General features: G+C 46.6%; 71 protein-coding genes and 1 other annotated feature (1 of these 72 cut by a window edge). Of the genes, 2 read left to right on the plus strand and 69 right to left on the minus strand.

Annotated features, from left to right (window positions below; translation table 11 throughout):
* Nucleotides 1-194 precede the first annotated feature (194 nt).
* Nucleotides 195-419 carry a hypothetical protein gene (locus tag Q9R36_RS24375; RefSeq protein WP_009791285.1) on the minus strand — a complete coding sequence of 75 codons (225 nt, stop codon included), beginning with the start codon at nucleotides 417-419 and terminating at the stop codon, nucleotides 195-197.
* A 168-nt stretch (nucleotides 420-587) separates the two neighbouring features.
* Between Q9R36_RS24375 and pdaB the strand changes: the two genes are divergently transcribed.
* The gene (gene pdaB / locus Q9R36_RS24380) at nucleotides 588-1340 is read left to right on the plus strand and encodes a polysaccharide deacetylase family sporulation protein PdaB (RefSeq protein WP_094769459.1); all 753 of its coding nucleotides are present in this window, start codon (nucleotides 588-590) and stop codon (nucleotides 1338-1340) included.
* A 53-nt stretch (nucleotides 1341-1393) separates the two neighbouring features.
* Here pdaB and Q9R36_RS24385 read toward each other — a convergent pair whose 3' ends face one another.
* Entirely contained in the window at nucleotides 1394-2020 is a 627-nt protein-coding gene (locus Q9R36_RS24385; protein ID WP_022543223.1) for a KinB-signaling pathway activation protein, read from the minus strand.
* 151 nt (nucleotides 2021-2171) lie between these two features.
* Here Q9R36_RS24385 and gerD point away from each other — a divergent pair, with 151 nt between their 5' ends.
* Nucleotides 2172-2804, plus strand: coding sequence for a spore germination lipoprotein GerD (gerD, locus tag Q9R36_RS24390; RefSeq protein WP_009791288.1), 633 nt, complete (start codon nucleotides 2172-2174; stop codon nucleotides 2802-2804).
* A 54-nt stretch (nucleotides 2805-2858) separates the two neighbouring features.
* Here the strand turns inward: gerD and Q9R36_RS24395 are convergent, their stop codons facing one another.
* The 67 genes from Q9R36_RS24395 to radA all read right to left on the minus strand — a co-directional run.
* Nucleotides 2859-3905 carry a P-loop NTPase gene (locus Q9R36_RS24395; RefSeq protein WP_009791289.1) on the minus strand — a complete coding sequence of 349 codons (1047 nt, stop codon included), beginning with the start codon at nucleotides 3903-3905 and terminating at the stop codon, nucleotides 2859-2861.
* A 592-nt stretch (nucleotides 3906-4497) separates the two neighbouring features.
* Nucleotides 4498-5217: an N-acetylmuramoyl-L-alanine amidase CwlD gene (gene cwlD, locus Q9R36_RS24400; protein ID WP_101552830.1), complete on the minus strand. Its 720-nt coding sequence runs from the start codon at nucleotides 5215-5217 to the stop codon at nucleotides 4498-4500.
* Nucleotides 5218-5294: 77 nt separating this feature from the next.
* Nucleotides 5295-5738, minus strand: a complete 444-nt coding sequence (locus Q9R36_RS24405) for a YbaK family protein (protein WP_094769457.1) — start codon at nucleotides 5736-5738, stop codon at nucleotides 5295-5297.
* A gap of 189 nt (nucleotides 5739-5927) precedes the next feature.
* Nucleotides 5928-6320 (minus strand): 30S ribosomal protein S9, encoded by a 393-nt coding sequence (rpsI, locus tag Q9R36_RS24410; RefSeq protein WP_009791292.1) that lies wholly within the window; start codon nucleotides 6318-6320, stop codon nucleotides 5928-5930.
* Between the two features lie 22 nt (nucleotides 6321-6342).
* Complete coding sequence (gene rplM / locus Q9R36_RS24415) at nucleotides 6343-6777, minus strand: 50S ribosomal protein L13 (RefSeq protein ID WP_009791293.1); 435 nt, start codon at nucleotides 6775-6777, stop codon at nucleotides 6343-6345.
* Nucleotides 6778-6970: 193 nt separating this feature from the next.
* Complete coding sequence (gene truA, locus Q9R36_RS24420) at nucleotides 6971-7708, minus strand: tRNA pseudouridine(38-40) synthase TruA (protein ID WP_009791294.1); 738 nt, start codon at nucleotides 7706-7708, stop codon at nucleotides 6971-6973.
* Nucleotides 7709-7720: 12 nt separating this feature from the next.
* Nucleotides 7721-8518: an energy-coupling factor transporter transmembrane component T family protein gene (locus Q9R36_RS24425; RefSeq protein WP_009791295.1), complete on the minus strand. Its 798-nt coding sequence runs from the start codon at nucleotides 8516-8518 to the stop codon at nucleotides 7721-7723.
* Nucleotides 8515-9384 (minus strand): energy-coupling factor ABC transporter ATP-binding protein, encoded by an 870-nt coding sequence (locus Q9R36_RS24430; RefSeq protein WP_101552832.1) that lies wholly within the window; start codon nucleotides 9382-9384, stop codon nucleotides 8515-8517. The genes Q9R36_RS24425 and Q9R36_RS24430 overlap by 4 nt, the downstream gene beginning before the upstream one ends.
* On the minus strand, nucleotides 9360-10199 hold the full coding sequence (locus tag Q9R36_RS24435) for an energy-coupling factor ABC transporter ATP-binding protein (RefSeq protein WP_253615981.1): 840 nt from the start codon (nucleotides 10197-10199) through the stop codon (nucleotides 9360-9362). Before Q9R36_RS24435 ends, Q9R36_RS24430 begins: the two co-directional genes overlap by 25 nt.
* 586 nt (nucleotides 10200-10785) lie before the next feature.
* A complete protein-coding gene (gene rplQ / locus Q9R36_RS24440) occupies nucleotides 10786-11148 on the minus strand; it encodes a 50S ribosomal protein L17 (protein WP_009791300.1) in 363 nt (120 codons plus the stop codon).
* A 65-nt stretch (nucleotides 11149-11213) separates the two neighbouring features.
* Nucleotides 11214-12158: a DNA-directed RNA polymerase subunit alpha gene (locus tag Q9R36_RS24445; protein ID WP_009791301.1), complete on the minus strand. Its 945-nt coding sequence runs from the start codon at nucleotides 12156-12158 to the stop codon at nucleotides 11214-11216.
* Nucleotides 12159-12329: 171 nt separating this feature from the next.
* On the minus strand, nucleotides 12330-12719 hold the full coding sequence (gene rpsK / locus Q9R36_RS24450) for a 30S ribosomal protein S11 (protein WP_009791303.1): 390 nt from the start codon (nucleotides 12717-12719) through the stop codon (nucleotides 12330-12332).
* 22 nt (nucleotides 12720-12741) lie between these two features.
* A complete protein-coding gene (gene rpsM / locus Q9R36_RS24455; RefSeq protein WP_009791304.1) occupies nucleotides 12742-13107 on the minus strand; it encodes a 30S ribosomal protein S13 in 366 nt (121 codons plus the stop codon).
* 21 nt (nucleotides 13108-13128) lie between these two features.
* Nucleotides 13129-13242, minus strand: coding sequence for a 50S ribosomal protein L36 (gene rpmJ, locus Q9R36_RS24460; RefSeq protein WP_000868344.1), 114 nt, complete (start codon nucleotides 13240-13242; stop codon nucleotides 13129-13131).
* 37 nt (nucleotides 13243-13279) lie between these two features.
* Nucleotides 13280-13498, minus strand: a complete 219-nt coding sequence (gene infA, locus Q9R36_RS24465) for a translation initiation factor IF-1 (RefSeq protein WP_009791305.1) — start codon at nucleotides 13496-13498, stop codon at nucleotides 13280-13282.
* Between the two features lie 50 nt (nucleotides 13499-13548).
* Entirely contained in the window at nucleotides 13549-13836 is a 288-nt protein-coding gene (locus Q9R36_RS24470) for a KOW domain-containing RNA-binding protein (RefSeq protein WP_224952345.1), read from the minus strand.
* An 11-nt stretch (nucleotides 13837-13847) separates the two neighbouring features.
* On the minus strand, nucleotides 13848-14594 hold the full coding sequence (gene map / locus Q9R36_RS24475) for a type I methionyl aminopeptidase (RefSeq protein ID WP_009791307.1): 747 nt from the start codon (nucleotides 14592-14594) through the stop codon (nucleotides 13848-13850).
* Nucleotides 14594-15244, minus strand: a complete 651-nt coding sequence (locus Q9R36_RS24480; RefSeq protein WP_094769453.1) for an adenylate kinase — start codon at nucleotides 15242-15244, stop codon at nucleotides 14594-14596. The genes map and Q9R36_RS24480 overlap by 1 nt, the downstream gene beginning before the upstream one ends.
* A gap of 59 nt (nucleotides 15245-15303) precedes the next feature.
* A complete protein-coding gene (secY, locus tag Q9R36_RS24485) occupies nucleotides 15304-16599 on the minus strand; it encodes a preprotein translocase subunit SecY (protein ID WP_009791309.1) in 1296 nt (431 codons plus the stop codon).
* Nucleotides 16599-17039: a 50S ribosomal protein L15 gene (rplO, locus tag Q9R36_RS24490; protein WP_022543220.1), complete on the minus strand. Its 441-nt coding sequence runs from the start codon at nucleotides 17037-17039 to the stop codon at nucleotides 16599-16601. The genes secY and rplO overlap by 1 nt, the downstream gene beginning before the upstream one ends.
* A 30-nt stretch (nucleotides 17040-17069) precedes the next feature.
* The gene (gene rpmD / locus Q9R36_RS24495) at nucleotides 17070-17252 is read right to left on the minus strand and encodes a 50S ribosomal protein L30 (RefSeq protein ID WP_009791311.1); all 183 of its coding nucleotides are present in this window, start codon (nucleotides 17250-17252) and stop codon (nucleotides 17070-17072) included.
* A gap of 13 nt (nucleotides 17253-17265) precedes the next feature.
* Nucleotides 17266-17766: a 30S ribosomal protein S5 gene (gene rpsE / locus Q9R36_RS24500; RefSeq protein ID WP_009791312.1), complete on the minus strand. Its 501-nt coding sequence runs from the start codon at nucleotides 17764-17766 to the stop codon at nucleotides 17266-17268.
* A gap of 21 nt (nucleotides 17767-17787) precedes the next feature.
* On the minus strand, nucleotides 17788-18150 hold the full coding sequence (gene rplR, locus Q9R36_RS24505; RefSeq protein ID WP_009791313.1) for a 50S ribosomal protein L18: 363 nt from the start codon (nucleotides 18148-18150) through the stop codon (nucleotides 17788-17790).
* A 32-nt stretch (nucleotides 18151-18182) separates the two neighbouring features.
* On the minus strand, nucleotides 18183-18719 hold the full coding sequence (gene rplF, locus Q9R36_RS24510; RefSeq protein WP_009791314.1) for a 50S ribosomal protein L6: 537 nt from the start codon (nucleotides 18717-18719) through the stop codon (nucleotides 18183-18185).
* A gap of 30 nt (nucleotides 18720-18749) precedes the next feature.
* A complete protein-coding gene (rpsH, locus tag Q9R36_RS24515) occupies nucleotides 18750-19148 on the minus strand; it encodes a 30S ribosomal protein S8 (protein ID WP_009791315.1) in 399 nt (132 codons plus the stop codon).
* 30 nt (nucleotides 19149-19178) lie between these two features.
* Entirely contained in the window at nucleotides 19179-19364 is a 186-nt protein-coding gene (locus tag Q9R36_RS24520; protein WP_009791316.1) for a type Z 30S ribosomal protein S14, read from the minus strand.
* Between the two features lie 25 nt (nucleotides 19365-19389).
* A complete protein-coding gene (gene rplE, locus Q9R36_RS24525; RefSeq protein WP_009791317.1) occupies nucleotides 19390-19929 on the minus strand; it encodes a 50S ribosomal protein L5 in 540 nt (179 codons plus the stop codon).
* A gap of 25 nt (nucleotides 19930-19954) precedes the next feature.
* Nucleotides 19955-20266, minus strand: a complete 312-nt coding sequence (gene rplX, locus Q9R36_RS24530; protein ID WP_009791318.1) for a 50S ribosomal protein L24 — start codon at nucleotides 20264-20266, stop codon at nucleotides 19955-19957.
* Nucleotides 20267-20299: 33 nt separating this feature from the next.
* Nucleotides 20300-20668 carry a 50S ribosomal protein L14 gene (gene rplN / locus Q9R36_RS24535; protein ID WP_009791319.1) on the minus strand — a complete coding sequence of 123 codons (369 nt, stop codon included), beginning with the start codon at nucleotides 20666-20668 and terminating at the stop codon, nucleotides 20300-20302.
* A 40-nt stretch (nucleotides 20669-20708) separates the two neighbouring features.
* Nucleotides 20709-20972, minus strand: a complete 264-nt coding sequence (gene rpsQ, locus Q9R36_RS24540) for a 30S ribosomal protein S17 (protein WP_009791320.1) — start codon at nucleotides 20970-20972, stop codon at nucleotides 20709-20711.
* Between the two features lie 19 nt (nucleotides 20973-20991).
* Nucleotides 20992-21195 carry a 50S ribosomal protein L29 gene (gene rpmC / locus Q9R36_RS24545; RefSeq protein ID WP_003351417.1) on the minus strand — a complete coding sequence of 68 codons (204 nt, stop codon included), beginning with the start codon at nucleotides 21193-21195 and terminating at the stop codon, nucleotides 20992-20994.
* Nucleotides 21185-21619, minus strand: a complete 435-nt coding sequence (rplP, locus tag Q9R36_RS24550; RefSeq protein ID WP_009791321.1) for a 50S ribosomal protein L16 — start codon at nucleotides 21617-21619, stop codon at nucleotides 21185-21187. The genes rpmC and rplP overlap by 11 nt, the downstream gene beginning before the upstream one ends.
* Before the next feature lies 1 nt (nucleotide 21620).
* The gene (rpsC, locus tag Q9R36_RS24555) at nucleotides 21621-22277 is read right to left on the minus strand and encodes a 30S ribosomal protein S3 (RefSeq protein WP_009791322.1); all 657 of its coding nucleotides are present in this window, start codon (nucleotides 22275-22277) and stop codon (nucleotides 21621-21623) included.
* Between the two features lie 3 nt (nucleotides 22278-22280).
* On the minus strand, nucleotides 22281-22622 hold the full coding sequence (rplV, locus tag Q9R36_RS24560; RefSeq protein WP_009791323.1) for a 50S ribosomal protein L22: 342 nt from the start codon (nucleotides 22620-22622) through the stop codon (nucleotides 22281-22283).
* An 18-nt stretch (nucleotides 22623-22640) separates the two neighbouring features.
* Nucleotides 22641-22919, minus strand: coding sequence for a 30S ribosomal protein S19 (rpsS, locus tag Q9R36_RS24565; RefSeq protein ID WP_009791324.1), 279 nt, complete (start codon nucleotides 22917-22919; stop codon nucleotides 22641-22643).
* A gap of 60 nt (nucleotides 22920-22979) precedes the next feature.
* Nucleotides 22980-23810: a 50S ribosomal protein L2 gene (gene rplB / locus Q9R36_RS24570; protein WP_009791325.1), complete on the minus strand. Its 831-nt coding sequence runs from the start codon at nucleotides 23808-23810 to the stop codon at nucleotides 22980-22982.
* 30 nt (nucleotides 23811-23840) lie between these two features.
* Nucleotides 23841-24128 carry a 50S ribosomal protein L23 gene (gene rplW, locus Q9R36_RS24575; protein ID WP_170939578.1) on the minus strand — a complete coding sequence of 96 codons (288 nt, stop codon included), beginning with the start codon at nucleotides 24126-24128 and terminating at the stop codon, nucleotides 23841-23843.
* The gene (gene rplD, locus Q9R36_RS24580; protein ID WP_009791327.1) at nucleotides 24125-24748 is read right to left on the minus strand and encodes a 50S ribosomal protein L4; all 624 of its coding nucleotides are present in this window, start codon (nucleotides 24746-24748) and stop codon (nucleotides 24125-24127) included. Before rplD ends, rplW begins: the two co-directional genes overlap by 4 nt.
* Before the next feature lie 28 nt (nucleotides 24749-24776).
* Nucleotides 24777-25403, minus strand: coding sequence for a 50S ribosomal protein L3 (gene rplC / locus Q9R36_RS24585; RefSeq protein ID WP_009791328.1), 627 nt, complete (start codon nucleotides 25401-25403; stop codon nucleotides 24777-24779).
* A 36-nt stretch (nucleotides 25404-25439) separates the two neighbouring features.
* Nucleotides 25440-25748 (minus strand): 30S ribosomal protein S10, encoded by a 309-nt coding sequence (gene rpsJ, locus Q9R36_RS24590; protein WP_009791329.1) that lies wholly within the window; start codon nucleotides 25746-25748, stop codon nucleotides 25440-25442.
* A gap of 636 nt (nucleotides 25749-26384) precedes the next feature.
* Complete coding sequence (tuf, locus tag Q9R36_RS24595) at nucleotides 26385-27572, minus strand: elongation factor Tu (RefSeq protein ID WP_009791331.1); 1188 nt, start codon at nucleotides 27570-27572, stop codon at nucleotides 26385-26387.
* 118 nt (nucleotides 27573-27690) lie between these two features.
* Entirely contained in the window at nucleotides 27691-29769 is a 2079-nt protein-coding gene (fusA, locus tag Q9R36_RS24600) for an elongation factor G (RefSeq protein WP_009791332.1), read from the minus strand.
* A gap of 51 nt (nucleotides 29770-29820) precedes the next feature.
* Complete coding sequence (gene rpsG, locus Q9R36_RS24605; RefSeq protein ID WP_009791333.1) at nucleotides 29821-30291, minus strand: 30S ribosomal protein S7; 471 nt, start codon at nucleotides 30289-30291, stop codon at nucleotides 29821-29823.
* A gap of 47 nt (nucleotides 30292-30338) precedes the next feature.
* Nucleotides 30339-30761, minus strand: coding sequence for a 30S ribosomal protein S12 (gene rpsL, locus Q9R36_RS24610; protein ID WP_009791334.1), 423 nt, complete (start codon nucleotides 30759-30761; stop codon nucleotides 30339-30341).
* Between the two features lie 102 nt (nucleotides 30762-30863).
* Nucleotides 30864-31112, minus strand: coding sequence for a 50S ribosomal protein L7ae-like protein (locus Q9R36_RS24615; protein ID WP_022543219.1), 249 nt, complete (start codon nucleotides 31110-31112; stop codon nucleotides 30864-30866).
* A 200-nt stretch (nucleotides 31113-31312) separates the two neighbouring features.
* Nucleotides 31313-34912 carry a DNA-directed RNA polymerase subunit beta' gene (gene rpoC / locus Q9R36_RS24620; RefSeq protein WP_009791336.1) on the minus strand — a complete coding sequence of 1200 codons (3600 nt, stop codon included), beginning with the start codon at nucleotides 34910-34912 and terminating at the stop codon, nucleotides 31313-31315.
* Between the two features lie 111 nt (nucleotides 34913-35023).
* A complete protein-coding gene (rpoB, locus tag Q9R36_RS24625; protein WP_035401163.1) occupies nucleotides 35024-38584 on the minus strand; it encodes a DNA-directed RNA polymerase subunit beta in 3561 nt (1186 codons plus the stop codon).
* A gap of 301 nt (nucleotides 38585-38885) precedes the next feature.
* Nucleotides 38886-39488, minus strand: coding sequence for a class I SAM-dependent methyltransferase (locus Q9R36_RS24630; RefSeq protein ID WP_129614067.1), 603 nt, complete (start codon nucleotides 39486-39488; stop codon nucleotides 38886-38888).
* Nucleotides 39489-39609: 121 nt separating this feature from the next.
* Nucleotides 39610-39975 carry a 50S ribosomal protein L7/L12 gene (gene rplL, locus Q9R36_RS24635; protein ID WP_022543217.1) on the minus strand — a complete coding sequence of 122 codons (366 nt, stop codon included), beginning with the start codon at nucleotides 39973-39975 and terminating at the stop codon, nucleotides 39610-39612.
* Nucleotides 39976-40026: 51 nt separating this feature from the next.
* Nucleotides 40027-40527 carry a 50S ribosomal protein L10 gene (rplJ, locus tag Q9R36_RS24640; RefSeq protein ID WP_022543216.1) on the minus strand — a complete coding sequence of 167 codons (501 nt, stop codon included), beginning with the start codon at nucleotides 40525-40527 and terminating at the stop codon, nucleotides 40027-40029.
* 32 nt (nucleotides 40528-40559) lie between these two features.
* Nucleotides 40560-40697, minus strand: a sequence feature (ribosomal protein L10 leader region).
* A 50-nt stretch (nucleotides 40698-40747) separates the two neighbouring features.
* Nucleotides 40748-41446, minus strand: coding sequence for a 50S ribosomal protein L1 (gene rplA, locus Q9R36_RS24645; protein WP_009791555.1), 699 nt, complete (start codon nucleotides 41444-41446; stop codon nucleotides 40748-40750).
* Between the two features lie 166 nt (nucleotides 41447-41612).
* Complete coding sequence (gene rplK, locus Q9R36_RS24650; RefSeq protein ID WP_141195060.1) at nucleotides 41613-42038, minus strand: 50S ribosomal protein L11; 426 nt, start codon at nucleotides 42036-42038, stop codon at nucleotides 41613-41615.
* A gap of 173 nt (nucleotides 42039-42211) precedes the next feature.
* On the minus strand, nucleotides 42212-42745 hold the full coding sequence (gene nusG / locus Q9R36_RS24655) for a transcription termination/antitermination protein NusG (RefSeq protein WP_009791553.1): 534 nt from the start codon (nucleotides 42743-42745) through the stop codon (nucleotides 42212-42214).
* A gap of 246 nt (nucleotides 42746-42991) precedes the next feature.
* Nucleotides 42992-43162: a preprotein translocase subunit SecE gene (gene secE / locus Q9R36_RS24660; protein ID WP_009791552.1), complete on the minus strand. Its 171-nt coding sequence runs from the start codon at nucleotides 43160-43162 to the stop codon at nucleotides 42992-42994.
* Nucleotides 43163-43219: 57 nt separating this feature from the next.
* Nucleotides 43220-43363, minus strand: a complete 144-nt coding sequence (gene rpmG / locus Q9R36_RS24665) for a 50S ribosomal protein L33 (RefSeq protein WP_009791551.1) — start codon at nucleotides 43361-43363, stop codon at nucleotides 43220-43222.
* 114 nt (nucleotides 43364-43477) lie between these two features.
* Entirely contained in the window at nucleotides 43478-44116 is a 639-nt protein-coding gene (gene sigH / locus Q9R36_RS24670) for an RNA polymerase sporulation sigma factor SigH (RefSeq protein WP_009791550.1), read from the minus strand.
* Between the two features lie 93 nt (nucleotides 44117-44209).
* On the minus strand, nucleotides 44210-44719 hold the full coding sequence (locus Q9R36_RS24675; RefSeq protein WP_009791549.1) for an NYN domain-containing protein: 510 nt from the start codon (nucleotides 44717-44719) through the stop codon (nucleotides 44210-44212).
* 3 nt (nucleotides 44720-44722) lie between these two features.
* The gene (gene rlmB / locus Q9R36_RS24680) at nucleotides 44723-45466 is read right to left on the minus strand and encodes a 23S rRNA (guanosine(2251)-2'-O)-methyltransferase RlmB (protein WP_009791548.1); all 744 of its coding nucleotides are present in this window, start codon (nucleotides 45464-45466) and stop codon (nucleotides 44723-44725) included.
* On the minus strand, nucleotides 45463-45888 hold the full coding sequence (locus Q9R36_RS24685) for a Mini-ribonuclease 3 (RefSeq protein ID WP_253615979.1): 426 nt from the start codon (nucleotides 45886-45888) through the stop codon (nucleotides 45463-45465). Before Q9R36_RS24685 ends, rlmB begins: the two co-directional genes overlap by 4 nt.
* Nucleotides 45889-45892: 4 nt before the next feature.
* A complete protein-coding gene (cysS, locus tag Q9R36_RS24690) occupies nucleotides 45893-47290 on the minus strand; it encodes a cysteine--tRNA ligase (RefSeq protein ID WP_009791546.1) in 1398 nt (465 codons plus the stop codon).
* Complete coding sequence (cysE, locus tag Q9R36_RS24695; RefSeq protein WP_009791545.1) at nucleotides 47290-47940, minus strand: serine O-acetyltransferase; 651 nt, start codon at nucleotides 47938-47940, stop codon at nucleotides 47290-47292. Before cysE ends, cysS begins: the two co-directional genes overlap by 1 nt.
* A gap of 491 nt (nucleotides 47941-48431) precedes the next feature.
* Complete coding sequence (gene gltX, locus Q9R36_RS24700; protein WP_253615977.1) at nucleotides 48432-49889, minus strand: glutamate--tRNA ligase; 1458 nt, start codon at nucleotides 49887-49889, stop codon at nucleotides 48432-48434.
* A 96-nt stretch (nucleotides 49890-49985) separates the two neighbouring features.
* Nucleotides 49986-50465 (minus strand): 2-C-methyl-D-erythritol 2,4-cyclodiphosphate synthase, encoded by a 480-nt coding sequence (gene ispF / locus Q9R36_RS24705; protein ID WP_009791542.1) that lies wholly within the window; start codon nucleotides 50463-50465, stop codon nucleotides 49986-49988.
* 18 nt (nucleotides 50466-50483) lie between these two features.
* Nucleotides 50484-51176, minus strand: coding sequence for a 2-C-methyl-D-erythritol 4-phosphate cytidylyltransferase (gene ispD, locus Q9R36_RS24710; protein ID WP_253615976.1), 693 nt, complete (start codon nucleotides 51174-51176; stop codon nucleotides 50484-50486).
* A 21-nt stretch (nucleotides 51177-51197) separates the two neighbouring features.
* Nucleotides 51198-52280, minus strand: a complete 1083-nt coding sequence (locus Q9R36_RS24715; protein ID WP_009791540.1) for a PIN/TRAM domain-containing protein — start codon at nucleotides 52278-52280, stop codon at nucleotides 51198-51200.
* Nucleotides 52281-52490: 210 nt separating this feature from the next.
* Nucleotides 52491-53564, minus strand: a complete 1074-nt coding sequence (gene disA / locus Q9R36_RS24720; protein ID WP_009791539.1) for a DNA integrity scanning diadenylate cyclase DisA — start codon at nucleotides 53562-53564, stop codon at nucleotides 52491-52493.
* A gap of 3 nt (nucleotides 53565-53567) precedes the next feature.
* On the minus strand, nucleotides 53568-54832 hold the 3' portion of the coding sequence (radA, locus tag Q9R36_RS24725) for a DNA repair protein RadA (RefSeq protein WP_009791538.1). Its footprint extends 118 nt past the window's final position; only the last 1265 of its 1383 coding nucleotides appear in the window; the start codon falls outside the window, past its right edge; the stop codon is at nucleotides 53568-53570.

Raw genomic sequence — 54832 nt, forward strand, 5'->3', positions numbered from 1 at the left:
ATTAAGATTAACATTGACGTTTTTGTTCGTTCAGTTTTCAAAGAACAATCTATGCCGCTCAGGAGCGACTTTATTAATTTAACACAGCGCAGATAACTTGTCAACAACTTTTCTTAAGTTTGTTTTGCGTCATCAGCGACGCTTATTAATATACCAAGATAATATTAAGAAGTCAACAATATATCCAAAAAAAATTAAAGTTCCTTCAGCTGCGGCGCAGGCATATATTTAATGCACTCATTCTCAGGGGCGATCCGCTTAAACAGGGAAAACAAAATCTTATACCTTTCCCCCATTGCTCTTTTCACTATATGGTCAATCCGTTCATCTTTCAGATCAAAGAGAATCTCATCCATCTCTCTTTTAATCAAGTATTCCATCTCTTTCAATTCCCTTTCATTAATCAGCATTCCAAGCATTGTATCGCTCCTTGTCTTTTAAGGTTCTTGTAGTATTTTCCATTACCCTGTTTTTTATGAAACGAACAGAAAATAAATCAAAATTCTGGCGGAAAAATCATTTAAGTCATATTTGCTTTTTGTGTTCATAAAAATAAGACAAGGATTCTTTGTGGACGAGGTGATTGGATGAACTTTTTTTATGTGGTAAACGGAAAGGCCATTAAACAGGGGCTGCTTATCATTATTGCCTCCTTCTTTACTGCCTGGTTTTTGTATATGGAGAATATTATTCACATGCCAGTTTTCTCGGCAAATGATGGACCAAAGGCGATTTACAAAGGAGAGAAGGATGCTGCCCTGACATTTAACATAGGCTGGGGTGATGAAAAAGCCGAACCCATACTCGATGTTCTGAAGAAGCAAAACGTCAAGGCTGCAACTTTCTTCTTATCCGGTTCTTGGGCGGAGAGGCATCCGGAGCTGGTTGCACGCATTGTTAAAGAAGGGTATGAGATTGGAATGCTTGGCTATGATTATAAGGATTATACAGATCTGGAAGAAAGCAAAATCCGCCAGGACCTTGCCAAAGGGCAGGAAGCTTTCAAGAAGCTGAATGTAAAGGATATTAAGCTGGTAAGGGCGCCAACTGGCCATTTTGATCAAAAGACACTGAATGTGGCAGAAAAGATGGGCTATACGGTTGTACACTGGAGCATCGACTCAAAAGATTGGACTAATCCGGGCGTTGAGAGGATTGCAGAAAATGCTGCCAAGGCCGGGAAAGGAGATATCATTCTCCTGCATGCCTCCGATTCGGCCAAACAAACGGCCAAAGCTCTCCCTGCCATTATAGGCAATTATAAAGACAAAGGCCTAAAACTGGTTTCAGTATCTGAAATGATGGCAAACGCAAGCACGAAATCAAATGAGATAAAATAATACAGCAAAAAGACGGGCCTGTAGTCAGCGGCCCGCCTTTTTGTATGTCCGGATCATTTTGCAGCCTTGATGGCTTCCCTCTTTTTCATTGAGCTTTCATTCAGCTTATGCAGGATCAAAAGCTGATAGGCATTGCAGATAAGCAGAGGGAAAAGCATGAGATATACCCAGCTTTCTTCATTTACCCTCAGTGCAGGTGTCCACTCCACACTGGTTACCACCACCATGAAGAACAGTGCAGGGATGAATGCCCCTTTGTTTGTCTGCCTTGCCTTTAGGAATGCTGCCGCCAGCCCCGCTGCCAATACGATTAGCGCCAGGGCAATATAAGGTCCATAGCTTTCCCCGTTTTCAGCAAAGTTGCTGTATCTTAAGTATACAAGGTCGAATAAGGCGAATAATATAAGGACAACCTGTACGCCATTCCATAAAGACCTGAAAATACCTAATCCAAACCGGTGTACGGTTAAATATGCGAAAAAGCCCATTTGGCTCAAGATGCTGAAAATCAAGCCTACTCCTGCTAGCCAAAATAATACAGAGATGATTTCAAGAACTTCAAAATCAGCAAATAACGGCTGATATTCTTCCCACCTGACAATAAATCCTGTGATACCGGTTGCAATTGCACCCAAAAGCAGAGTGGACAAAAACAACCTTACCCAATTACGGCTGGTCATTATATATTAAGCCTCCATAGCGATAGTCATTCACCTATATGATTGTACCAACCAAAGTATGAAAAATCTAGGCATTACTCGCCAAACGAATAATATTTGCCCCAAATCACCATTCTAAGGTTAGGGACAATCCTGAAAGGAGCTTTCAATCATGTACAAAATATTCCGGCTCCTCCCACTTATCCTCCTCCTTGCCGTTTCGGGCTGCGGCCAGGCTGCCGAATCAGGCAGCGGCCAAATGGACTATGATCAGACAAAGAAAATGATTGTCGATATATTAAAGACCGATGATGGCAAGAAGGCGCTGCAGGAATTGATGGGAGACGAAAAGCTAAAACAGCAGCTTGTAATGGACCAGGCAATGGTTTCCGATACGATTGAGAGGACCTTAACATCTGATAAAGGGACTGAATTCTGGAAAAAATCTTTTGAGGATCCTAAATTTGCCGAAAGCATGGCAAAAAGTATGGAAAAAGAAAATGAAAAGCTTTTAAAAGATCTGATGAAAGATCCCGAATATCGAAAAATGATGGTGGAAGTCCTGAAAGATCCTGAATTAGAGAAAGAAGTCACAACCATTTTAAAAAGCAACGAATACAGGGAGCATCTCCAGAAGGTGATGACTGAGACTTTCGAAAGCCCTATATACAAAGCCAAGATACAGGATATGATCATCAAGGCTACAGAAGAAGTGAAGAGCGGCGGCAAAGAAAGCGAAGGCGGCGGATCCGGTGAAAGCGGCGGAGGCGGCGGAGAAGGCGGGGACAGCGGAGGAGGTTCCTGATCCTCTATCTCATTGTAAAAATGCCTCAGGCGAAGATTCGCCTGAGGCACTTTTTTATACTGATTGAATGACTTTTTCCGCAATGTCTGTATAAATTTTACCAAGCCTGTGATCTTTATCATAAATGGATGGCGCAAAGTCTGCATCATTCCAGTCCGGCTGCGCCAAAGGCAGCTGCCCTAAAACATTTGTTCTTAGCTCATCAGCAAGCTTATCCCCGCCGCCGTGGCCAAAGACATATTCTTTCTCGCCAGTCAGCTTACTTTCGAAGAAGGCCATGTTTTCAATTACACCGACAATTTCATGCTCGGTTCTCAACGCCATTGCACCTGCGCGCGCAGCAACAAAAGCTGCTGTCGGATGCGGAGTGGTGACGATGATCTCTTTGCAGGAAGGAAGCATCGTATGAAGATCCAGCGCCACATCCCCTGTTCCAGGAGGAAGGTCAAGCAGCAGATAATCCAGCTCGCCCCAATCCACTTCATTGAAGAAGCTGTTCAGCATTTTGCCAAGCATCGGCCCCCTCCAGATGATTGGTGCATTATCTTCAACAAAAAAGCCCATGGATATGACTTTCACCCCAAAGCGTTCAACCGGGATGATCCGCCCTTCCCTGACAACCGGGCGCTTTGTGATGCCCATCATATCAGGAACACTGAACCCATAGATATCTGCATCGACCAGTCCGACCTTTTTTCCGAGGCGCGCCAATGATACAGCAAGGTTGACTGACACAGTGGACTTTCCGACACCGCCTTTACCGCTGGCGATCGCAATAAATTTGGTTTTGCTGTCTTCTGATAAAAGCCCTTTATCCTCTTTTTCCGGAGAACGGTGCTTGGCCAATTCCTCCGCAGGCAGCTCGCTAAAGCGAAGGCCCACAGAGTCTGCCCCATTCTTCTTAAGCAATTCCACAATCTGCGTCTGCAGCTGAAGCTGTTCCGCTGTCCCTGTTTTCGCAACAGCAATCTTCACACTCACGTGATTCTTCTCTGGCTTCACACTAACTTCCTGGATCGCATTCAGTTCACCCAGTGTTTTATGTATGAACGGTTCCTTCACATCACCCAAAAGCTCTCTCACTCTTTGCTCTGTCAACATCTATATGCACCTGCCCTTTAAGTCGTTTTAAACTTAGTATAGTATAACATAGCCCGAAAAGCGGAGGCGACTGTTCTGTTCCAACAAGCATAAGACGGGAAAGAAGCAAAGGCCACCCTTTGCCTTTGATTCTTTCTTATGACTCGAGGAACAAGGAGCCGGAGCTGGACAATTCGAAATGTGGAGGCGACTGTTCTGACCCGACAAGCGTAAGACGAGAAAGGAGATGAGGCTGCCCTTTGCCTCAGATTCTTTCTTGGCTTATGACTCGAGGGGCAAGGAGCTGGAGCAGGGTGGAGGATTTTCTATAGAACGCAGCCTGCCTTGCACATTCAATACATCACAAATGCTCGCCATGCCCCTCATGCATCGTTGAGACCCATTCTATACATAAGCCTGCTCTCACCAGCCCTCTCTTGCATCGATTAGCCACCTTCTTATACCTAGCCCGGCACATGCCTGTCATGCAATCCCCCCTATCGGTACACGACCACCAACTCCCTTAACTCTCCTGGCCAGCCTGTTAAAGTAACAACACCCTCCGCAGTCTCATTTTTCTCTATAAAAAAAGAGCATCCCACAGGATGCCCCTCTATTCTGGCTCCACCAGCTCTTCTTCATTCGTAAAGTAGCGCAATACTCCATTATAGATAGAGGCTGCCACTTTTTCCTGGTAGTCATCTGTTTTTAGCCTGGCTTTTTCTCCCGGATTGGAGAGGAAGCCGATTTCGACCAGAGCGCCAGGCTTTTTAGCGTATTTCATGATATACACATGGCTGATCGGCTTGGCTCTTCTTTCTGTGTTCTCCAGGTTTCTGCGCAGCTCATCCTGAATGAATTTGGCTGCTTCAGCATTTTCCTTAATCTGCGGGGCATAGAAGGTCTGTGCACCGCTCCAGCGGGCAGATGGAATGGAATTCAGGTGGATGCTCAGGAAAAAGTCGGCCTCGGATTCATTAATCATCTTAAGCCGCTGCTTAAGGTCCTCCACCTTCCTCCTGCTGTATCCCTTTGTACCCTCCGGAGCCAGGTCACGGTCATCCTCCCTGGTCATAATGACAAGCGCTCCCTGCTCTTGCAGGTAGTCCCTGATCTTTAATGAGACGTTCAATGCGATATCCTTTTCTAAAGCATCTGAATCTCCGGCTCCGCCATCTGGTCCGCCATGTCCTGGATCCAGAAGGATGATTTCGCCTGTGAGCGGCAAATTCCATGACTTCCAGGAGTTATTTTCGAGAAAATCGTATCGAAAGATTAAAAATAAGATTATAAGTCCGGCCGCAAAAGCAGCCATCTGCAATTTTCGCTTCATCGTCCTAACCCATCCCTCCGCTTGTCCTCATTCATATATATGGGACAAGGGAAGGGGTTAGAACATTTTTAAAGAGATCAATGAAGTCTCAGCTTATGGCGCCGCTGGCCCTTTTGAAAGCCCTCCATCCACCAATGGCGCACATAATGCTCACAAGTGCCAGCCAGTGACTCGTTCGCAGCCGCTTCTTCACCGCTCCCCCAGTAAAGAAGGAAATTATAGAGCGTATCAACAAAATGCTTTTCCTCGCTCCTGCATCTTTCGAGGACCTGTTCAACGCCTTCTCCATAATAGCCGAACCGGCTGAAATGGGCCCCAAGGAGGTAGGCTTCGATTGCGACATCATAACAGGCCTCCTCCACTCCTGTATTCATCAGGAGCCCCGACGTAAACCTTATACTTCCAAAATGCACTTTCACACTTTCCTTCAGAGATTTTATCGAAATGTCCTTTAGGACCGTTTTTTCATATTTGATCTGCTTTTCACGCTGTTTATCTGTAAAGGTTGTAATCACACTCACAGCTTTCTTCACCCCTTAAAGATAGTCTTCATCCGCCCAATGGGTGTCATTCAAGAAAGCACTGGCAATTTTGACAGAGAATAAAGCGGATGAAGGCCACCCATTTTTCAAAAGCTATTGGTGACTCTTTGCAAAGACAGCAAAAAAGACCCCCAGACGTAAGCCTGGGAGCCTTTGATAGAGTAATGATTAACGCTTTGAGAACTGAGGAGCACGACGAGCACCTTTAAGACCGTATTTCTTACGCTCTTTCATACGTGCGTCACGAGTCAATAGTCCAGCGCGCTTTAATGTTGGACGGAATTCTGGATCAGCTTGAAGCAATGCACGAGCGATGCCGTGACGGATTGCGCCAGCTTGGCCAGTGTATCCACCGCCATTAACGTTTACCAGGATATCGTAGCTGTTTAGTGTTTCAGTAGCAACAAGCGGCTGCTTAACTACTTCACGCAAAGCTGCGAATGGGATGTAGCTTTCGATCTCACGACCATTGATGATGATTTTGCCATCGCCAGGAACTAAACGAACACGGGCAACGGAGCTTTTACGACGACCAGTACCGATATATTGAACTTGTGCCAAGATAATAACCTCCCTTTAAAAATTATCCACGAAGTTCGTAAACTTCAGGTTGTTGTGCTTGGTGCGGATGTTCGCTGCCAGCATATACGTGTAATTTTTTGAACATTTGACGGCCAAGTGAATTCTTTGGAAGCATGCCTTTGATAGCAAGCTCAAGCATTTTCACAGGGTAGTTTGTACGCATCTCAAGAGCAGTTCTTGTTTTAAGACCGCCTGGGTGCATTGTGTGACGGTAATAGATCTTGTCAGTAAGCTTCTTACCAGTCAGTTCGATTTTCTCAGCGTTGATGATGATCACATTGTCACCAGTGTCAACGTGCGGTGTGAAAGTTGGTTTATTTTTGCCGCGCAGGACTGCTGCTACTTCACTTGCAAGGCGACCTAGAGTCTTGCCTTCAGCGTCAACAACATACCATTTACGCTCGATATTGTTTGCGTTAGCCATAAACGTACGCATGGGTTTCCCTCCTAAATAATCAATCATATTCATGTTCTTTGATTTCGTATATTATCACACAGATAAGTTCCGGGGCTTATTTGTGGGGTTAAAATACATACCATATTATGATATATCCTATATAGTACAATGTCAAGGGAATGTTACGCCAGGTTTAGTTGTTTTGAAAAAAATAATTTTTTCCTTTTTCCCTTTAATAGAATACCTTCCATAGATACAACCCCTCGGCAGGAGCTGTCTTGCCAGCCAGGCTCCTGTCCCTGCCTGAAATGACTTCCGGGAAGCTCCCCGGATCTCTCGTTCCTGCTCCTGCTTCGAGGAGCGTGCCTGTCAGGATGCGGACCATATTATATAAGAAGCCGCTGCCCGTAAAATGGAGCTCCAGCATCTCCCCTGCCTCCTCGACATGAACCTTCCGGATTTCCCTTACTTTGTCCTCCACATCTGTCCTGGAGGCGCAGAAGCTTGAGAAGTCATGGGTGCCGAGAAGATGTTCCGCAGCTTCCCTCATCGCTCGGATATCAAGGGGGTGAGGATAGTGATAGCTATAGTGCCGCTCAAACGGGCTTCGAATTTTCCCTCTGTAAATAAAGTAGCGATATTCTTTCCCGCATGCATCAAAGCGGGCATGAAAGCCTTCAGCGGCCTTCTCAGTGCTCTCCACAGCGATGTCCTTCGGCAAGAGGGAGTTCAGGGCTGTCACCCATCTGTCCTCAGGAATGGCGAGCGGCGAGTCAAAGTGGATGACCTGCCCTCTCGCATGCACCCCGGCGTCTGTCCTGCCTGAAGCAAAGATCTTCACCGGGTTTCCTTTATGGATTTTGGCCAGTGCCCTTTCCACTTCAAGCTGCACAGTCCGCTTTCCCGGCTGCACCTGGTATCCGGAGAACTGTGAGCCGTCATAGGCAATCTTGCATTTGAATCTTTGCATTTTTACACCCCATTATGTGCGGAATACAGCAAGCAGTGCCGCAACTGCCAGGAGCAGGAGCAGCATAAGGGTGTCCCTTGTGCTCCAGTTCAGCTGCCGGTATTTCGTTCTGCCTTCCCCTCCGCGGTAGCCTCTTGCCTCCATAGCGGTGGCGAGCTCCTCAGCGCGTTTGAACGAGCTGACGAATAAAGGGATCAGCAGCGGAATGATCGACTTTACACGGTCCTTGATCGGTCCGCCTGAAAAATCGACTCCCCTGGCAGTCTGCGCCTTCATGATCTTATCTGTTTCCTGCATGAGGGTCGGGATGAAGCGAAGCGAAATCGACATCATCAGAGCCAGCTCATGGACAGGGAACTTCACCTTGTTCAAAGGACCCAGCAGGCTTTCCAGCCCATCGGTAATTTCAATGGGGGTCGTTGTCAGGGTTAATAGCGACGTCATCATGATCAGCAGGAAAAAGCGCATAGAGATGAACAGACCCTGCTTCAGGCCTTCTTCATAAATTTTCAGCCATCCAAGGTCGAGGATGACCTCTCCGCCCTTTGTCATGAATACATGCAGCAGCAGGGTGAAAAGCACAAGCCACAGCACCGGCCGCAGCCCCATATAAATGAACCTCGCAGGGACCCTGGATGAACGGACCATCATCAGCGTGTAGACAGTGAGAATGGCATAAGTCAGGATATTATTGGCTAAAAAGACGACACAAACAAATAAAAAGATAATGGCAAGCTTCGCACGGGGGTCCATCCGGTGAAGGACGGAGTCGGCAGGCACATAGCGGCCAAAAATCATTTTCTCCATCATTTGGCCTCACCCCGCTTCACTGCGCCTGCTATCGCATCTGTCAGCTGCTCCATCGTCAGGCAGGTCATTCCGAGCTTCAATCCGAATGCCTTCTCGAACTTCTGCTGAAATTTTACAACCTCCGGTACATCCAGGCCGAGCTCAAGAAGTCCTGCGGGATCCGCAAAGATTTCTACCGGAACGCCTTTTCTGTATACCTCGCCTTTATGCATGATCACAATCTGATCGGCGTAGGCGGCAGCGTCCTCCATGCTGTGGGTCACCAGGATAGTGGAAAGGCCTCTTTCCTTATGGAGCGAATAGAACATCTCCATGATCTCTTTCCGCCCGCGCGGGTCCAGGCCAGCTGTCGGTTCATCCAAAACGATTACATCAGGGTTCATGGCAAGCACACCGGCAATGGCTACTCTCCGCATTTGGCCACCGGATAGATCAAAAGGAGACTTCTCAAGAACCGACTCGGTCAAGCCGACCTGAATGATTGCCTTTCTTGCCCTTTCCTTAGCCTCGGCCTCACTGACGCCAAAATTCATCGGGCCGAAGCAGATATCCTTTTCGACTGTTTCTTCGAAAAGCTGGTGCTCTGGGAACTGAAAGACAATCCCGACCTTTTGGCGGACCGCCTTTAGGTTTTTCTCCTTTTTCCCTGCAGTAATTTCCCTGTCCCCTATTTTGACACTGCCTTTTGTCGGCTTTAACAGGGCATTCAAATGCTGAAGGACAGTAGACTTGCCTGAACCGGTATGGCCGATTAGGGCGAGATATGTGCCTGATGGGATATCAATTGATACATCCTGGATGGCCAGCCGCTCAAATGGTGTGTTTATCTGGTATCTATGCTCTACATTTTGGAGTGAGATGTCCATAGCTTTTCCACCAACTCTTCTTCTGTTAAATAAAATTTTGGGATGGCCAGCCCTTTTTCACGCAGTGCCTTGCTCATTTTTACCGGGAATGGAATATCCAGGCCGAGCTTTACAAGCTCCTCATCCATCTGGAAAATTTCCTCCGGTGTGCCTTCCCTGTATAATTGCCCCTGGTTCATGACGATGATCCGATCTGCCTTGGCCGCTTCTTCAAGATCATGGGTGATGGAGATAACCGTCATCCTGTGCTCGCTCTTTAACTCTCTTACCGTCTGCAGGACCTCTTCTCTTCCGCGGGGGTCCAGCATGCTTGTAGCTTCATCCAGTATGATCAGCGACGGCCGCAGGGCGATAACCCCTGCAATGGCGACTCTTTGTTTCTGGCCGCCTGAAAGATGGTGCGGCTCTTGATCTAGAAATTGGCCCATATTGACCATCTCTAATGAGGAACTCACTCTTTCTTTCATCTCTTCCTGCGGGACTCCATTGTTTTCTAAACCAAAAGCCACATCATCCTGCACCGTTGTTCCGACAAATTGGTTATCGGGATTCTGGAACACCATCCCTACAGCCCTTCTGACGTCCCAGACGGTCTCTTCTGTCAGTTCAGTCCCCTTCACCAGGATCGTGCCTTCCTGGGCATACTGCAGCCCATTTAAGAGCTTGGCCAATGTAGACTTGCCTGATCCGTTGTGGCCGACAATGGCAAGCCATTCCCCTTCCTGTATGTTAAAGGAAACGTTTCTTAAGGCATACTGGCTGCCGGCATCATATTGAAAAGAAATGTTTTCTAATTGAACAAGTGGATTTGACATAGGGATCCTCCTCTCTGCTCTTCTTGCAGCTGCATAAACAGCCTTGACTTCACTGCTTCAGCGCCTGTCATTTTAAAGTGGGATGAGGCATTACATCATTATCTCCCGGAAATAAAAATAACTCGCCTTTTGGCGAGCCTGATTTGCAGAAGACATTGAATTATTAGCTGAAGTCAGATGGCTGCCGGCACATATGCGCTTGTGTCGTTAATTGCATCAAAGCTCAATAATCGCTTTAGCTGCCTCTCTAATCTGTGCTCTCTGCCAAAAAACCTGAAACTTATAAAAAAGCCTGCACCTCATTCCGGCTGCAGAATATTTACATTCTGTGCGCATAAAACAGTTCCGGAAGAGGTGCATGAGCTAGACGAGACAAGTCCGGGATGCGTATACTGCATCCGTCAGTATGGAACTTGCACTGAGAGGCCCGAGATTCAGGCGCAGCGGAATCTTGCTCATCGTAACGCTCTTGTTTGGCTTGAATATAAGGCTTATGAAGAAAATGGAAGATAAGCCTTTTACAGAAAAAGGGCAAAGAACAAGTTCATGATAAACTGTCCAGCGCCCTTGTTGTCTGCTGCAGCAATTATACTAACTCGATGATAACCATTGGTGCTCCGTCTCCACGACGAGGCCCAAGCTTCATGATTCGAGTGTATCCACCTTGGCGCTCTTCATAACGAGTTGCGATGTCGCTGAATAACTTTTGTACTGCATCTTGGTTTGTCTCAGCATTAGCTACCTCATTGCGAATGAATGCAGCTGCTTGACGGCGAGCATGCAGGTCTCCGCGCTTGCCTAAAGTGATCATTTTCTCAACAACTGAACGCAGCTCTTTCGCACGAGCTTCAGTTGTTTCGATGCGCTCACTGATGATTAAGTCTGTAGCTAAGTCACGTAGCATAGCTTTACGTTGAGCACTAGTGCGTCCTAACTTTCTGTATCCCATGAAAGTTTCCCTCCTTTGTTGAAGTGATCAGTCGGTGATAGACCTAAGAGTGATAGATCCTAAGATCAGTCATCCTTGCGTAAGCCTAATCCCAGCTCTTCTAATTTATGTTTTACCTCTTCAAGAGATTTTCTGCCAAGGTTGCGGACTTTCATCATATCCTCTTCGGTCTTGTTGGCCAATTCCTGAACAGTATTGATGCCTGCGCGCTTTAAGCAGTTATATGAACGGACTGAAAGATCGAGTTCTTCAATGGTCATTTCAAGAACTTTTTCCTTTTGGTCCTCTTCTTTCTCAACCATGATTTCAGCATTTTGCGCTTCGTCAGTAAGGCCGACAAAGATATTCAAATGCTCAGTTAAAATCTTCGCTCCAAGAGCAACCGCATCTTGTGGACCAGTGCTTCCATCAGTCCAAACATCGAATGTTAACTTATCATAGTTAGTCATTTGCCCGACGCGTGTATTTTCTACCTGGTAGGAAATACGCGATACTGGAGTGTAGATGGAATCGATAGGAATGACACCGATTGGTTGATCTTCTCGCTTGTTTTGATCAGCTGGTGTATAACCGCGTCCTCTTTTGGCAGTCAAGCGCATGCGCAAGTGCCCATTGGACCCAAGGGTAGCAATATGAAGATCCGGATTGAGGATCTCGACATCACTGTCATGCGTTACGTCAGCTGCAGTAACCGCACCTTCACCTTGAATATCAATTTCCAGCGTCTTTTCATCATCAGAATAGATTTTAAGAGCCAGTTTTTTAATATTTAAGATTACAGATGTTACATCTTCTACGACGCCTTCAATTGTTGAGAACTCATGAAGTACCCCATCAATTTGAATAGATGTGACAGCGGCACCAGGGAGTGAGGATAAAAGGATACGACGTAAGGAGTTACCCAAAGTAGTACCATACCCACGCTCAAGCGGCTCTACGACGAACTTTCCATACTTGGCATCATCGCTGATCTCAACCGTTTCGATTTTTGGTTTTTCTATTTCGATCATCAAAATATACCCTCCTTCAAAACGTCGAAACCCCGGCTAGCTTCTGCCTGCCGAAATTCCCCCATGTATACGTTCCCGTTTGTGCACAACAACTGGAATAAAGTTTCTGTATAACGGAAAATTGTATCATAACCCATTATAGACAAGGATACAAATTCTATACAGAAAAAATTATACGCGGCGACGTTTTGGCGGGCGGCATCCGTTATGAGGAACCGGAGTAACATCTCTGATAGCCGTTACTTCTAGACCAGCAGCCTGAAGGGCACGAATGGCAGCTTCACGTCCTGCACCAGGTCCTTTAACAGTAACTTCAAGAGTTTTCATACCATGTTCCATAGATGTCTTCGCTGCAGTTTCAGCAGCCATTTGAGCAGCAAATGGAGTAGATTTACGAGAACCTCTGAATCCAAGAGCTCCAGCACTTGACCAAGAAAGAGCGTTACCATGAACGTCTGTGATTGTTACGATAGTGTTATTGAATGTTGAACGGATGTGGGCGATACCACTTTCAATATTCTTTTTAACACGGCGTTTGCGTGTATTAGTTTTACGAGCCATTGTATATTACCTCCTTTACCGATTATTTCTTCTTGTTAGCTACAGTCTTACGAGGACCTTTACGTGTACGGGCATTGTTCTTAGTGTTCTGTCCGCGTACAGGAAGGCCACGACGGTGACGAAGACCGCGGTAAGAACCGATTTCCATAAGACGCTTGATGTTGAGTGAAACTTCACGGCGAAGGTCACCTTCAACTTTGAGTCTGTCGATTACTTCACGGATTTTGTTAAGCTCATCTTCTGTAAGGTCGCGAACGCGAGTGTCTTCAGAAACACCAGCTTCAGCCAAAACCTTTTGAGCAGTATTTTTACCGATACCATAAATGTAAGTCAATGAGATTACTACACGTTTTTCACGTGGAATATCTACACCAGCAATACGTGCCATTCTATGCGCACCTCCTTGTTATTAGCCTTGTTTTTGTTTATGCTTAGGGTTTTCACAGATAACCATAACTTTACCACGTCTGCGGATAACTTTGCACTTTTCGCAGATCGGCTTAACTGATGGTCTTACTTTCATTATCCTAACCTCCTTGATATTACGGAGTGCAATCAGTCTATTTGAAGCGGTAAGTGATTCTTCCGCGAGTCAAGTCATATGGTGAAAGCTCAACTGTTACTTTATCTCCTGGCAGGATGCGGATGAAGTGCATGCGGATCTTGCCGGAAACATGAGCCAAAACAGTATGACCGTTTTCCAATTCTACCTTAAACATAGCATTTGGCAAAGTTTCAATAACTGTGCCTTCTATTTCGATTACATCGTCTTTCGCCATCGAACATGTCTCCCTTCTTCTTTTCAGAATCTCACCTATTCATACGCTGCTTACGCAAAACGTAATTTTCCCTTCATTGCACGGCCGGTTTCATTTATGCTGCACTCGATTTCCGGAGAAACATAATCAGTCAGCTCCAGATGCCGGACGCTCTTCAGCAGCGGATTGCCTGACTTTCGTCTGGCCCCTTCGGCTATTGAGACAAACCGTCCATCTATCAACCTTATAATTATATCATATTCGCCGTCATCCCGCCCATTTTTAATCAAAACAATTTGACCAGAGATCAAATTGATCTTGTCAGGGCCGCAGACCATTTTCAGAATGAGCCTATGCAATCACCTGCACATCAAGCTTTAGTGAGGATTTCATAGCCTGTTTCAGTAATGGCAATGGTATGTTCAAAATGCGCACACATGCTGCCGTCCACTGTAACGACTGTCCAGTCATCAGCCAAGGTTCTTACATACCTGCTTCCGGCATTGACCATCGGCTCGATGCACAGTACCATCCCCGGCTTAAGCACCGGCCCTTTATTAGGCGGACCGTAGTGAGGGATTTGCGGTTCCTCATGTAAGTCTTGCCCGATTCCGTGGCCAACATACTCACGCACAATGGAAAAACCGTTTGCTTCCGCATACGTCTGAATCGCATGAGAGATGTTCGATAAACGTACATCCGGCTTTGACTCTTTAAGCCCTTCATACAATGACTGCTCTGTGACATCCAGCAGCTGCCGGACTTGTCTGTCAACAGTGCCTACAGGGTAGGTCCAGGCGGAATCGCCATGGTAGCCATTATATTCAGCACCTATATCGATGCTGATAATGTCGCCTTCGTTAAGCACCCGATCCCCGGGAATCCCGTGCACAAGTTCATTGTTCACAGATGCACAGATGCTGCCACGGAAACCATTATAACCTTTAAAAGATGGAATTGCATCATGTTTACGTATAAACGCCTCGGCAATTGTATCCAGCTCTCCGGTTGTAATGCCCGGTGCAACATGCTTCTGCAGCTCCTGGTGAGTCAGGGCAACAATACGCCCGGCTTCACGCATGATTTCAATTTCACGCGGTGTTTTACAGATGATCATTAACGCAGGCCTCCGAGGAGCGCATCAAGATCAGTGAACACCTTGGAAATTTCCTGCTGGCCATCAATATTGCGCAGGTACCCTTTTGTTTCATAGAAATCAAGAAGAGGCTTAGTCTGCTTAATGTTGACATCAAGTCTGTTTTTAACAGTTTCGGCGTTATCATCAGCACGCTGATAAAGTTCGCCGCCGCACCGGTCGCATTCGTCTGCCTTTGCCGGGGGATTGAATACCAAGTGGTAAGTTGCCCCGCAGTTCTTGCAGATGCGTCTGCCAGTCAGGCGCTCCATTAAAATGCTTTGGTCAACATCAATGTTGATGACATAATCAATCTTTTTATCCAGTTCTGAAAGAATGTCTTCAAGGGCATCAGCCTGGGCAACCGTTCTTGGGAAGCCATCAAGCAAAAAGCCTTTATTGCAATCTTCCTTGCTTAACCTTTCGCGGACTATGCCGATTGTCACCTGGTCAGGGACAAGCTCGCCTTTATCCATGAAAGATTTAGCTTCTAAACCTAGTTCCGTGCCTTCTTTTATAGCTGCACGAAACATATCTCCTGTTGAGATATGAGGGATGCCGTACTTCTCGACAATTTTCTCGGCTTGCGTACCTTTGCCGGCACCTGGGAGCCCCATCAATACTAAATTCACAAGATTTCCCCCTCAGTCTCTAATAAGGTTAATGGGAACTAAAAGTTCCCAAAACCGAATTATTTTATGAAACCTTTATAGTGACGCTTAACCATTTGGGCTTCAAGCTGCTTCATTGTTTCGAGCGCAACACCCACAACAATCAGAAGGCTTGTTCCGCCAATCTGGGCTGATTGCGGCAGTCCGGCGAAATTGATGAAGAAAACCGGAAGGATCGCAATGGCAGTCAAGAAAAGCGCACCGACAAATGTCAAACGATATAAGACACGAGTCAGATATTCCTGAGTGTTTTTACCTGGGCGTATACCCGGGATATAGCCGCCTTGCTTTTTCAAGTTGTCGGCAACCTGCTCCGGATTAACCTGGATAAAAGCATAGAAATACGTAAAGGCAATGATCAATGCACTATACACGATCATACCAATTGGGTGGGTATAGTCGAACACTCTTTGAATCCACATCGTCACATCGTTCTGCTCGAAGAAAGAAGCAATCGTTCTTGGCGTTACGATGAACGAGACTGCAAAGATGACTGGAATAACTCCGGCAGCATTCACCTTTAAAGGCAAATGAGTTGATTGTCCGCCCGCAGGATTGCCTCCTGTGGCCATACGCTTAGCGTATTGGATCGGAATTTTCCTTAATGCCTGCTGGATGAAGATCGTTCCAACAATGATCGCAATGACTGCAACCAGGATCAGGACTACTGTAACAATGCTAAGGAAAAGCTGCTCACCAGCATCTTCAATTTTCTGGGCGTAAATCTGGTTGACCGTGGAAGGTATGGCCGCTACGATACCAGCAAATATGATGATGGAAATGCCGTTTCCGACACCTTTAGATGTGATCTGCTCTCCAAGCCACATTAAGAAGGCTGTTCCTGCTGTCAGTACAGTGGCAATCAGAAGGTAAGTTCCGATGCCCGGATTTTCAATCAGCATGCCGCCAGCCATGTTATTAAAGCCGTAGGACATACCCAGCGCCTGGATGAAACCAAGCACGATTGTAAAGTAACGGGTGAATTGAGCCAGCTTACGGCGTCCCACTTCCCCTTGCTTTGACCATTCAGTAAACTTCGGGACTACGTCCATCTGCAATAGCTGAATGATGATCGAAGCCGTAATATACGGCATGATTCCCATTGCAAGGATAGAGAAGTTGAGAAGCGCTCCTCCGCCGAATGTATTCAGGATTCCAAATACACTCAAGTCATCCTGTGCTTTTAACAGATCAGCATTCACATGCGGTACAGGAATGAATGTACCGATGCGGAATATGATCAGCATTAAAAGGGTGAATAGGATCTTTCGTCTTATATCACCCACGCGCATAAAATTGGAGATTGTCTGAAACATTAGATCACCTCTGTTTGACCGCCGGCAGCTTCAATAGCTTCCTTTGCAGCAGAGGAGAATTTATGAGCTTTAACAGTAAGCTTTTTCTCTACTTTGCCTTTAGCAAGAACTTTCACTCCTGCTTTTTCGTTGCTTACGACTCCTGTTTCGATAAGAAGTTCTGGTGTAACTTCTGTTCCGTCTTCAAAACGGTTAAGTGCATCAAGGTTAACAACTGCATATTCTTTGCGGTTGATGTTTGTGAAACCGCGCTTAGGCAAGCGTCGGAATAAAGGTGTTTGACCACCTTCGAAACCAAGACGTACACCGCCGCCTGAACGTGCGTTTTGACCTTTATGACCTTTACCAGCAGTTTTACCATTGCCTGAACCGATACCGCGACCTTTGCGCTTGCGTTCTTGACGAGAACCCTCTGCAGGTTTTAATTCATGAAGTTTCATTTTGGCACCTCCTTATTGAAAAAATCGAACTTATTTCTCAGAGACCTTTACAAGGTGAGCAACCTTGTTGATCATGCCGCGGATAGCAGCATTATCCTGGTGCTCAACTGTTTGGTTCATCTTACGTAATCCTAGAGCTTTAACTGTTTCGCGCTGGTCTTGAGGACGACCAATCACGCTGCGAGTGAGGGTAACTTCTAGTTTATTCGCCATTTGATTTCCCTCCTTATCCTAACAGTTCTTCTACTGATTTACCGCGTAACTTAGCTACGTCTTCAGCACGTTTTAAGTTATTTAGTCCTTCAAGAGTTGCGCGAACCATGTTGATTGGTGTGTTTGTGCCTAATGACTTAGACAGGATATCAGCTACACCAGCCAATTCAAGAACCGCACGAACCGGACCACCAGCGATAACTCCAGTACCTTCAGAAGCAGGCTTCAAAAGGATTTCGCCAGCACCGAAATGACCGATGATTTGGTGTGGAATAGTTGTTCCAACCATAGGTACTTCGATAAGGTTTTTCTTAGCATCTTCAATTGCTTTGCGGATCGCATCCGGAACTTCCTGGGCTTTACCAGTTCCAAAGCCTACATGTCCGTTCTTATCGCCTACTACTACAAGAGCAGTAAAACGGAAGCGACGTCCACCTTTAACAACTTTCGCTACACGATTGATTGTAACTACGCGTTCTTCAAGTTCAAGTTTGTTTGGGTCAATACGAAGCATCTTTATGTGTCCCTCCTTCTATTAAAATTCTAAGCCGTTTTCACGAGCAGCATCTGCTAATGCTTTAACACGTCCGTGATACAGGTAGCCTCCGCGGTCAAAAACAACAGCTTTAACACCTTTTTCAACAGCGCGCTTAGCAACTAGTTCTCCAACCTTAACAGCAGCATCTGTGTTTCCTGTAGCAGTAAGTTCAACTTCCTTATCAAGTGTTGAAGCACTTGCAACAGTCACTTTGTTCACATCATCGATCAGCTGAGCATAGATATGCTTGTTAGAGCGGAACACGTTTAAACGAGGACGAGCTTCAGTACCGCTAAGTTTAGCACGCACGCGGGCATGTCTTTTTTTGCGGACTTGATTTTTATCAGCCTTCGTAATCATTTAGGTCACTCCTTTCGTTTGCCTATGCGGCATTACTTACCTGTTTTACCTTCTTTACGACGCACATATTCGCCTTCGTAGCGGATACCTTTACCTTTGTAAGGCTCTGGAGGACGAACGTCACGAATGTTAGCAGCAAGTGCACCAACACGTTCTTTGCTTGTGCCTTTTACGATAACCTTCGTGTTAGAAGGCACTTCGATTTCGATTCCTTCTTCAGGAACGATTTCAACAGGGTGAGAGTAGCCAACGTTCAGGATCAGGTTTTTCCCCTGCTTTTGAGCACGGTAACCGACACCGATAAGCTCAAGGCCTCTTTCAAATCCTTTAGAAACACCTTCAACCATGTTTGCGATCAGGGCGCGAGTAGTTCCGTGCAGTGCGCGGTGCTCTTTCGCTTCTGATGGACGGGAAACATTAATGATGTTCTCTTCCACGCTGATTGCCATATCAGGGCTGAATGAACGAGTCAATTCGCCTTTAGGGCCTTTAACTGTCACATTGTTATTATCTACAGTGATTGTAACTCCACTTGGAATTTCAATTGGTTTTTTACCTACGCGAGACATTTATTGCACCTCCATTCTTGAGAAACTCTATTACCAAACGTATGCTAATACTTCTCCGCCAGTTTGCTTAGCGCGGGCTTCTTTATCTGTAAGAACTCCTTGAGAAGTAGATACTAATGCGATTCCTAGACCGTTTAACACGCGAGGAACTTCGTTTGATTTTGCATATACACGAAGACCAGGCTTACTGATGCGCTTAAGACCAGTGATAACGCGCTCGTTGTTTGCACCGTATTTAAGGAAAATGCGGATGATGCCTTGTTTATTGTCTTCGATAAACTCTACATCACGAACGAAACCTTCACGCTTAAGGATTTCAGCGATTTCTTTCTTGATATTAGAAGCAGGAACCTCTAATTTTTCGTGACGTACCATATTCGCATTACGGATGCGTGTAAGCAAATCTGCAATTGGATCTGTCATGACCATTGTTTTTACCTCCTTCCCAGACTTTGGGTTTTACCAGCTAGCTTTTTTCACACCAGGAATTTGTCCTTTGTATGCTAATTCACGGAAACAGATACGGCAAAGCTTAAATTTACGGTATACGGAATGTGGACGCCCGCAGCGTTCGCAGCGAGTGTATTCTTGTACCGGATATTTAGGCGTGCGTTTTTGTTTCGCAATCATTGACTTTTTAGCCACGTTGTCGCCTCCCTCTATTTAGCGATTACTTTTGGAATGGCATTCCAAATTGAGTTAAAAGTTCACGAGCTTCTTCATCTGTGTTAGCTGTAGTAACGATAACGATATCCATACCACGAACTTTGCTTACTTTATCGTAATCAATCTCAGGGAAGATTAACTGTTCTTTCACACCAAGAGTGTAGTTGCCACGGCCGTCAAAGGATTTCTTTGAGATCCCGCGGAAGTCACGTACACGTGGAAGAGATACAGATACTAATTTATCAAAAAACTCGTACATGCGCTCTCCGCGCAGAGTAACTTTAGCACCGATAGGCATGCCTTCACGAAGACGGAACCCAGCGATTGATTTTTTAGCACGGGTTACAACCGGCTTTTGGCCGCTGATAACCGCAAGCTCTTCAACAGCATTGTCAAGCGACTTTGCGTTTGCAACAGCATCGCCGACACCCATGTTGATAACGATTTTTTCAAGCTTTGGTACTTGCATGATTGATTCGTAGTTAAACTTGCTCATAAGAGCAGGTGTAATTTCATTTGAAAACTTCTCTTTTAGGCGGTTCATTCTTGTACCTCCCTTCTTCAATTACTTATTTATCTAGAACTTCACCGGATTTTTTCGCAACGCGAACTTTCTTGCCATCAACCTCTTTGTAACCAACACGTGTCGGGTTACCTGACTTAGGATCGATTGGCATCACGTTTGATACATGAATAGGTGCTTCTTGGCTGATGATTCCGCCTTGCGGATTCACTTGGGATGGCTTAGAGTGCTTCTTTACTACGTTCACACCTTCAACAAGCACACGGCTTTGTTTTGGGAAAGCAGCAAGGATCACACCTGATTTGCCTTTATCCTTACCAGAAATGACCATGACTTTGTCACCTTTTTTTACATGCATCTGTCGCACCTCCTTAAAGGCAATTTGTTTGAATTATAGTACTTCTGGAGCTAGTGATACGATTTTCATAAAGTTGCTGTCGCGCAATTCACGTGCAACTGGGCCAAAGATACGAGTTCCGCGTGGACCCTTATCGTCACGGATAATTACACATGCGTTTTCATCAAAACGGATGTAAGTACCGTCATCACGGCGGACACCGCGCTTAGTTCTAACGATAACTGCTTTAACGACGTCACCTTTTTTAACAACGCCACCTGGTGTTGCTTGTTTTACAGTACAAACGATAACATCACCGATATTAGCTGTTTTGCGGCCAGAGCCACCAAGGACTTTAATTGTCAGTACTTCACGAGCACCTGAGTTGTCAGCAACTTTCAAACGTGATTCTTGTTGAATCATGCGTGTAACCTCCCTTCGGGATGAAGCTTATTCCGAACCATTAGATTATAACTGCTTTTTCTACTACTTCTACAAGACGGAAGCGTTTAGTCGCAGAAAGTGGACGAGTTTCCATAATACGAACCACATCGCCAATTTTTGCTTCGTTTTGCTCGTCATGAGCTTTAAACTTTTTAGAGTACTTAACGCGCTTACCATAGAGCGTGTGCTTTTTGTATGTTTCTACAAGAACAGTGACTGTTTTGTCCATCTTGTCGGAAACAACGCGTCCAGTGTAAACCTTGCGTTGGTTACGTTCACTCATTGTGCGAACCTCCTATCAATTATCGATTGTTAACGCCGATCTCTCTCTCACGAATAACAGTTTTCATGCGAGCAATCGCTTTGCGTACTTCACGAATGCGAGCTGTATTTTCAAGTTGTCCAGTCGCCAATTGAAAGCGCAGGTTGAATAGCTCTTCTTTTAAAGATTTTACTTTTTGTTCTATTTCAGCAGTGGTAAGGTCACGAATTTCATTAGCTTTCATTTGATTCACCACCAATTTCTTCTCGTTTTACAAACTTGCACTTTACAGGAAGTTTGTGTGATGCAAGACGTAATGCTTCACGAGCTACCTCTTCAGATACGCCGGCAATTTCAAACATGATTTTCCCTGGCTTAACTACTGCTACCCATCCTTCAGGAGCACCTTTACCAGAACCCATTCGGACTTCTAGAGGCTTTGCAGTGTAAGGCTTGTGAGGGAAGATGTTGATCCATACTTTACCGCCACGTTTCATGTAACGAGTCATCGCGATACGGGCAGATTCAATCTGACGGTTAGTGATCCAAGAAGCCTCAAGAGCTTGAAGGCCAAATTCACCGAAGTTCACTTCAGTACCGCCTTTTGATTGTCCACGCATTTTTCCGCGGTGTACACGGCGATACTTAACGCGTTTTGGCAATAACATATTATTTGCCTCCTTCCTCAGTTTTCTTCTTTGTAGGAAGCACCTCTCCACGATAGATCCATACTTTAACGCCTAATTTACCGTATGTTGTGTCTGCTTCTGCAGTAGCATAGTCGATATCAGCACGAAGTGTATGAAGTGGAACAGTACCTTCGCTGTAAGATTCAGAACGAGCGATATCAGCACCGCCAAGACGGCCAGATACCATTGTTTTGATACCTTTAGCGCCAGCGCGCATTGCACGTTGGATAACTTGCTTTTGAGCACGACGGAAAGATACGCGGTTTTCCAATTGACGAGCAATGTTTTCCGCAACTAATTTCGCGTCGATGTCTGCTTTTTTGATTTCAAGAATGTTGATGTGAACACGTTTGCCAGTAAGTGAGTTAAGAGCTTTACGAAGAGCTTCAACTTCAGAACCGCCTTTACCGATAACCATACCAGGCTTAGCAGTGTGGATAGTGATGTTTAAACGGTTAGCTGCACGCTCGATCTCAACTTTAGAAAGTGATGCATCGCTTAAACGCTTCGTAATGTACTCACGCACTTTAAGGTCTTCGTGTAAAAGTTCAGCATAGTCTTTGCCTGCGAACCATTTTGACTCCCAATCACGGATGACACCGATTCGCAAACCGACTGGATTTACTTTTTGACCCACTGATTATCCCTCCTTCTTTTCTGATAAAACGATAGTAATATGACTAGTACGTTTGTTGATTGCACTTGCACGGCCCATAGCACGCGGACGGAAACGCTTCAAAGTTGGTCCCTCGTCAACGAATACTTGAGATACTACTAAATTGTTTACGTCCATTTCGTAGTTATGCTCAGCATTTGCCAATGCGGATTTCAATAATTTTTCAACGACAGGAGAAGCTGCTTTTGGCGTATGGTTTAAGATAGCCACCGCTTCACCTACTTGCTTACCTCGAATTAAATCTACGACTAAACGAGCTTTACGAGGAGCAATACGAACTGTTCTTGCAACAGCTTTAGCTTGCATCAGGATGCCCTCCTCTCATTAACGTCTTGTTTTCTTATCATCATTGCCATGGCCTTTGTAAGTACGAGATGGAGCGAATTCTCCAAGCTTGTGCCCTACCATGTCTTCTGTCACATATACAGGTACATGTTTACGACCATCATAAACTGCGATAGTGTGACCAATGAATTGCGGGAAGATCGTAGAACGGCGTGACCAAGTCTTTACCACTTGCTTGCCTTCGTTTTCATTTAACTTTTCGATCTTTGTCATTAAATGCTCATCAACAAAAGGTCCTTTTTTTAAGCTGCGACCCATGATTGAACCTCCCTTCGTGATCGTTCTACGGTTCTCTTGTGGAACCGTAGCTCAATCCCGTTATTTTTTACGACGACGTACGATAAACTTGTCGGATTTGCTCTTCTTCTTGCGTGTTTTGGCACCAAGAGTTGGTTTGCCCCAAGGAGACATTGGTGATTTACGTCCGATAGGAGCGCGACCTTCACCACCACCGTGCGGGTGATCATTCGGGTTCATTACAGAACCACGGACAGTTGGGCGCTTGCCTAACCAGCGTGAACGACCGGCTTTACCGATGTTGATCAGTTCGTGCTGCTCGTTGCCCACTTGACCTACTGTAGCGCGGCAAGTAGCAAGGATCATGCGAACTTCACCAGAGTTTAAACGAACAAGAACATATTTGCCTTCTTTACCCAATACTTGAGCAGAAGTACCTGCTGAACGTACAAGCTGTCCGCCTTTGCCAGGTTTCAGTTCGATGTTGTGGATAACAGTACCCACTGGAATATTTGCAAGTGGAAGTGCGTTACCCACTTTGATGTCAGCTTCAGGTCCAGACATTACTTCAGTGCCCACTGAAAGGTTCTTAGGAGCAAGGATGTAACGCTTTTCTCCATCCACGTAGTTGATTAGTGCGATGTTGGCTGAACGGTTTGGATCATATTCGATCGTAGCAACGCGTCCTGGAATGCCATCTTTATCACGTTTGAAATCGATGATACGATATTGACGTTTGTGTCCGCCGCCTTGGTGACGAACTGTTAACTTACCTTGGTTGTTACGGCCGCCTTTACGCTTTAAAGGAGCTAATAGTGACTTTTCCGGTTTGTCTGTAGTGATCTCAGCAAAGTCAGAAGTAGTCATACCGCGACGACCGTTGGAGGTAGGTTTATACTTTTTAATCGCCATTTCGTTTCCCTCCTCTTCTAGTTATGGTTATTAGACTTCAAAGAATTCGATTTCTTTGCTGTCTGCAGTTAGTTTTACGATAGCTTTACGGCGTTTGTTTGTATAGCCGCCGAATTTACCCATGCGCTTGAACTTACCTTTGTAGTTCATGATGTTTACTTTCTCAACTTTTACGCCAAAGATTTCTTCGATAGAATCTTTAACTTGAGTTTTGTTAGCTCTAACATCAACTTCAAAAGTATACTTTTTGTCAGCCATCAGGTCAGTAGAACGTTCAGTGATAACGGGGCGCTTAATGATATCGCGTGCATCCATTATGCAAGCACCTCCTCTACTTTTTCAACCGCTGCTTTAGTCATGATAAGCTTATCATGGCTTAGAACATCCAAAACATTGACGCCTGTTGCAGTTACAACAGTCACTCCAGGGATATTGCGCGCAGACAATGCTACGTTCTCATCAAGATCAGCTGTTACGATAAGAGCTTTCTTATCAACAGACAGTCCAGTAAGGACACCCTTGAAGTCTTTTGTTTTAGGAGTTTCTAAAGCAAGGTTTTCTAATACTAGAATGTTTTCTTCTGCCACTTTAGAAGATAGTGCAGATTTGATTGCTAAACGGCGTACCTTTTTAGGCAGCTTATAGCTGTAGCTGCGTGGAGTAGGACCGAATACTGTACCGCCTCCGCGCCATTGTGGTGAACGGATGGAACCTTGACGAGCGCGTCCAGTTCCTTTTTGGCGCCATGGCTTGCGTCCGCCGCCGGCTACTTCAGAACGAATTTTAGTTTTATGAGTTCCTTGACGTAAAGAAGCTCTTTGCATTACAACAGCTTCGAATAGTACGTGGTTGTTAGGCTCAATACCGAAGATGGTTTCATTTAGTTCGATTTCTCCAACTTGTGAACCAGCTTGGTTTAACAATGCTACTTTAGGCATTCTATTTCCTCCTTTCTGACTGGATTAATTATGCTTTAACCGCAGTTTTGATTTTTAGAAGAGCTTTCTTCGCTCCAGGTACGTTTCCTTTGATCAGAAGCAGGTTGCGTTCTGCATCAATTTTAACGATTTCCAGGTTTTGAACAGTGATCTGGTCTCCACCCATGCGTCCTGGCAATGCTTTACCTTTGAATACACGGTTAGGAGCTACAGGTCCCATTGAACCAGGGCGACGGTGGTAGCGTGAACCGTGTGACATAGGTCCGCGTGATTGTCCGTGGCGCTTGATAGAGCCTTGGAAACCTTTACCTTTAGAGATTCCTGTTACATCAACAGTATCGCCTTCTGCGAAAATATCTACTTTGACTTCTTGACCAACTTCATATGCTGCTAAGTCAACTCCGCGGAATTCGCGAACGAAGCGCTTAGGAGCAGTATCAGCTTTCGCGACATGTCCTTGTTCAGGTTTGTTGGAAAGCTTTTCGCGCTTATCTTCAAAGCCAAGCTGGATCGCTTCATATCCGTCAGTGTCGACAGATTTCACTTGAAGAACAACGTTTCCTGTAGCTTCTACAACAGTTACCGGGATAAGGTCGCCATTTTCAGCAAATACTTGAGTCATACCGATCTTTCTTCCTAAGATTCCTTTGGTCATTAGTCACACCTCCTGAGAATTTAATAATTTATTTCATTATAATTTGATTTCGATATCTACACCTGATGGCAGGTCTAAGCGCATCAGTGAATCAACTGTTTGTGGAGTTGGGTTGATGATGTCGATCAGACGCTTATGCGTACGCATTTCGAACTGCTCACGTGAATCTTTGTACTTATGGACCGCACGCAGGATTGTGTAAATTGACTTTTCAGTCGGCAATGGGATCGGGCCGGACACAGCCGCACCAGAACGCTTTGCAGTTTCAACAATCTTTTCAGCAGACTGATCAAGGATCCTGTGATCATACGCTTTTAAACGGATACGAATTTTTTGTTTTGCCATTATTTTCCCTCCTTTTCGCCTATATTGATATAGACATTCTCCGTGAAAATTTCCCACACACTCGCCATGGCAAAGCGGCCGGGTGTGTCAGCAACCTTTCACTTCATCGCAGTCAAAGACCAACATTGTCTATTATACAGAAACCATTTAAGAATTGCAACATGAAATGTTATATTCTTTTATGTTTCGCACACTTTTACTATTATAGCGGGTATATCGCAGGTTTTCAAGGGGATTGGAAGAAGTCTAACAATTCACTGTGCCTGATGTATATTTATATATTGAAACTAAAAAAGCCTGCTGTCACTCATGCTGGACCCGTTACTGTTTCCTCTCTCTTCTTAAGCAGCGCAACCTGTTTCTTCTATACTATAGAGCAGTTTTGCATTGGCAGACACCAAGGGCATCACCATCCAGCATTCCGATAAGTAAACGATTACCCCCTGGTATTGTTACGGAACAGAAATTCAAGCTTGAAACGCAAGATATTATCTATTTTCTTCTGGAGCCAGCTTCCACTCACGGCAGGTTGAAAGCAACCCTCATGTATGAAAGACCTAAGGATAGTTCGGAGATAAAAGCAAAAAAGAAGCAGATGGAATTGATCCATCTGCTTCTTTATATATCAATCAGAGATTACTCAGTGATTGTAGCAACAACGCCAGCGCCTACAGTACGTCCACCCTCACGGATAGAGAACTTAGTACCTTCTTCGATAGCGATTGGAGCGATAAGCTCAACAGTCATTTCGATGTTGTCGCCAGGCATAACCATTTCTACACCTTCAGGAAGGTTGCAGATACCAGTTACATCAGTTGTACGGAAGTAGAACTGAGGGCGGTAGTTAGTGAAGAATGGAGTGTGACGTCCACCTTCTTCTTTAGATAGAACGTAAACTTCAGCTTTGAATTTTACGTGTGGAGTGATTGAGCCTGGCTTAGCCAATACTTGACCACGCTGGATGTCTTCACGTGCTACACCACGAAGAAGGGCACCGATGTTGTCTCCAGCTTCTGCAAAGTCAAGAAGCTTACGGAACATTTCAACACCTGTTACAGTTGTTGATTTTGGCTCTTCAGTAAGACCGATGATTTCGATTACGTCACCGACTTTAACTTGTCCACGCTCAACACGTCCTGTAGCAACAGTACCACGGCCAGTGATTGAGAATACATCCTCAACAGGCATCATGAATGGCTTGTCAGTGTCACGTGTTGGAGTTGGGATGTACTCGTCAACTGCAGCCATAAGCTCGTTGATTTTCTCTTCCCAAGCAGCGTCACCTTCAAGAGCTTTAAGAGCAGAACCTTTGATTACAGGAATGTCATCACCAGGGAACTCATACTCAGAAAGAAGGTCACGGATTTCCATTTCTACTAGTTCAAGAAGCTCTTCGTCGTCAACCATGTCACACTTGTTCATGAATACAACAAGGTAAGGTACACCTACTTGACGAGAAAGAAGGATGTGCTCACGAGTTTGTGGCATTGGGCCGTCAGAAGCAGATACTACTAGGATACCGCCGTCCATTTGAGCAGCACCAGTGATCATGTTTTTAACATAGTCAGCGTGTCCTGGGCAGTCAACGTGCGCATAGTGACGGTTAGGAGTTTCGTACTCAACGTGTGCAGTAGAGATTGTGATTCCACGCTCTCTTTCTTCTGGAGCACCGTCGATTTGATCGTAAGCGCGTGCTTCAGCTCCGCCAGACTTAGCAAGAACTGTAGTGATAGCAGCTGTTAGAGTTGTTTTTCCGTGGTCAACGTGACCAATTGTACCAATATTAACGTGGGGTTTTGAACGGTCGAATTTAGCTTTACCCATTAGGAAAATCCTCCTTTAATTTTAAAAAGTTAAGTATTTTTAGAGCTGCTGACAGGCAAGCCGATCAGCAGCTTGGTTCTACAATAGTAGTTATACTTGATTATAAAGGTAAAATCAATTATTCACCTTTATTTTTTTTGATGATTTCTTCAGAAATCGACTTCGGTACTTCTTCATAGTGGTCAAAGTGCATGGAGAATACTCCACGGCCTTGTGTGCTTGAACGCAGGGAAGTTGCATATCCGAACATTTCAGACAGCGGAACCATTGCACGGACAACTTGAGCATTGCCGCGGGCATCCATACCTTCTACACGTCCACGACGGGAAGTGACGTTACCCATGATATCTCCCAGATATTCTTCTGGAATGATAACTTCTATCCTCATGACTGGCTCAAGGATAACAGGGTTACATTTAGAAGCAGCGTTTTTCAGTGCCATTGAAGCGGCAATTTTAAACGCCATTTCTGATGAATCGACATCATGGTAAGATCCATCGAACAGTCTTGCTTTAATATCAACTAGCGGATATCCAGCAAGAACACCTCTGTCAAGGGAATCTTCCAGTCCAGCTTGAACAGCCGGGATGTATTCACGTGGAACAACACCGCCGACGATGCCGTTTTCAAATTCAAAGCCTTTACCTTCTTCGTTTGGAGAGAATTCAATCCAAACGTGTCCGAATTGTCCGCGTCCACCAGATTGGCGTGCGAATTTACCTTCAACCTTAGCTGAAGCACGGAAAGTTTCACGGTATGCAACCTGAGGCGCACCAACGTTTGCTTCCACTTTAAATTCACGTTTCATACGGTCAACAAGGATATCAAGGTGAAGTTCACCCATACCCGCGATGATAACTTGTCCAGTTTCCTGGTCAGTATGCGCACGGAATGTAGGATCTTCTTCCTGAAGCTTTTGAAGAGCAGTTGTCATTTTGTCCTGGTCAGCCTTTGACTTAGGCTCAATGGACAATTGGATAACCGGCTCAGGGAATTCCATGGACTCAAGGATTACAAGGTTCTTCTCATCACAGAGAGTGTCACCTGTAGTAGTATCCTTAAGACCTACGGCAGCAGCAATGTCCCCTGCGTATACTTGAGAGATCTCTTCACGGGAGTTGGCGTGCATCTGCAGGATACGTCCTACACGCTCACGCTTGCCTTTAGTAGAGTTCTGTACGTATGAACCTGAGCTCAATGTACCAGAGTATACACGGAAGAATGTAAGCTTACCGACATAAGGGTCAGTCATAACTTTAAATGCAAGAGCTGAGAATGGCTCTTCGTCACTTGAAGGACGAGTAACTTCTTCTTCAGAATCCGGAAGAGTACCTTTGATTGCAGGTACGTCCAGTGGAGACGGAAGATAGTCGATTACTGCATCAAGCATTTTCTGAACACCTTTGTTTTTGAACGCTGATCCACAGATTACAGGATAGAATTCAACGTTTACAGTACCTTTACGAATAGCTGCTTTCAGCTCGTCGTTAGTGATTTCTTCACCGCCAAGGTATTTCTCCATTAATTCTTCATCAAGCTCTGCTACCGCTTCAATCAGCTTTTCACGGTATTCTTCAGCTTGCGCCTTGTATTCCTCAGGGATTTCACGGTCTTCGATGTCTGTTCCAAGGTCGTTGCCGTAGAAAGTCGCTTTCATCTCGATCAGGTCGATGATTCCTTCGAACTGGTCTTCAGCACCGATTGGCAGCTGGATAGCTGCTGCATTGGCTTGCAGACGATCGTGGAGTGTACCGAGTGAGTAAAGGAAATCTGCACCCAGCTTATCCATTTTGTTTACGAATACCACACGTGGTACACCGTAAGTAGTAGCCTGGCGCCAAACTGTTTCAGTCTGAGGCTCAACCCCTGATTGTGCATCAAGGACTGCTACTGCACCATCAAGTACACGAAGTGAACGCTCAACTTCAACTGTGAAGTCTACGTGTCCTGGTGTATCGATGATGTTTACACGGTGGCCCTTCCACTGTGCAGTTGTTGCTGCAGAAGTGATTGTGATACCGCGTTCCTGCTCCTGTTCCATCCAGTCCATCTGTGAAGCACCTTCATGTGTTTCACCGATTTTGTGGATACGGCCAGTGTAGTAAAGTACGCGCTCAGTCGTAGTTGTTTTACCGGCATCGATGTGGGCCATGATGCCGATATTACGAGTATTATCCAAGGAGAACTCTCTTGCCATTGGGTCTTTCTCCTTCCTAGTAAATGTAATAGTTTGTTTGTGGGTTCAATCCTACCAGCGGTAGTGAGCGAATGCTTTGTTAGCTTCAGCCATTTTATGAGTATCTTCACGCTTCTTCACAGATGAACCTGTGTTGTTGGCAGCGTCAAGGATTTCGTTAGCCAAACGCTCTTCCATTGTTTTCTCACCGCGAAGACGAGAATAGTTAACCAACCAGCGAAGACCAAGAGTCGTACGGCGGTCTGGGCGCACCTCAACTGGTACTTGATAGTTTGCACCACCTACACGGCGCGCTCTTACTTCAAGAACCGGCATGATGTTCTTAAGTGCTTGATCGAACACTTCCATTGGCTCTTTTCCGCTGCGCTCGCTGATGATATCAAATGCTGAATAAAGAATAGCTTGAGATTTACCTCTCTTGCCATCAACCATCATTTTGTTGATAAGACGGCTAACTAGCTTTGAATTGTAAATCGGATCTGGTAATACGTCTCTTTTTGCTACAGGACCTTTACGTGGCATGTAATTTCCTCCTTTCGAAAAAACTGAATATTATTTGTGGTCAATCATTATTTTTTAGCTGCTTTAGGACGCTTAGTACCGTATTTAGAACGGCCTTGCATACGGTTGTTAACACCGGCAGTGTCAAGCGCGCCGCGCACGATGTGGTAACGTACCCCTGGTAAGTCCTTTACTCGTCCGCCGCGGATTAATACTACGCTGTGCTCTTGAAGGTTGTGTCCGATACCAGGAATGTAGGCAGTAACCTCGATTCCGTTAGTCAAGCGTACACGAGCATATTTACGCAACGCTGAGTTTGGTTTCTTCGGAGTCATTGTACCAACACGAGTACATACACCGCGTTTCTGTGGAGATGATACGTTAGTTTGTGCTTTTTTGAAGCTGTTGTAACCTTTGTTAAGCGCAGGTGATTTTGACTTTTCCTCTTTTGTCTTACGAGGCTTGCGCACTAATTGGTTAATTGTAGGCATGATTTTTCCTCCCTTCGTCTTTTGTGTAAGCCCACACATCCAGGTGGTTCATTTTGTTGCAAAAACAAAGTCCTTGCAGATCTTCATCTACAAAAACAGTTTTTAAATAGATATTGCAACAGCTGCCGCACCTACGTCGATTCCGCAGGCCTTTCCCAATGATTTCATCGAGCCGGCCCGGGTGACCGGAACTTTATATTCAAGCGCCGCATTGATCACTTTTTCAACAGCTCTATGGTCTGCATCTTCTGCGATCAGCACTTCGCTGATTGTTCCTGATTTCAGAGCTTTTACTGTTTGCTTTGTTCCTACTATAATATTTCTTGCCTGCAATACTTTATCATAAGACATGATATATCCTCCAAAGTATCCGGTAAATAGGAGCACCTTTGCTATAGTACCATCGCACAAGAATATTGTCAACATCACGGCAAATATTTTTTTAGATTCATGCATATTTCCATTTAGTCTATCTATGAACCTGTGCGTCCTCCTGTTTTGCTATTACTATAAAATGCGGTGCCTCCTTTTCGGCAGGCACCGCATTTCCATTATTCCACTGTAACTGTTTCTTCGGATGCTTCTTCCGCAGTGAAAGGTTCTGCCCTGCGGTAGCGCTGCATTCCAGTTCCGGCAGGGACCAGTTTACCGATGATGACATTCTCTTTAAGCCCGAGCAATTCATCTCGCTTGCCTTTGATGGCAGCATCTGTAAGTACCCTTGTTGTTTCCTGGAAGGAAGCAGCTGACAGGAAGGAATCCGTCTCAAGTGAAGCCTTGGTGATACCGAGCAGTACAGGACGGCCGGTCGCAGGCATTTTGCCGTTCAACAGAGCCTTTTCATTGGCATCTGTGAACTGGTGGATATCAAGAAGCGAGCCAGGCAGCACTTCTGTTTCCCCTGCATCGATGACACGCACCTTGCGAAGCATCTGGCGGACCATTACCTCGATATGCTTATCGCCGATTTCAACACCCTGCATACGGTATACCTTCTGCACCTCGCGAAGCAGATACTCCTGTACAGCATTTACATCTCTTACTTTAATCAATTCTTTAGGGTCAATAGAACCTTCGGTCAATTCCTGTCCGCGGTCTACCCTGTCATCAACAGCCACTTTCAGGCGTGCTGTATATGGAGCAGTATATGTGCGGGATTCAACCTCGCCCTGCACCACAATTTCATGCTGGCGGTCACGGCCTTCATTGATGCCCACGACAACACCTTCAAGCTCTGAAATGACAGCCTGCCCTTTAGGGTTACGTGCTTCGAAAATTTCCTGGATACGCGGAAGACCTTGTGTAATATCGTCTCCTGCTACGCCTCCTGTATGGAAAGTACGCATTGTAAGCTGTGTTCCAGGCTCACCGATGGATTGGGCTGCGATGATTCCGACAGCTTCGCCCACTTCAACCTCCTGGCCTGTTGCCAGGTTGCGCCCGTAGCATTTCTTACATACGCCATGGCGCGTGTTGCAGGTAAAGGCGGAACGGATCCATACAGTCTCAATGCCTGCTTCCACGATTTCAACAGCCAGATCTTCTGTAATAAGATCATTTTCTTTTACGATTACTGCGTTTGTTTCAGGATGCTTGATATCTCTGCGTGCATAACGGCCAATGAGGCGCTCATCCAGTGCTTCGATAACTTCGGTGCCATCCTTCAGCGCGCTGATCTGCAGTCCTCTGTCTGTTCCGCAATCATCATCACGTACAATGACATCCTGCGCAACGTCAACAAGGCGTCGGGTCAGATAGCCGGAGTCAGCCGTCTTAAGGGCTGTATCCGCCAATCCTTTACGCGCTCCGTGTGTGGAGATGAAGTACTCAAGTACTGTCAGTCCTTCACGGAAGCTGGACTTGATCGGAAGTTCGATGATCCGGCCGGCCGGGTTGGCCATGAGTCCGCGCATACCGGCTAACTGTGTAAAGTTAGATGCGTTACCACGGGCACCGGAGTCACTCATCATAAAGATCGGGTTGGATTTATCCAGGGACTTCATCAGCTTGGCCTGGATAGTGTCCTTCGCAGCACTCCAGATGGAAATGACACGATCATAGCGTTCGTCCTCAGTGATGAGACCGCGCCTGAATTGTTTAAGGACATTATCAACCTTGCCTTGGGCTTCCTGAATGATTTCCTGCTTTTCTTTAAGAACGACGATATCTGCCACACCGACTGTGATGCCGGCTTTAGTGGAATGTCTGAAACCGAGATCCTTCATGCGGTCAAGCATTTTGGATGTTTCAGTGATCTTAAAGCGCTTGAACACTTCCGCAATGATGTTTCCAAGGATTTTCTTCTTGAAAGGATCAACAAGCGGCATATTTTTAATAGCTTCTTTTACATCCGTTCCCCGTTCTACAAAGTAGCGGGCAGGCGTTTCTTCTTCAAGATTCGTCTTTGTCGGCTCATTGATATACGGGAATGAAGTCGGCAGGATTTCGTTGAAAACGAGCTTTCCGACAGTCGTGATCAGAAGCTTTTTCCTTTGTTCCTCTGTGAATGTTTCATTGTTCAGTGTACCTGCATTCACTGCTACACGGGTATGAAGGTGGACATAGCCGTTCTGATAAGCAAGCAGTGCTTCGCTTGTATCGTTGAAGACCATTCCTTCTCCTACTGCCCCTTCTCTTTCCATAGTCAGGTAATAGTTACCAAGCACCATATCCTGGGAAGGTGTAACAACAGGTTTTCCATCCTTAGGGTTCAGGATGTTCTGAGCCGCAAGCATTAGAAGGCGTGCTTCTGCCTGTGCTTCAGATGACAGCGGTACGTGGACCGCCATTTGGTCACCGTCAAAGTCGGCATTGTATGCTGTACATACAAGCGGATGGAGACGGATTGCGCGCCCTTCAACCAATGTTGGTTCAAAGGCCTGGATTCCGAGCCTGTGAAGAGTAGGTGCACGGTTCAGCAGAACTGGGTGCTCTTTGATTACCTCTTCAAGCACATCCCATACTTCAGGCTGGACTCTTTCAATTTTGCGCTTTGCTGATTTGATATTGTGAGCCAGTCCTTTTTCCACCAATTCCTTCATGACGAAAGGCTTGAAAAGCTCAAGCGCCATTTCCTTCGGCAGACCGCACTGGTACATTTTCAGGTTAGGACCTACTACGATAACAGAACGTCCGGAGTAGTCAACACGCTTACCAAGCAGGTTCTGACGGAAACGGCCCTGCTTCCCTTTCAGCATGTGTGAAAGAGATTTAAGCGGCCTGTTCCCCGGGCCTGTGACAGGACGTCCGCGGCGGCCATTGTCAATCAGGGCGTCTACAGCTTCCTGGAGCATGCGCTTTTCGTTCTGGACGATGATGCTTGGAGCACCGAGGTCCAGCAAGCGCTTCAGACGGTTGTTCCGGTTGATGACACGGCGGTACAGGTCGTTCAGGTCAGACGTCGCGAATCTTCCTCCGTCAAGCTGAACCATTGGACGAAGCTCAGGAGGGATGACAGGAAGCACGTCCAGGATCATCCATGATGGTTCATTTCCAGATCCACGGAAGGCTTCAAGTACCTCAAGGCGCTTGATGGCGCGTGTGCGGCGCTGGCCCTGGGCAGTTGTCAGTTCTTCTTTAAGCGCGTCTACTTCTTTGTTCAGATCGATATCAGAAAGCAGCTTCTTGATGGATTCTGCACCCATGGATGCCTGGAACTTATTGCCGTACTTCTCACGGTAAGCGCGGTATTCCTTCTCAGACAGAAGCTGTTTTTTCTCTAGTGCTGTATCGCCGGAGTCAGTTACTACATATGAAGCAAAGTAAATGACTTCTTCAAGCGCACGCGGTGACATATCCAGAACAAGGCCCATGCGGCTCGGGATGCCTTTGAAATACCAGATATGCGATACAGGAGCAGCAAGCTCGATATGGCCCATTCTTTCGCGGCGAACCTTCGCGCGGGTGACTTCCACTCCGCATCGGTCGCAGACTACGCCTTTATAGCGCACCCTTTTGTATTTTCCGCAATGGCATTCCCAGTCTTTCTGAGGTCCAAAAATACGCTCGCAGAATAAGCCGTCTTTTTCAGGCTTTAATGTACGATAGTTGATTGTTTCAGGTTTTTTGACTTCACCAAAAGACCAGGAACGGATCTTATCAGGTGAAGCAAGACCGATCTTCATATACTCAAAATTGTTTACATCCAGCAAGGGGCCTACCTCCCTTTCAATCTCGGGTTATACCCTTATTGCTAATCCGGCAATAATATGCCGCCCTCCGCCTTAGGCGGAGCGGCAGTCAAATTTATATAGTTATTCTATTTATTCTTTGCTAGCTACTTTTTCAGTGTTTGCTTCCTCTGTATCCGGCGCGATGGTCAGCGATTCAGCCTGCTGTACATCATCATCGTCCTCAAGGTCGCGCATTTCAATTTCTTTCTCATCGCCTGACAGGATCTTAACATCCATACCCAAGCTCTGAAGCTCTTTCATCAATACGCGGAAGGACTCCGGCACTCCCGGCTCAGGTACATTCTCGCCTTTGACAATCGCTTCGTACGTTTTCACACGTCCGACTACGTCATCTGATTTAACTGTCAGGATTTCCTGCAATGTATAGGCGGCACCGTAAGCTTCAAGCGCCCAAACCTCCATCTCCCCGAAACGCTGTCCGCCGAACTGGGCTTTACCGCCAAGAGGCTGCTGCGTAACAAGTGAGTAAGGGCCGGTTGAACGGGCATGGAGCTTATCATCAACCATGTGGGCCAGTTTGATCATGTACATGACGCCGACAGATACACGGTTGTCGAACGGTTCTCCCGAACGGCCGTCGTACAGGACTGTCTTCGCATCACGGGCCATGCCGGCTTCTTCAATTGTTGACCAGACATCTTCCTCGCGCGCTCCATCAAATACCGGTGAAGCAACGTGAATGCCCAGCGCTCTCGCAGCCATGCCGAGGTGAAGCTCAAGCACCTGCCCGATGTTCATACGGGAAGGAACCCCCAGCGGATTCAACATGATGTCGACTGGTGTGCCATCTGGAAGGTAAGGCATATCTTCTTCCGGAAGGATCCGGGAGATAACCCCTTTATTTCCGTGGCGTCCTGCCATTTTATCTCCCTCGGAGATTTTACGCTTCTGAACGATATAAACACGTACAAGCTGGTTCACGCCTGGCGGCAGCTCATCTCCGTCTTCACGGTTGAAGACTTTGACATCAAGCACGATTCCGCCTCCTCCGTGAGGAACACGAAGGGAAGTATCACGCACTTCACGGGCTTTCTCGCCAAAGATGGCATGCAGGAGGCGTTCTTCTGCTGTCAGCTCTGTTACACCCTTAGGAGTAACCTTACCGACAAGCAGGTCGCCATCCTTTACTTCAGCACCCGTACGGATGATTCCGCGCTCATCAAGATTGCGGAGTGCATCTTCACCGACATTCGGGATGTCGCGGGTGATTTCTTCAGGCCCTAGCTTTGTATCTCTTGATTCTGATTCATATTCTTCAATGTGGATGGATGTATAAACGTCGTCTTTTACAAGGCGTTCGCTCATGATGATCGCATCCTCATAGTTATAGCCGTCCCAAGTCATGAAGGCAACAAGCACATTGCGGCCAAGCGCAAGCTCGCCAAGCTCCATGGAAGGGCCGTCGGCAAGGATCTCGCCTTTTGTCACACGGTTCCCGACAGCAACAATCGGACGCTGGTTATAGCATGTTCCCTGGTTGGAACGGATGAATTTCAGCATCCTGTATTTATCAAGGTCGCCTTTGACTTCCTGGCCATTGACCTCGGAAATGCGGCGCACCCAGACTTCACGAGCTTCAACATGCTCGACGATTCCTTCGTGCTTGCAGATGACAGCCGCACCGGAGTCTTTTCCGGAAACATACTCCATTCCTGTACCTACACGAGGTGCTTCAGGCTGCAGCAATGGCACAGCCTGACGCTGCATGTTCGCCCCCATGAGGGCACGGTTGGAGTCATCGTTTTCAAGGAAAGGAATACAAGCTGTTGCAGCTGATACTACCTGTTTAGGAGAAACATCCATATAGTCGACGCGGTCTTTCGGCACAACTGTATTTTCCCCGCGGAAACGCGCAACGACTTCATCGTCAAGGAAAGTACCGTCATCGCCAAGACGCGCATTCGCCTGTGCAACAACATAGTTATCTTCTTCATCAGCTGTCAGGTAATCGATCTGGTCTGTCACTCTGCCTGTCTCAGGGTTGATGCGGCGGTAAGGCGTTTCGATGAATCCGAAGCGGTTTACCTTCGCAAAGGATGACAGTGAGTTGATCAGACCAATATTCGGTCCTTCCGGCGTTTCAATCGGACACATGCGGCCGTAGTGTGAATAGTGAACGTCACGGACTTCAAAGCCGGCGCGCTCACGAGTCAGACCGCCAGGCCCCAATGCAGATAGACGGCGCTTATGCGTCAGCTCGGCAAGCGGGTTTGTCTGGTCCATGAACTGTGAAAGCTGTGAGCTGCCAAAGAACTCTTTGATAGAAGCGATCACAGGCCTGATGTTGATCAGCTGCTGCGGTGTAATTGTATTTGTATCCTGGATGGACATCCTCTCGCGGACAACACGTTCCATCCTGGAAAGTCCGATTCGGAACTGGTTCTGGAGCAGTTCGCCTACTGAACGAAGACGTCTGTTCCCCAGGTGGTCGATATCATCGGTATCGCCGACTCCATGAAGAAGGTTGAAGAAATAGCCAATGGACGCAATGATATCAGAAGGCGCGATATTCTTGACCGCTTCCTCGACATAGGCATTGCCGATGATATTGATCTCTTTTTCTCCGTCTTCATTAGGGGCATACACCTTGATGGATTGAAGAAGGACCTCGTCCTCCACCACTCCTCCTGAAGGAGCCGCTGTCCTGAAGCCGATATTGTTCTCAAGATTAGGGATGATGCGGTCCAGGTTGCGGCGGTCCAGCATAGTCCCTTTCTCAGCGATGATTTCGCCTGTTTCAGGATCAACCAGAGTCTCAGCAAGGCGCTGATTGAACAGTCTATTTTTAATATGAAGCTTCTTATTGATCTTGTAGCGTCCAACATTCGCTAAATCATAGCGTTTTGGATCAAAGAATCTGGAAACGAGCAGGCTTTTTGCATTTTCTACAGTCGGCGGCTCGCCCGGACGAAGACGCTCATAGATTTCCAGAAGGGCTTTATCTGTACTTTCTGTGTTGTCTTTTTCAAGCGTATTGCGGATATATTCATTGTCTCCGATCAAATCAATGATTTCTTGATCAGAGCCGAACCCAAGTGCACGCAAAAGAACCGTAACGGGCAGTTTCCGAGTACGATCTATTCTAACGTATACGACATCCTTGGCATCTGTTTCATATTCAAGCCAGGCGCCGCGGTTCGGGATAACAGTAGCAGAGAAGCCTCTTTTCCCGTTTTTATCCAGCTTTCCGCTATAGTATACACTCGGTGAACGTACTAACTGAGAAACGATGACGCGTTCTGCTCCATTGATCACAAACGTACCTGTTTCTGTCATAAGCGGGAAGTCACCCATAAAGACATCCTGGTCTTTAACTTCGCCTGTTTCTTTGTTTACAAGACGCACTTTAACACGCAAAGGTGCTGAATATGTAACATCTCGTTCTTTCGATTCCTCAACGGAATACTTTGGATCGCCAAGGCTGTAATCAATAAATTCAAGCGATAAGTTACCAGTAAAGTCTTCAATTGGCGAAATGTCCTGGAACATTTCACGAAGACCCTCATCAAGAAACCATTGATAAGAAGAGGTTTGGATTTCAATTAAATTAGGCAAATCCAAAACTTCACTGATTCGTGCGTAACTTCTACGTTGGCGGTGTCGTCCATACTGAACTAGTTGACCTGTCAACTGATTCACCCCTCAAATCAAGCGTTATTTATCGAAAAGCGCAAGCACCCTGTCCAAAAGAGAAACCGGCATTGATACAAACCGGCATTGCCAATCCCCCTCGGGCGCAGACAGCTTTTACTTTTCATAAGACAAAAAGAAAAAGGGTTTTCAACTCAAAAACCACATTTTCACATTTCGACTATTATTTTATTAGCTTTCCCATTATAGCCAAATTTATACAGAACGACTGCAAAATAGCAAATAAATCGGAAAGTATTATGTTGGCATTTTACAATACTATCATAGAGAAAAAGTCAAGTCAACTTTTTTTCGCTTTTAAAATAAAGTAGCCTTTTTTCTTCTCTACGGTTTCCACGTCTGAAAAAAGCGAGTCAAGTTTCTCGATCGCTGATGGGGCACCCTGCTTTTTCTGGATGACAACCCAGAGCTCTCCGCCCGTCAGCAAGTGCTCAAAGCTTTGTTCAAAAATGTCATGGACAACCTGTTTTCCGGCACGGATTGGCGGATTTGTCAGGATAGCCGCAAACTTGCCCCCTCCAACACCGGTTAACCGGTCACTTTCATAGATGGCAGCATTGCTGACTGAATTCCCGGCTGCATTTTCCTTTGCCAGTTCGATTGCCCGGAGATTCACATCAACCATGTGGACCGTCCTTTCCGGAAAGCTTTTGGCGATGGACAAGCCGATCGGACCGTAGCCGCAGCCAACATCCAGAATATTTCCTTCCAGCTCCGGCAATTTGAACGCTTCAACAAGAAGCCTTGAACCGAAGTCCACTTCTTTTTTTGAAAATACACCATTATCGGTTTTAAATCGGAAGGAATGCCCTCTTAGGGAAAAATCCCAATAGGCAGGGTCACTTTCCGTTTTTGATGTGCGGGAATAATAATGTTCGGTCATAGAATCACCTCCAACCTGAGGAAACACATTGAGGATCATGCATCCTGTTCGGACGAATTATAAATCATACAAAAGAAAAAAGCAAAAAGCCCGCTAGGCAGCGGGCTTTTCAAAGTTGGCATTACTTAACTTCAACGCCAGCTCCAACTTCTTCAAGCTTAGCTTTGATTTCTTCAGCTTCTTCTTTAGAAGCGCCTTCTTTAACAGGCTTAGGAGTGTTGTCAACAAGTTCTTTTGCTTCTTTAAGACCAAGACCTGTGATTTCACGAACAACTTTGATAACTTTGATTTTTTGGTCGCCTGCAGATGCAAGAACAACGTCAAATTCAGTTTTCTCAGCTGCAGCATCTCCGCCAGCAGCGCCACCCATTACAGCTACAGGAGCTGCAGCAGTTACGCCAAACTCTTCTTCGATTGCTTTTACTAGGTCGTTAAGTTCTAGAACAGTCATGCTTTTGACTGCTTCAATGATTTGTTCTTTAGTCATGATAAAATTTCCTCCTTATGATTGGTTTGATTTTTTTATAAAAAGACTAGCTTACGCGCCTTGTTCTTCTTTTTGATCTGCAACAGCTTTTGCAGCAAGAGCAAGATTGCGGATAGGTGCTTGAAGTACGCTGAGTAGCATAGACAGCAAGCCTTCGCGTGATGGAAGTTCAGCAAGAGCTTTAACATCCTCAACAGAAGCGATGTTGCCTTCGATTACACCAGCCTTGATTTCAAGAGCCTCATGTTTTTTAGCGAAATCGTTTAGGATTTTCGCAGGTGCAACTACATCTTCATTACTGAATGCAATCGCATTTGGACCTGTCAGTGCTTCGTTCAAGCCAGAAAGCTCAGAAGCTTCTGCAGCACGGCGAGCCATGCTGTTTTTGTAAACCTTGAACTCGATTCCCGCATCACGAAGCTGCTTACGAAGTTCAGTTACTTCAGCAACAGTCAGTCCGCGGTAGTCAACTACAACCGTTGATTTGCTTGCTTTGAATTTATCGGCAATCTCGTCAACGATCAATTTCTTTTGTTCAATAGCGCTGCTCATCCTTACACCTCCTGTAGATTTTTTCATTTATACCGTCCAAAGAAAAACCTCCACATCTTGCAGACATGGAGGAAGTATACAATAGCCGTTCAAAAGAAAATCTATCGTATGACCTCGGCAGGAAATTAAGCTGTCGCACCTGCTGTCTACGGTACAAATGTTATTTTATTTTCACAACAGTTTAGATTATATGAAATAAACCGGCTGTTGTCAATTGGTATTATTTTACTGCGGCTGTAGAAGGATCAACTTTGACGCCAGGGCCCATAGTTGTTGTTACAGTAACAGATTTTACGTAAGTTCCTTTTGCTGCAGCAGGCTTAACCTTCAGCATAGTATCGTAGATCGTGTTGAAGTTTTCAGCAAGCTTCGCATCTTCGAATGAAGTTTTTCCGATTGGAACGTGGATGATTCCAGCTTTGTCCAGACGGTACTCAACTTTACCAGCTTTGATCTCGTTTACTGCTTTTTCTACATCAAAAGTAACTGTTCCAGTTTTAGGGTTTGGCATTAAGCCTTTAGGACCTAATGTACGTCCAAGCTTACCAACTTCACCCATCATGTCTGGAGTAGCAACGATTACATCAAATTCGAACCAGCCTTGGCTGATTTTGTTGATGTACTCGGAATCGCCTACGTAGTCAGCTCCGGCAGCTTCAGCTTCCTTCGCTTTTTCACCTTTAGCGAATACTAATACACGCTGAGTTTTACCAGTTCCGTTTGGAAGCACGACTGCTCCGCGGATTTGCTGGTCAGCTTTCTTAGGGTCAACCCCAAGACGGAAAGCCACTTCAACAGTTGCATCGAATTTCGCATAGTTTGTTTTCTTAGCAAGCTCAATCGCTTCAGCGACTGGGTAAGCTTTAGAACGATCTACAAGCTTAGCAGCTTCTAAATACTTCTTACCTTTTTTAGCCATTATTATTTCCTCCTTGAATTGTGGTTTTAGCGGAATAACCTCCCACGTCCCAAAAGCAGGGGCGCCCTCCCTCGAAAAGGCCGGGCGCCCGGGCTTTACAGAACAAAGGTTGCGAGTGAATCCAATTCAGCCGCAACCCCGTTAGAACCTAATCTTCGAGCATGGATCAGTCTTCGATGACGATACCCATGCTGCGTGCAGTACCTTCTACCATGCGCATAGCGGATTCAACGCTAGCAGCATTTAAGTCAGGCATTTTAGTCTCAGCAATCTCGCGTACTTTATCACGCTTAACTGTTGCTACTTTATTACGGTTTGGTTCACCAGAACCAGACTCGATTCCAGCCGCTTTCTTAAGAAGAACGGCAGCAGGAGGAGTTTTCGTAATAAATGTAAATGAACGGTCTTCAAAAACCGAGATTTCAACAGGGATGATCAGTCCAGCCTGTTCAGCTGTACGAGCATTAAACTCTTTACAGAATCCCATGATGTTAACACCGGCTTGACCCAATGCAGGACCAACTGGCGGTGCTGGATTTGCTTTACCAGCAGGGATTTGCAATTTAACTACCTTGATAACTTTTTTAGCCACGAGACACACCTCCTTAAAGTCCGTGATGTGGTAATAGGGAATTTCCCTCCCACTCAACTTGTAGTCTTTATATTAAAAATAAAGAACATAGCAATTTGTCCAGCCTCGTTGTCCGAGACATACTGACCTATGAAATAGTAACATTTTTAAAAGCGGATTTCAAGTTTTTCAGGCTATAATTTTTCAATTTGTGTAAAATCGAGCTCGACAGGAGTTTCCCGCCCGAACATATTAACCAGAACTTTGATCTTCGCTTTGTCTTTATCAATCTCTTCAATGGAGCCAGTGAAGTTCGCAAAAGGACCTTCGTTCACCTTGACGGTCTCGCCGATTTCGAAGTCGATGTCCACGCGCTTTTCATCAACGCCCATGCGCTTAAGGATAACATTTACTTCCTCAGGGAGCAATGGCGTCGGCTTTGAGCCCGACCCTGCCGAACCGACGAACCCTGTAACGCCCGGCGTATTGCGGACTACATACCAGGAGTCGTCTGTCATGACGATCTCGACAAGCACATAACCCGGGAATACCTTTCGCTTCACCACTTTTTTCTTGCCGTTCTTAATATCTGTTTCTTCTTCTTCAGGCACAATCACGCGGAAGATCTTATCTTGCATCGCCATTGTTTCCACCCGTTTTTCCAGGTTGGCTTTTACTTTGTTTTCATAACCTGAATAAGTATGGACTACATACCAGTTTTTTTCCATTCAAGAGGACTGTTCGTCCTTCCCTCCCTGTCTAAATAAAATCAAACTTCCCTCTGTAGGTTTCCAATATACCTGTGAACACGGCCGGATCCTGTTTACTCCTCCGGCTCCCTTAAAGAGTTCCGCTCTTCCCAGGCCAAAACAGGCGCGGATGCCTGTCTTTTTTTAAGCAAATGAAAAAACCCGTTTCCGGGCTTTGCAGAAGTTTCCTGTGTTATTCTCCATTATACCATGAGATTACAGGAGTTATTCAAGAATTAAACGAATCAATTCAGAAATACCTAAGTCAAGAACGGCGAAGAAAAGGGCGAAGAACGTTACTGTCACAAGGACTGTTATCGTATAGCTGGTGAGCTCCTTGCGCTTTGGCCAGCTGACCTTTCTCATTTCGCGTCCAATATCACGGAAAAAATTCACGGTTCGTAACCTCCAACTTTCAAGGGTTGCTTGCTGATCTATGGATGAGTGCTATTGCTATTTTGTTTCCCGGTGGACAGTATGAGCCTTGCATGTATCACAGAACTTTTTTAATTCCATACGCTCTGATTCTTTATTGCTCATGGTCGAATAGTTGCGGGACCCGCATTCTGCACAAGCCAGTACAACTTTTTTCCTCATATCGGCACCTTCTTATTGCTTGTCTGTTTCCTTACAAACTTTAACATGGCACCCCTATCATGTCAATAAGAGTCAGAATCATAGGAAATAAGGATCTATTTGTAATAATTGGCTTTACAATGAAAATTCGCGGACTTCAAGATATCTCTCCAGCTTCCTCTTGACCCGCTGCAGGGCGTTGTCAATCGACTTCACATGCCTGTTCAGCTCCTCAGAGATTTCCTGATAGGACTGCCCGTCAAGATAGAGGGCAAGGACCTTCCTTTCCAGATCGCTCAGGAGCTCGGACATTTTCACTTCAATGTTGTCGAATTCCTCCTGGTTGATGATCAGCTCTTCCGGGTCCATCACCTTGGCGCCGGAGATCACATCCATCAGCGTCCTGTCCGATTCTTCATCATAAATCGGCTTATCAAGCGAAACATAGGAATTGAGCGGTATATGCTTTTGGCGGGTGGCGGTTTTGATCGCTGTTATGATCTGCCGGGTGATGCACAGCTCGGCAAACGCCTTGAAGGAAGACAGCTTGTCCTCTTTGAAGTCCCTGATGGCCTTATAGAGGCCGATCATGCCCTCCTGGACGATGTCTTCTTTATCAGCGCCTATCAGGAAATAGGACCTTGCCTTGGCACGCACGAAATTCCGGTACTTTTGGATCAGATAATCCAAAGCCTCGCTCTCGCCTCTGTGGACCAATTCAATTATCTCTTCATCTTCGAGCTGAAGATAATTCTTTTCCTCTTCGTTGATCATCGTCTTGAAATCGGTACTCACACAGATCCCCCTGACCGCACAAACCACTGGATAGAAATATTATACAGCAGGAAAATTTTGAGCGTCAACCGCTCATTTCTGTCCTCTGCGCCATTTTTCAAAAATTTCTGCCACTTCATCAGTGAGCGGGATCTTTGAAACCGGCTTTTTTTCCTGGATTTTCTTCACCTTTTTTTCGATCCTTTTTTCCGTGCTCTCCATCTCGATCAACAGCTCCCGCGCGGATATGCGCAGGGCGCCCTGTCCGAAAATGGCCCATTGCTCGGTATAATCGGACGTGGCGACATGGATTTGTGTTTTAATGTTGTTCAGGCTGATGGCGAGTTTTTCAATGCGTTCATCTGCTGACTCATTTTCTTTTGTAAAAACAACCTCGACTTTATAGTTCTTGAACTTTTTCTCTGTTCCTTTGACATAATGGGCATCAAAGACGATGATGACCCGGTATCCTGAGTATCCCTGGAATTCCGCCATCTTTTCTACAAGCTTGTCTCTTGCTGCACCAAGATCCTTGTTCTTCAGCTCCCTGAGATCAGGCCAGGCGCCAATGATGTTATAGCCGTCCACTATAAGGATGTCCATCTTTTATCCCTCTAGCGGATGGCGTTTGCGGTATACCTCATACATTAAAAGTGCTGCTGCAACAGAAGCGTTCAGAGATGTTACATGCCCGGCCATCGGCAAATGGATCAGAAAATCGCACTTGTCGCGGATCAGGCGGCCCATCCCCTTTCCTTCACTGCCGATCACAAGGCCCAGCGGCATAGTTCCGTCAAAACGGCGGTAATCCTCGCTTCCCTTTGCATCCGTCCCGGCAATCCAGACACCTTTTTCCTTCAGCTCATCAATCGTCCTGGCCAAATTGGTCACTCTTGCGACGGGGATATGCTCGATTGCACCGGTCGATGCCTTCGCCACTGTGGCGGTCAGCCCCACTGCCCTTCTTTTCGGAATGATGATGCCATGGGCACCGACAGCATCTGCCGTCCTCATGATGGAGCCCAGGTTATGGGGGTCTTCAATCTCATCCAGCAGCAGGAAGAACGGAGCTTCATTCTTTTTCTCCGCTGCCGCGAAGAGATCATCCACCTCTGCGTACTCATAGGCCGCGACCGCTGCCACGACGCCCTGGTGAATTCCTTCTGCCATCTGGTCAAGCTTCTTCTTCGGCACAAACTGCACAAGCACCCCGTTTGTTTTGGCAAGGCCGATAACCTGCTGCATTTGCCCGCCCTGGGATCCTTCCGCTATAAAAATCTTGTTGATATCCCGCTCAGCCCTTAAGGCTTCCAGCACGGGGTTTTTCCCAATAATAAAATCCTGGCTCACTTTCCTTGCCCCCCTTTCCTTTCTTCGGCGTGAAGGAAGGCGGCAGAGATGATTTCCTCCAGCCGCTCCTCCGCTCCAGATAAATATAGATAGCCAATCAGCGCTTCAAATGCAGTGCTGTACCGGTATGTCTGCACATCAGTATTTTTCGGGATGGTTCCGGACTTGGCATTCCGCCCCCTCCTGACAACGGCAGCTTCCTCTTCATCCAGAAAGTCCGCATCAAGGAATTTATGGATCACATAGGACTGCGCCTTGGCGGATACATAAGCCGTCGCCTCTTTATGAAGGAAGTTCGGCCTCACGGTCCCCTTCTGGATCAAGTGATTCCGTACATACTGCTCAAATACAGCATCGCCCATATAGGCAAGCGCGAGGCTGTTCAGCTGCTTTTCATTGACTTTATTTTCGTAGCGGAGCATGACGTCAGCCTCTTTTCCATCTTGTGCCCTGGGCCGTATCTTCCAGAATGATGTTCATTTCCTTCAGCTGATCACGGATCTGGTCGGAAAGCTGGAAGTTCCGCTCTTTCCTCGCCTGGTTGCGCTTTTCAATCAGCGCATCGATCTCATCATCCAGCAGCTCTTCGCCGCCAAGCGACAGACCGAGGACATCGAACAGAATTTCAAATTCTTTCATGAAGGCTTCGATTACTTCGACGCTCGTATTCTTTTCCAGCAGATAATAATTCGCCTGCCTTGAAAGCTCGAACAGGACGGAGATCCCGTTTGCTGTATTGAAGTCATCATCCATTTCCTTGATAAATTCCCCGTGGAGATCTTCAATCTTCTTCAGCCATTCGCTGTTGTTGTCTGTCAGCTCGGCGCTTGCTTCCTTCCGGTGCGCAAGGTTCTGATAAGAAGTTGTGATTCTTTCCAGCCCGCTGCGTGTATTTTCAAGCAGCTCATCGCTGTAATTGATCGGGTGGCGGTAATGGACAGAAAGCATGAAGAATCTCAATACCTGCGGATCATGCTTTTTGATGATGTCATGCACAAGGACAAAGTTGCCAAGCGACTTGGACATCTTTTCATTATTGATATTAATATACCCGTTATGCATCCAATAGCGCGCAAATGTCTTGCCTGTCAGCGCTTCGGACTGGGCGATTTCATTTTCGTGGTGCGGGAACGAGAGATCCTGGCCGCCGGCATGGATATCAATCGTGTCGCCAAGATATTTCCTCGCCATGGCAGAGCACTCGATATGCCAGCCCGGACGTCCTTTGCCCCATGGGCTTTCCCAGGATATCTCTCCTTCTTTCGCCGTTTTCCAGAGTGCAAAGTCAAGGGCATCCTGCTTTTTCTCCCCTACAGCAATCCTGGCTCCGACACGGAGTTCGTCAATGGATTGCTGTGACAGCTTGCCGTATTCATCGAATCTTCTGGTGTGGAAATACACATCTCCATTTGATTCATAGGCAAATCCTTTCTCAATCAGGGCCTCGATGAACTGGATGATAAGATCCATGCTCTCAGTTACGCGCGGGTGCACATCCGCCCGTTTGCACCCAAGCGCTGACACATCCTCAAAATATGCATCGATGAAACGCTCGGCAATGGATGGAACATCCTCCCCAAGCTCCTTGGCAGCTCTGATCAGCTTATCATCCACATCCGTAAAATTGGAGATATATTGCACATCATAGCCCCTGAACTCCAGATATCTTCTTACCGTATCAAAAACGATCGGCGGACGGGCATTTCCTATATGGATATAGTTATATACGGTCGGTCCGCATACATACATTTTGACTTTCCCTTCTTCAAGGGGGATAAACTCTTCCTTCTGCCTGGACATTGTATTATAAATAGCAATTGCCATTATTTAAGGCTCCTTTCTCTTCTCAAATCCTCCAGTTCGACCTGCATCTCCTGAAGCTTCTTCTCCATCTCGACCAGCCTGTCGCTCACTGGATCGGGCAGATCGCTGTGGTTGAGATCCTTCTTAAGCTTTACGCCATCTTTGATGACCACCTTGCCCGGAATCCCCACTACCGTTGAATTGGGGGGAACATCCCTAAGGACGACCGACCCCGCTCCCACTTTCGAGTTCTCGCCGATGGTGATGGAACCTAAAACCTTCGCACCGGTGGCTATCAGGGCATTATCTTTGATGGTCGGGTGGCGTTTTCCTTTTTCCTTGCCGGTCCCGCCGAGGGTGACGCCCTGGAACACCGTCACATTATCGCCGATTTCGCATGTCTCGCCGATCACTACGCCCATGCCGTGGTCAATGAAGAAACGCCGGCCGATTTTTGCACCAGGGTGGATCTCAATACCGGTGAAGAATCGGCTGATCTGGGAAACAACCCGGGCCCAAAAATAGAATTTCCTTTTGAACAGGGCATGTGCCAGCCGATGTGCCCATATGGCATGGACTCCGGAATACGTAAGTATAACTTCAATATAGCTCCTGGCTGCGGGGTCCTGGTCAAAAACCACCTCTATATCCTCTTTAAGCCTTCGGAACATTTGTTCTCCCCTCCCTGTTTTTGCCTATCTGACGGTTGAAATTTATCTTCCGGACAGCCTGCATCCCTTCAGGGAATTCCCTTCCGGAGCGGCTCATATACGAGTGACCGGGTGCTCAAGCAGGCCTCGGGCTGTTATTCAAGCCCGGCAAGCTTTGATCCTTAACAACAAAAAAGCGCCCCTGTCATAATGACAGAGACGCTGAAAGCGCGGTTCCACTCTGTTTAGGCACATGTAAAAAAGGCCCCAACTCTGCCCTGTTAACGGTAGGAAATCCGCCCAAATCTACTCTGCATTTTCGAAATGGGACTCAGAGGGGCACTTCAAAAAATGAGGGGCCTGAACCACTTTCAGCCGGTGATGGTTCTCTCTTTCAGCCTTATCCCGTTATGGGCCAGGCTATGAAGCATCATTTTTCTACTCTTCCTCTTCAACACTTTTGAATCATGAAATTTGAATTACTCTTACTATATTACATTTTTGCCAAGATGTTAATCATTAATGCTTGCCAAACGATTTTTTACCTTGTCTTTTCCTAAAAGAGCGATGGCCTTAGGAAGATCCGGTCCATGTGTCTGGCCTGTAATGGCTGCACGTACAGGCATGAACAGCTTCTTGCCTTTGTGGCCTGTGCCTTTCTGGACTGCCTTCAGGGCTGCTTTGATTTCTTCTGCCGTAAAATCTTCCAGGGAATCAATCTCGGTCAGGAAGGCAGAAAGCACTTCCGGCACCTGCTCTTCGCTCAGGACTTCTTTCGCTTCTCCATCATAGCTGACGTCCTCTGTGAAGAAGATACCTGAAAGGTCAACGATTTCAGCGCCATAGCTCATTTGGTCCTGGTAAAGGGAAATGAGCCCGCGCACCCACTCTTCATCTGCGGCTGTCAGGTTTTCACTTACTTTTCCTGCCTTGATGAGATGAGGAAGTGAAATTTCCACCAGCTTATCGAGTTCTTCCTGCTTGATGTATTGGTTATTCATCCATGTCAGCTTCTGCTTATCAAACAGAGCTGGCGACTTTGAAAGCCGGTCCGCTTCAAAGATATTGATCAGCTCTTCCTTCGTGAAGATCTCTTCTTCTCCGGCAGGCGACCATCCAAGCAGGGCGATGAAGTTGAATAATGCTTCCGGAAGATAGCCAAGGTCTTCGTACTGCTCGATGAACTGGATGATGGATTCATCCCGCTTGCTGAGCTTCTTGCGGCTTTCATTGACGATGAGCGTCATATGGCCAAAGACAGGAGGCTCCCAGCCGAAGGCCTCATAGATCATCAGCTGCTTTGGTGTGTTGGAAATATGGTCGTCCCCGCGCAGTACGTGGGAAATTTCCATCATATGGTCATCGGCAGCCACCGCAAAATTATAAGTTGGAATTCCATCTTTCTTTACGATGACAAAATCGCCGAATCCGTCAGACTCAAAGGAAACTTCGTCCTTGACCATATCATTGAATGCATAAACCTTCCCTTTGGGCACGATGAATCGGATGCTTGGCCTGCGGCCTTCAGCCTCCAGCTTTTCCCTTTCCTCCTGGGTCAAATGGCGGCATTTGCCGGAATATTGGGGGTTGTCTCCCCTTGCCATCTGCTCTTCGCGCTCTGCTTCAAGCTCTTCCTCTGTGCAATAGCATTTATAAGCAAGATCTTTATCCAGGAGCTCCTGGTACAGCTCTTGGTAGATATCATTCCGTTCTGACTGGCGGTACGGGCCGTATCCCCCATCTTTATCAATGCTTTCATCCCAGTCGATTCCAAGCCACTGCAGATACTTCAGCTGGCTTTCCTCTCCGCCTTCAATATTCCTCTTAAGGTCGGTATCCTCGATCCTGATGATGAATTTCCCGCCTTTTGAGCGTGCGAACAAATAGTTGAACAGCGCTGTGCGGGCATTGCCTATATGTAAATGTCCGGTTGGGCTTGGCGCATAGCGGACCCTGATTTCATTAGACATGAATAAGCCTCCTATTGTAGTCATTTTCCTTCTTCTTTGCTATATTCTAACACCGTGTTTTTGCCTTATAAAGCTAATTTTTTCGGGGGGGGGGGCTCAGTCCTTTTTCTGCAGCAGGACGGCAGCCTGTGAAGCGATCCCTTCGCCCCTGCCCGGAAAACCGAGCTTTTCTGTTGTCGTTGCCTTGACATTGATGCGGTCCGCATCTGCCTGCAGCAGCTCTGCAATCCGCTCTCTCATCTGGCCGATATAAGGCGCCATTTTCGGCATTTGCGCAATGATGGTGCAATCGGCATTCACAAGCTTATATCCTTTCTCATCTACAATCTTCCATACATGCTCCAGCAGCTTGGCTGAATCAGCATCCTTGAATTCAGGATCTGTATCCGGAAAGTGTCTGCCGATATCGCCTTCCCCAATTGCCCCGAGACACGCGTCTGCAATGGTATGAAGAAGCACATCCGCATCAGAATGGCCCAGCAGCCCCTTTTCATAGGGAATTTCAATACCGCCGATAATCAGCGGCCTTCCTTCGGTTAATTGATGTACATCAAAGCCCTGTCCAATACGAAACATAGTATATTCCCCTTTATGTCAGTTACTTCGAGCTTCACGTTTCCGGATAATCGCTTCTGCAAAATAAAGATCCTCCGGGGTTGTAAGCTTGATATTATCATAATGTCCTTCAACGATTTTCACAGGGATGCCGAGCCGTTCTGCCAGGCTGGCATCATCTGTGCCGAGGTAATCCTCCTCAGCCGCTTTCTGATGAATGTGCAGGAGGGTGGAAACACGAAAAGCCTGTGGGGTTTGGACTGCCCACAGACTTGATCGTTCAACTGTTTCCAGGATTTGATTGCCGGCAGCCTTTTTCACAGTATCCTTCACTGGCACGGCCAATACTGCGCTGCCATCCTGATCCGCAGCCTCCGTCAGCTTCCTGATCAGGTGCTGGTCGATGAAGGGGCGGGCCGCATCATGCACCATGGCAATGCCATCGCCCTGCAGCTCCTTCACCGCATTATAGACGCTGTATTGGCGTTCGGATCCACCGGGAACGAGTCCAATGACTTTCTTGATATCGTAAAAGGCAAGAAGCTCTTGGATCTCCGCCTTCTCGGACGGATTGACCGCAAGCAGGATGCCAGTACAATCCGGATCGCTTTCAAACACCCTCAGCGTGTGTATGAAAACCGGCACACCGCGGATCTCAAGCAAAAGTTTATTTTTGCCGGCGCCCATCCTTTTCCCCTGGCCTGCAGCAGGAATAATTACCTGATAAGGCATAAACAGTCTCCCAACTCTCTTTTATAAAGCTTTTTCAAGCAGCTTAGGCTTTGCAAATATCATGCGGCCCGCAGAGGTCTGCAGCACGCTGGTGACAAGGACATCGATGTGCTTGCCGATATAATCGCGGCCATCTTCGACGACAATCATTGTACCGTCATCCAGATAAGCAACACCCTGATTATGCTCTTTCCCGTCCTTGATGACCTGCACCTTCATCTCTTCTCCAGGCAGCACCACCGGCTTGACCGCATTGGCCAAGTCATTGATATTGAGCACAGATACCTTCTGTAGCTCGCATACCTTGTTAAGATTAAAGTCATTTGTCACCACAACACCGTTCGTCAGCTTTGCCAATTTCACAAGCTTGCTGTCTACTTCCTGGATCTCTTCAAAGTCCCCTTCATAAATCTCGACCTTGATGGAAAGCTCCTTCTGGATACGGTTCAGGATATCCAGCCCCCGCCTCCCCCTGTTCCTTTTCAATACATCTGAAGAATCAGCTATATGCTGAAGCTCCTCAAGGACAAACTGGGGTATGACGATGGTTCCTTCAAGGAAGCCCGTCTGGCAGATATCCGCGATCCTTCCGTCAATGATCACACTTGTATCCAGAATCTTTAATGCGTTTTTCTCAACTGGCTCTGCTTCCTCTTCACCGGATTTCTTTTTCCGGCTCGTAAATAATCCCAGAAGCTCATCCCGCTTTTTAAAGCCCACCTGGAAGCCAAGATAGCCAAAAATCAGCGTCAGCAGGATCGGGGCGACCGTATTGACAATCGGAAATTCGATTGCATTGAGCGCAAAGCCGATCAAAAATGCCACTATCAGGCCGAAAGCAAGGCCCACACTGCCAAAAATAATATCTGTTATAGGCGCTTTCACCAATGATTCCTCTACCCATCTCACGAAATTGGTTACATAATCAACTGCCCAAAAAGATATAAGATAAAAAATAATGGCACCTAAAATAGCGGACACATACGGATTATTTAAAAGAGGAATGTCGTCCAAAGCAACTAGCCCGAGCAAGTCCGGAATCAAAAAGATCCCAAGGGTCCCCCCGGTAATAAGAAAGCATGCCTGTACAATGCGTTTTAACATTCCTTCACCTCCTTTTAATCATTATAAACAAATTCCCTGAATTGAAACCTGCAGAATATGTTAATTTGGTTTTTTGTAACATTATTTAAATATAATAATATCGGAGGTTTTATATACTGATACACCTTAAGCGTAGCACCGTGCAAACAGAGTGTCAAATAATATAAAACCACCATTTTAGCATACTGTATAGACCAATTCAATGGGCAATTAAAGCTGACGGTCCGCAAACAGCTGCTCCTTGACCAGCTTGAGGCCCTCACGGATTTTTCTCGCCCTGACTTCACCGATGCCTTCCACCTCATCAAGATCCTCTACTGAAGCTGCTGTGATTTCAGGAAGCTCCTGGAATCTGGTGATGAGATTTTCAATAATGATTGGCGGGAGCCGGGGGATTTTATTAAGCATCCGGTACCCTCTTGGACAAATTCCTTCATCCAGGTGGACATAGCCGCTATAGCCGATCAGCTTCAGGAGGATGCTGTCCTCGATCGTTTCGCCGCTTGCCAGCTCCTGCATTTTGCTGATTGCTTCCTTCGTGCTGACATCCTTATCAAAGGCATAGTCTTTGATGATCAAAGAAGTTTCCTTTTCCATGTCAGTCAAGAGCTCGTTCATCTGCAGGCGGATCAGCCTGCCTTCTGTACCCAGTTCACTCAGGTAGGACATCAGTTCCTGCTTGATCTTCAGCACCATCTCATAGCGGTGCAGCACCTGAAGAACATCGCTGTAGGTCACAAGCTCTTCAAACTCAAGGATCCCGAGGCTTGCGATGCTCTGCTCCAGCACCACTTTGTATTTCTCAAGCGTCTGGACTGCCTGGTTGGCTTTTGCGAGAATGACGGCGATGTCTTTCAATGCATATCTGAAATGGCCCTGGTAGAGTGTGATGACTGTCCGCCGCTGTGAAATGGCAACGACAAGCGCCCCTGTCTCCTTTGCCACCCGCTCTGCCGTCCGGTGCCGCATCCCGGTTTCCGAAGAAGGGATGCCCGGGTTCGGGGCAAGCTGGGCATTGGCTATAAGAATCTTGCTGCCTGTCTCATTCAGGACGATGGCGCCATCCATTTTGGCCAGCTCATACAGATAACTTGGCGTGAAAGGGCAATTAATCTGAAAGCCCCCATCTACAATCGCCTTCACCTTTTCATTGCAGCCCAGTACAATCAGTCCGCCTGTGTTTGCACGCAGGACATTATCGATCCCTTCGCGTATCGGTGTTCCCGGTGCCAGAAATTTCAAAATGTCGCTCCGGGTCTTTTCGCCCAGCTTTTTATTGTCCATATCTTATCCTCCTAATGCCGCTTTTAAGGCCTCGCTGACTGTATTAACCCCGATTAGCTGCACGCCCGGCGGAGAGTCCCAGCCTCCAAGGTTCTTAGCAGGAAGGATGATCCGTTCAAACCCAAGCTTAGCAGCTTCCTGGACACGCTGTTCGATCCTGGAGACACGGCGGACTTCGCCGGTCAAACCCACTTCTCCAATGATGCAATCAGAGGCCTGTGTTGGCTTATCCCTGAAGCTTGAGGCAATGCTGACGGCAATTGCCAGGTCAATCGCAGGTTCATCCAGCTTAACGCCGCCTGCCACCTTCAAATAAGCATCCTGATTTTGCAGAAGCATCCCGACACGCTTTTCAAGCACAGCCATTAAAAGCGGGACGCGGTTATGATCGATCCCGGTTGCCATCCTCCTCGGATTCCCGAAGCTCGTCGGAGAAATGAGCGCCTGAATTTCAACCAGCACCGGCCTCGTCCCTTCCATGGAGGCAACAACTGTAGATCCGGATGCCCCCTGGGAGCGCTCTTCAAGGAATATTTCCGATGGATTTTCCACCTCTTCAAGGCCGAATTCCTTCATTTCAAAGATGCCCATTTCATTGGTCGATCCGAAACGGTTCTTAACAGCCCTGAGAATGCGGTACGTATGATGCCTTTCACCCTCGAAGTAGAGGACTGTGTCAACCATATGCTCGAGCAGCCTCGGGCCGGCAATTGATCCTTCCTTCGTGACATGCCCCACGATAAAGATCGCGATGCCTTTGGTCTTTCCGATCCTCATCAGCTCCGCGGTACATTCCCTTACCTGCGAGACGCTTCCAGGGGCCGAGGTGATATCCGGATGAAAAACAGTCTGGATTGAATCAATGATCACAAAGCTGGGATTTTCATTTTCAATGGTCCGGCTGATTTCCTCGAGATTCGTTTCTGCATATACGAGCAGCTTATCTGATACAACCCCAAGCCTGTCAGCCCTGAGCTTTGTCTGCCTCATGGATTCCTCTCCGGAAATATAAAGAACAGAATGATCCTTCCGGGCCAGCTGGGAAGATACCTGCAGGAGGAGCGTCGACTTCCCGATTCCGGGGTCGCCCCCGATCAGAACAAGCGAGCCCCTTACCACCCCGCCTCCCAGAACGCGGTTGAGCTCCTTCAGGTCTGTATAGATCCGCGGTTCATTGACTGTCTCAATTGAGGTGATCGGCGTCGCTTTAGAAGCAAGGGTTACGCCTGCCGAATGGGCAAATGCACCCCTTCTTCCTCCAGCTGCAG

The sequence above is a fragment of the Bacillus sp. AG4(2022) genome (genome assembly GCF_031844465.1).
Lineage (GTDB): Bacteria > Bacillota > Bacilli > Bacillales > Cytobacillaceae > Bacillus_AB > Bacillus_AB infantis.

What these genes read in the sequence shown, in the direction of transcription:
- rpsL (WP_009791334.1), bottom strand. Translation starts at nt 30,761, where the DNA reads ATGCCTACAATTAACCAATTAGTGCGCAAGCCTCGTAAGACAAAAGAG.
- rpsJ (WP_009791329.1), bottom strand. Translation starts at nt 25,748, where the DNA reads ATGGCAAAACAAAAAATTCGTATCCGTTTAAAAGCGTATGATCACAGG.
- rpsS (WP_009791324.1), bottom strand. Translation starts at nt 22,919, where the DNA reads ATGGGTCGCAGCTTAAAAAAAGGACCTTTTGTTGATGAGCATTTAATG.
- Q9R36_RS24685 (WP_253615979.1), bottom strand. Translation starts at nt 45,888, where the DNA reads ATGCTCCGCTACGAAAATAAAGTCAATGAAAAGCAGCTGAACAGCCTC.
- ispF (WP_009791542.1), bottom strand. Translation starts at nt 50,465, where the DNA reads ATGTTTCGTATTGGACAGGGCTTTGATGTACATCAATTAACCGAAGGA.
- rplR (WP_009791313.1), bottom strand. Translation starts at nt 18,150, where the DNA reads ATGATTACGAAGGCTGATAAAAATCAAGTCCGCAAAAAAAGACATGCC.
- cwlD (WP_101552830.1), bottom strand. Translation starts at nt 5,217, where the DNA reads ATGAAGCGAAAATTGCAGATGGCTGCTTTTGCGGCCGGACTTATAATC.
- rpmD (WP_009791311.1), bottom strand. Translation starts at nt 17,252, where the DNA reads ATGGCGAATAAACTAGAAGTTACCCTCACTCGCAGCGTGATTGGTCGT.
- rpsG (WP_009791333.1), bottom strand. Translation starts at nt 30,291, where the DNA reads ATGCCACGTAAAGGTCCTGTAGCAAAAAGAGACGTATTACCAGATCCG.
- rplL (WP_022543217.1), bottom strand. Translation starts at nt 39,975, where the DNA reads ATGACTAAAGAACAAATCATTGAAGCAGTCAAAAGCATGACTGTTCTA.
- rpsK (WP_009791303.1), bottom strand. Translation starts at nt 12,719, where the DNA reads ATGGCTCGTAAAACTAATACACGCAAACGCCGTGTTAAAAAGAATATT.
- Q9R36_RS24445 (WP_009791301.1), bottom strand. Translation starts at nt 12,158, where the DNA reads ATGATCGAAATAGAAAAACCAAAAATCGAAACGGTTGAGATCAGCGAT.
- Q9R36_RS24430 (WP_101552832.1), bottom strand. Translation starts at nt 9,384, where the DNA reads ATGGACATCTCACTCCAAAATGTAGAGCATAGATACCAGATAAACACA.
- rplD (WP_009791327.1), bottom strand. Translation starts at nt 24,748, where the DNA reads ATGCCTAAAGTAGCATTGTTAAACCAAGCTGGTTCACAAGTTGGAGAA.
- rpmJ (WP_000868344.1), bottom strand. Translation starts at nt 13,242, where the DNA reads ATGAAAGTAAGACCATCAGTTAAGCCGATCTGCGAAAAGTGCAAAGTT.
- sigH (WP_009791550.1), bottom strand. Translation starts at nt 44,116, where the DNA reads ATGATCAACGAAGAGGAAAAGAATTATCTTCAGCTCGAAGATGAAGAG.
- rplF (WP_009791314.1), bottom strand. Translation starts at nt 18,719, where the DNA reads ATGTCTCGCGTAGGTAAAAAACCAATTGAAATTCCAAGTGGAGTTACA.
- rplC (WP_009791328.1), bottom strand. Translation starts at nt 25,403, where the DNA reads ATGACCAAAGGAATCTTAGGAAGAAAGATCGGTATGACTCAAGTATTT.
- rpmC (WP_003351417.1), bottom strand. Translation starts at nt 21,195, where the DNA reads ATGAAAGCTAATGAAATTCGTGACCTTACCACTGCTGAAATAGAACAA.
- secY (WP_009791309.1), bottom strand. Translation starts at nt 16,599, where the DNA reads ATGTTTCAGACAATCTCCAATTTTATGCGCGTGGGTGATATAAGACGA.
- ispD (WP_253615976.1), bottom strand. Translation starts at nt 51,176, where the DNA reads ATGCCTTATCAGGTAATTATTCCTGCTGCAGGCCAGGGGAAAAGGATG.
- gltX (WP_253615977.1), bottom strand. Translation starts at nt 49,889, where the DNA reads ATGTCTAATGAAATCAGGGTCCGCTATGCGCCAAGCCCAACCGGACAT.
- Q9R36_RS24425 (WP_009791295.1), bottom strand. Translation starts at nt 8,518, where the DNA reads ATGATGGAGAAAATGATTTTTGGCCGCTATGTGCCTGCCGACTCCGTC.
- map (WP_009791307.1), bottom strand. Translation starts at nt 14,594, where the DNA reads ATGATCATCTGTAAAACACCGCGTGAAATTGAAATCATGCGTGAAGCC.
- cysE (WP_009791545.1), bottom strand. Translation starts at nt 47,940, where the DNA reads ATGTTCCGAAGGCTTAAAGAGGATATAGAGGTGGTTTTTGACCAGGAC.
- nusG (WP_009791553.1), bottom strand. Translation starts at nt 42,745, where the DNA reads ATGGAAAAAAACTGGTATGTAGTCCATACTTATTCAGGTTATGAAAAC.
- rplJ (WP_022543216.1), bottom strand. Translation starts at nt 40,527, where the DNA reads ATGAGCAGCGCTATTGAACAAAAGAAATTGATCGTTGACGAGATTGCC.
- disA (WP_009791539.1), bottom strand. Translation starts at nt 53,564, where the DNA reads ATGGACAATAAAAAGCTGGGCGAAAAGACCCGGAGCGACATTTTGAAA.
- rpmG (WP_009791551.1), bottom strand. Translation starts at nt 43,363, where the DNA reads ATGAGGAAAAAAGTTGTACTGGCTTGTGCAGAATGCGGGTCCCGCAAC.
- rplP (WP_009791321.1), bottom strand. Translation starts at nt 21,619, where the DNA reads ATGTTATTGCCAAAACGCGTTAAGTATCGCCGTGTACACCGCGGAAAA.
- rplN (WP_009791319.1), bottom strand. Translation starts at nt 20,668, where the DNA reads ATGATTCAACAAGAATCACGTTTGAAAGTTGCTGACAACTCAGGTGCT.
- fusA (WP_009791332.1), bottom strand. Translation starts at nt 29,769, where the DNA reads ATGGCAAGAGAGTTCTCCTTGGATAATACTCGTAATATCGGCATCATG.
- rplO (WP_022543220.1), bottom strand. Translation starts at nt 17,039, where the DNA reads ATGAAACTTCATGAATTAAAACCTGCAGAGGGTTCTCGTCAAGAACGC.
- Q9R36_RS24435 (WP_253615981.1), bottom strand. Translation starts at nt 10,199, where the DNA reads ATGTCAAATCCACTTGTTCAATTAGAAAACATTTCTTTTCAATATGAT.
- rplX (WP_009791318.1), bottom strand. Translation starts at nt 20,266, where the DNA reads ATGCATGTAAAAAAAGGTGACAAAGTCATGGTCATTTCTGGTAAGGAT.
- rplQ (WP_009791300.1), bottom strand. Translation starts at nt 11,148, where the DNA reads ATGGGATACAGAAAGTTAGGACGCACTAGTGCTCAACGTAAAGCTATG.
- Q9R36_RS24675 (WP_009791549.1), bottom strand. Translation starts at nt 44,719, where the DNA reads ATGGACATCCTTATAGTGGACGGCTATAACATCATTGGCGCCTGGCCT.
- rplB (WP_009791325.1), bottom strand. Translation starts at nt 23,810, where the DNA reads ATGGCGATTAAAAAGTATAAACCTACCTCCAACGGTCGTCGCGGTATG.
- Q9R36_RS24375 (WP_009791285.1), bottom strand. Translation starts at nt 419, where the DNA reads ATGCTTGGAATGCTGATTAATGAAAGGGAATTGAAAGAGATGGAATAC.
- cysS (WP_009791546.1), bottom strand. Translation starts at nt 47,290, where the DNA reads ATGGCAATTGCTATTTATAATACAATGTCCAGGCAGAAGGAAGAGTTT.
- rplM (WP_009791293.1), bottom strand. Translation starts at nt 6,777, where the DNA reads ATGCGTACGTTTATGGCTAACGCAAACAATATCGAGCGTAAATGGTAT.
- tuf (WP_009791331.1), bottom strand. Translation starts at nt 27,572, where the DNA reads ATGGGTAAAGCTAAATTCGACCGTTCAAAACCCCACGTTAATATTGGT.
- rpsM (WP_009791304.1), bottom strand. Translation starts at nt 13,107, where the DNA reads ATGGCACGTATTGCTGGTGTAGATATTCCACGTGAAAAACGTGTAGTA.
- rplE (WP_009791317.1), bottom strand. Translation starts at nt 19,929, where the DNA reads ATGAACCGCCTAAAAGAGAAGTTTTCAAATGAAATTACACCTGCTCTT.
- Q9R36_RS24715 (WP_009791540.1), bottom strand. Translation starts at nt 52,280, where the DNA reads ATGTTAAAACGCATTGTACAGGCATGCTTTCTTATTACCGGGGGGACC.
- gerD (WP_009791288.1), top strand. Translation starts at nt 2,172, where the DNA reads ATGTACAAAATATTCCGGCTCCTCCCACTTATCCTCCTCCTTGCCGTT.
- rpsE (WP_009791312.1), bottom strand. Translation starts at nt 17,766, where the DNA reads ATGCTTCGTATTGACCCAAACAAACTTGAACTTGAAGAACGCGTAGTT.
- Q9R36_RS24385 (WP_022543223.1), bottom strand. Translation starts at nt 2,020, where the DNA reads ATGACCAGCCGTAATTGGGTAAGGTTGTTTTTGTCCACTCTGCTTTTG.
- Q9R36_RS24630 (WP_129614067.1), bottom strand. Translation starts at nt 39,488, where the DNA reads ATGACCGAACATTATTATTCCCGCACATCAAAAACGGAAAGTGACCCT.
- rpsQ (WP_009791320.1), bottom strand. Translation starts at nt 20,972, where the DNA reads ATGAGTGAACGTAACCAACGCAAGGTTTACACTGGACGCGTTGTTTCC.
- pdaB (WP_094769459.1), top strand. Translation starts at nt 588, where the DNA reads ATGAACTTTTTTTATGTGGTAAACGGAAAGGCCATTAAACAGGGGCTG.
- infA (WP_009791305.1), bottom strand. Translation starts at nt 13,498, where the DNA reads ATGGCGAAAGACGATGTAATCGAAATAGAAGGCACAGTTATTGAAACT.
- rplV (WP_009791323.1), bottom strand. Translation starts at nt 22,622, where the DNA reads ATGCAAGCTAAAGCTGTTGCAAGAACAGTTCGTATTGCTCCTCGTAAA.
- Q9R36_RS24615 (WP_022543219.1), bottom strand. Translation starts at nt 31,112, where the DNA reads ATGTCTTATGATAAAGTATTGCAGGCAAGAAATATTATAGTAGGAACA.
- rpsH (WP_009791315.1), bottom strand. Translation starts at nt 19,148, where the DNA reads ATGGTCATGACAGATCCAATTGCAGATTTGCTTACACGCATCCGTAAT.
- Q9R36_RS24395 (WP_009791289.1), bottom strand. Translation starts at nt 3,905, where the DNA reads ATGTTGACAGAGCAAAGAGTGAGAGAGCTTTTGGGTGATGTGAAGGAA.
- truA (WP_009791294.1), bottom strand. Translation starts at nt 7,708, where the DNA reads ATGCAAAGATTCAAATGCAAGATTGCCTATGACGGCTCACAGTTCTCC.
- rplA (WP_009791555.1), bottom strand. Translation starts at nt 41,446, where the DNA reads ATGGCTAAAAAAGGTAAGAAGTATTTAGAAGCTGCTAAGCTTGTAGAT.